The organism is Pseudoalteromonas sp. S327 (genome assembly GCF_005886415.1).
Classification (GTDB): domain Bacteria; phylum Pseudomonadota; class Gammaproteobacteria; order Enterobacterales; family Alteromonadaceae; genus Pseudoalteromonas; species Pseudoalteromonas atlantica.
In genome coordinates this window covers 1-57671 of sequence record NZ_PNDP01000013.1, presented here as the reverse complement: position 1 = coordinate 57671, position 57671 = coordinate 1, and the positions used below count along the sequence as shown (strand labels likewise).

The window sequence follows — 57671 nt, the reverse complement described above, 5'->3', positions numbered from 1 at the left end:
TTAATACGCTCAAATGGCAGCATAAAATGCTCGGTGTCATAGGCTTTAACAAGAAGATCAGACTCTTTTTTAAATTTACTTAGCTGTGCTTTGAGGCGAAATTCATCAGGGTATTGATAATGTATTTCACTGCAACGATACTGTTTGGCTATGCGCGTGAGTAAAACAGGCAAGGTTTTGTCTTGGTGGGTATCATCAAGGGTGAGGTGCAGTGTGCTGTAATCCGCGCTTTGTAAAGCTGTAGCAAAACGCTCCATCGCATAAAAAAAAGCACATAACTTTTGCACGTGGTGCTTAACGTAATTGGTTTCTTGTTTTAACTCGGCAATTAAATAAAGCGTATCAGGCTCTTTTTCTTTAAACCACGAATGCGAAGCATTGAGTTGATCACCTAAAATTAGGCGCAACACTTTATAATGAGCCATAAACCACCTAAATTTAGTTGTACGTAAAAAGCGACAACGTGGATCTAGGTAGTTTGCTCATACGTGCATAAAAGCTGAGGCTTGTGTTACTTAAAGCTTACTTGTGCGAAGTTGAGTGATTTTTTGCTCAAGCGAAATAACATTTGTTTTGTTAAACAAAGTTGTATTAGCAAAACTTTCAAAATAACGAAGCGCTTTTTGCCAAGCAAATTGTGTTTGTGCGGTGAATAAACGCCCTAAGTGCTCGTTTAAGGTATCGTAAAAGGCATCGCATAGTAGCGATATTTCTTTTGGCGTAACGCCCATCTTTTTTAAGTATTGCAAGTGAAAGGTTAAAAATGGGGCAACAGAAGATGGGTTATCTAAATGCCTAACTATACGTTCTAAAACACAATATAAAATATAACTTTTTTCGTTAAAATAAGCGGCACTTGGGTACTGCATTGTTATATTTGACTCTTCAAGCTTTGCATGAAAGCGCGCGGTAAACGCATGAAAGTTTGGCTTAACTATATGCAAACTTTTAATTAACTGTGGCTGATAAGTATTCATTAGCAATCTCATTAAATTTTGTAATTTTTATTTTTATCCACATCGGTGAGCTTTTAGTATAGTGCGTTGCTCAAATATCGCACGTAATCTAAACGTAAAAAGCACAAAATTGTATCAGTTTTATGAATTTTAGATATTTTATTTATGAATATACGGCTTTTTACGTACATATTAGTGACGTTACGATTACCATTTTAACGTCTGCATAATCATAGTACATACTGATGAAGCTTAAAATGGGGGTTCACTGATTTTATCAAACTTATTAGTTATTATGGTTGCTAATTACCCCGTATATCCTTATAATAGCCGCCATTGTTTAGCGGTTGATTAACCACTAACAGCGATATTGAATTTTAGGTTTAATATCTATTGGCGCGGGATGGAGCAGCCTGGTAGCTCGTCGGGCTCATAACCCGAAGGTCGTCGGTTCAAATCCGGCTCCCGCAACCAATTTTTATAGTAGGTATATCCTTACTAATTCTATATCGCGCATTCTAAGTAATGCGCGTTTTGCGTTTAAGCTAATGTAGTTTAATTTGGTCAGTGTAATGACCCGCAGCCAAGCTTGGCCTGAGGCCACACAGTTTTATGCTTTATTGGTGTGACGCCCCGCTTGGTTCGGGGCGTTGTTGTATCTGCACCATTGATTTATGGCTTTGTCATTAAATCAAAACTTAAACTCAGTATTTTAGGGCTATAAGCCCTTTTTTTGTTTGTATGGAGGATTTTCGTGACAAAACTTGAGCAAGATTTATTAACCATGCTTACGCCTGCAGTAGAAATGTTAGGCTTTGAATTACATGGTCTTGAGTTTGTACAAGCAGGCCGCCATTCTACCTTAAGGGTTTATATTGACCATGAGGATGGAATATCTGTTGATAATTGTGCGGATGCGAGTCGCCAAATTAGTGCGATTTTAGACGTCGAAGACCCAATTACAAACGAATATGATTTGGAAGTATCGTCTCCTGGTGTTGATCGTCCATTATTCAAACAAGATCACTACGAGAAGGCGCAAGGAGAGGAAGTACGCGTGCGTACTAAGCTTCCACAAGACGGTCGCCGTAATTTTAAAGGCGACTTAGTAGCAGTTAGCAGTGATATGATCACACTTAAAAGCGATGGCGAAGAGCACTTAATCATGCTTAGCAATATCGAACGTGCGAACATCATCGCAAAGTTTTAATTCGAGTGCGAAGGAATAGGGCAAGCGAGGCATTACCCATGGCAAAAGAGATATTATTGGTTGCTGAAGCCGTTTCCAATGAGAAAGCGGTTCCAAAAGAAAAGATTTTTGAAGCGTTAGAGTTCGCTCTAGCAACAGCGACAAAGAAAAAACACGATGGCGAAATTGAAGTACGTGTATCAATCGACCGTAAAACCGGTGATTACGACACGTTCCGTCGTTGGCAGATTGCAGAAGTTCAAGAAGATGGTTCTTTAGAAAACCCTTACAGCGAAATCACATTAGAAGCAGCTCAAGTTGAAGAACCTGACTTGCAACTGGGTGATTATGTTGAAGAACAGATTGAATCTATCAAATTCGACCGCATAACTACACAAATGGCAAAGCAAGTTATCGTACAAAAAGTACGTGAAGCTGAGCGCGCTTTAGTTGTAGAAGCTTATAAAGATCAAGAAGGCGAGCTAGTAACAGGTGTCGTTAAAAAAGCAACACGTGATGCAATCGTACTTGATTTAGGTAACAACGCAGAAGCGGTTATTTACCGTGACGATATGCTGCCACGTGAAAACTTCCGTCCAGGAGATCGTATCCGTGGTCTTCTTTACGAAGTTAAACCTGAAGCACGCGGCGCACAGTTATTTGTAACGCGTTCAAAACCAGAAATGCTGATGGAATTATTCCGCATTGAGGTGCCAGAGATTGGCGAAGAAATGATTGAGCTTCGTGCTGCAGCACGCGATCCGGGTTCACGCGCTAAAATCGCCGTTAAATCTAACGACAAGCGTATTGACCCAGTAGGTGCGTGTGTTGGTATGCGTGGTGCACGTGTTCAAGCTGTATCATCAGAACTTGGTGGCGAGCGTGTTGATATCGTACTTTACGATGACAACCCAGCGCAGTTTGTTATTAACGCAATGGCACCGGCTGAAGTAGCTTCAATCGTAATGGATGAAGACACTCATTCAATGGATATCGCTGTAGAAGCTGATAACCTAGCACAAGCAATTGGTCGCAATGGTCAAAATGTTCGTTTAGCAAGCCAATTAACTGGCTGGGAACTAAACGTAATGACTGTTGAAGACATGCGCGCTAAAAACGAAGCAGAGTCAGATAAGTTAATTAACTTATTTACTGAAAACTTAGATATTGATGATGAATTTGCATCATTACTTATCAACGAAGGTTTCTCAACACTTGAAGAAGTAGCGTATGTGCCAGCTTCTGAGTTTTTAGAAATCGACGGCCTAGATGAAGAAACGGTTGATTTACTGCGCTCACGTGCAAAAGATGCATTAACCACTAAAGCGCTTAAAACGGAAGAAAGCTTAGAAGGTGTAGAGCCTGCTGAAGACTTACTTGCGCTTGAAGGCTTAGAGCGTCATCTAGCATTTGTTATGGCAAGCAAGGGTGTAATTACACTTGAAGACTTAGCTGAGCAAGGTATTGATGAATTGGTAGATATTACAGAGCTAACACCTGAAAAAGCAGGTGAGCTAATTATGGCTGCACGTAATATTTGTTGGTTCGCAGACGAGTAATTTATTAACGGAGGTATTACACACTATGGCAGAAGTAAATGTTGAAAAACTAGCCGGCGATATAGGTACAACTGTTGATAAATTGCTTCAGCAATTTTCACAAGCGGGTATCACTAAAAAAGCAGGTGATAATGTAACTGAAGCTGAAAAAGCACAGTTACTTGATCACTTAAGCAAATCGCACGGTGGTACTGGTTCAGATGGCCCAGCACGTATGACTTTACAACGTAAGAGCAAAAGCACGTTAAGTGTAACGGGCTCTACGGGTAAGGCAAAGGCTGTTCAAGTTGAAGTTCGCAAAACACGTACTTACGTGAAAAAGAGCGCAATGGAGCAAGAGCAAGAACAGCAACGTCTAGCCGCTGAAGAAAAAGCGCGTATCGAAGAGCAGCAAAAAGCTGCACAAGAAGCCGCTGAATTAAAAGCGAAACAAGAGGCAGAACGTAAAGCAAAAGAAGACGCTGATCGTAAAGCCAAAGAAGAAGCTAAACGCAAAGCAGATGCAGAGCGTAAAGCTAAACAACAGCAGATGACCCCAGAGCAAAGTGCTAAGTCTGAGAAAGATCGCATCGAAGCTGAGCGTCTGCAGAAAGAAGCAGAAGAGGCCGCATTGAAGAAAGCTGAAGAAGAAGCGAAACGTCAAGCAGAAGAGGCAAGAAAGCTAGCTGAAGAAAATGAAGCTCGCTGGAAAAAAGAAGAAGAAGAACGTAAGAAACGCGAAGAAACCGCGGATCACCATCTTACGACTTCTACTTATGCACGTGAGGCAGAAGATGTTGCCGATGCACGTGATGAGCAAGGTTCACGCCGCGCGAAGAAAAAGAAAAAAGCCCCAGCAAAAGATAAATTTGCAGGCGCTAAAGGCCGTAAAGGCAAGCTAAAAGCACCTACATCATTGCAACATGGTTTCCAAAAACCTACTGCCGATGTTAAAAATGAAGTGCGTATTAGCGAAACAATTACAGTAGCTGAGCTTGCATCGCGCATGGCTGTTAAAGGCGCTGAAGTTGTTAAAACAATGATGAAAATGGGTGACATGGTTACCATTAACCAAGTGATTGACCAAGAAACAGCACAACTTGTTGCTGAAGAAATGGGTCACAAAGTTATCATCGTTAAAGAAAACGAATTAGAGCAAACAGTACTAAATGACCGTCATGAAGATGGTAAGTCTGAGCCGCGTGCGCCAGTAGTAACTGTAATGGGTCACGTTGACCATGGTAAAACATCAACGCTTGATTACATTCGTTCAGCTAAAGTTGCATCAGGCGAAGCCGGTGGTATTACACAGCACATTGGTGCATACCACGTTGAAACTAACGGCAACATGATCACTTTCTTAGATACACCAGGTCACGCCGCGTTTACATCAATGCGTGCACGTGGTGCTAAAGCGACAGATATCGTAATCTTAGTGGTTGCAGCAGACGATGGTGTAATGCCACAAACTAAAGAAGCGGTACAGCATGCTCGCGCAGCTGGCGTTCCTTTAATCATTGCTGTAAACAAAATGGACAAAGAAGGCGCAGATCCAGATCGCGTTAAAAACGAGCTAGCTCAGTTAGACGTTATCCCTGAAGATTGGGGCGGCGATACGCAGTACGTTCATATCTCAGCTAAAACAGGCTTAGGTATTGATGACTTACTTGAAGCTGTTCTTATGCAATCTGAGCTTTTAGAGCTTCGTGCTCCATCAGAAGGCATGGCAGCAGGTGTTGTAATTGAATCTCGTCTTGATAAAGGACGTGGTCCGGTTGCTTCTATCTTAGTTCAATCAGGTACCCTTAACCAAGGTGATATCGTACTGTGTGGTCTTGAATACGGCCGTGTTCGTGCAATGAAAGACGAAAACGGTAAAGACATTAAATCAGCAGGTCCTTCTATTCCAGTTGAAATTTTAGGTCTCTCTGGTATTCCGGCTGCAGGTGATGAAGCGACTGTTGTTAAAGATGAGCGTAAAGCGCGTGAAGTTGCTTTATACCGTCAAGGTAAATTCCGCGACGTTAAATTGGCTCGTCAGCAAAAAGCGAAGCTTGAAAACATGTTTACTAACATGGCTGAAGGCGATGTATCAGAAGTTAACGTGGTACTTAAAGCAGACGTTCAAGGTTCAATCGAAGCAATTTCAGACTCACTAACTAAGCTTTCTACTGATGAAGTAAAAGTGAAGATTGTTGGTTCTGGCGTAGGTGGTATCACCGAAACTGATGCAACACTTGCTGCTGCATCTAACGCAATCGTAGTTGGCTTCAACGTTCGTGCCGATGCATCTGCACGTAAAGTGATTGATACTGAAAACTTAGACCTTCGCTACTACAGCGTAATCTATGCGCTAATCGAAGAAGTTAAGCAAGCCATGTCTGGTATGCTTGCTCCTGAGTTTAAGCAAGAGATTATTGGTCTTGCTGAAGTACGTGACGTGTTTAAGTCTCCAAAAATTGGCGCAATTGCTGGTTGTATGGTTACTGAAGGTACTATTAAACGCAGCGCACCAATTCGTGTACTACGTGATAACGTGGTTATTTACGAAGGTGAGCTTGAGTCACTACGTCGCTTTAAAGATGACGTTCAAGATGTTCGTAACGGCATGGAATGTGGTATCGGCGTTAAGAACTACAACGATGTTCGCGTTGGTGACCAAATCGAAGTATTCGAAACAGTTGAAGTACAACGTACACTTTAATTGCTCGTAAACTAAGATTGTAAATGGGGGCTTTGCCCCCATTTCTGTATCCATTATTTAATTAACTTATTATTTTAATTCAGTAAGTTATGATTTTAGGAAAACAATCATGAGAGAATTTTCTCGCACTGATCGTGTTGCTCAGCAAATTCAAAAAGAAATTGCTGTAATTTTACAACGCGAAATTAAAGATCCGCGCTTAGGCATGGTGACAGTGTCTGCGGTAGAAGTATCGCGCGATTTATCTTACGCAAAAGTTTTTATTACGGTGTTTAATACCGAAGATGAAAACAAAGCAAAAGAAAGCGCAAAAATACTTAACGAAGCAACGGGCTATATCCGCTCGTTATTGGGTAAGCGTATTCGTGCTCGTATAATGCCTGAGCTTAAATTTGTAGTAGATAACTCACTAATGGAAGGGATGCGTATCTCTAACTTAGTGGACTCTGTTATTCGCGAAGATAACGCTAAACATGTTGATGATGAAACTGATAGCGAAGAAGGCACTAAAGACTAATGGCAAGACGCAGTAAAGGCCGTCCGATTGATGGTATTTTGTTGTTAAACAAACCTCAAGGCATTTCATCGAACAAAGCCCTACAGCAAGCTAAAGGTATTTATTTTGCCCAAAAAGCTGGCCATACCGGTGCGCTAGACCCACTGGCCACTGGCATGCTGCCTATTTGCTTTGGTGAAGCGACCAAGTTTACCCAATTTTTGCTCGATACAGATAAAACTTATGTGGTAAGAGCAAAGTTAGGTGAGCGCACAACTACCTCTGATTCAGATGGCGAAGTGGTTGAAACCCGTGACGTAAACGTTACCACTGAACAGTTAGCTGCAGAAATTGAAAAGTTTTTAGGCGAGTCAGATCAGTATCCATCAATGTACTCAGCGCTTAAATATGAAGGTAAGCCTTTATATAAATACGCGCGTGAAGGCATTGAAGTACCGCGTAAATGCCGAAAAATAAACGTGTTTAGCTTAACGCTTGATGAGTTTGATGAAGCAAATAACGAAGTACAAATGACCGCCCATGTATCTAAAGGGACGTACATTCGTACCATTGTTGATGATTTAGGCGAAAACCTAGGCTGTGGCGCACATGTTATTATGCTGCATCGCTCAGCGGTTGGCCATTACCCTAAAGATAAAATGGTATCGCTTGAGCACCTTGAAACCTTATTAGCCAAGGCCAAAGAAGAAGAGGTGGCCCCTTCTACATACCTTGATGAATTACTATTGCCAATGGATAGTGCATTGGTTGATTTACCCGTTGTAGAAATTAGCAAAGAGCAGGGCGTTTCGTTTAGCCATGGACAAGCAGTCGTACTAGGCACTGATTTACCCGAAGGGGCAATTAAAGTTCTGGCTGATGGTGTGTTTATTGGCACCGGTGAGCGCAACCCTGACGGGCATTTAAAATCAAAGCGTGGCTTGTCTAATCAGCAACCCGAGTAAACTTTAACTTGTAGTTATTCTCATAGTTGGTAGAATACGCCCGCTTAATCGTTTTGGCTGAATTAGTGATCGGCTAAAGCACCTATTAAATTTAACTTTTGGAGTTATTATGTCACTAAGCAATCAAGAAAAAATCGATATCATTGCTAAATTTGCACGTGCTGAAGGCGACACTGGTTCACCTGAAGTACAAGTAGCTTTACTTACTTTTGATATCAACAAGCTTCAAGGTCACTTTGCTGACCACAAGCATGACTTCCACTCACGTCGTGGTCTGCTTCGTAAAGTAAGTACTCGCCGTAAATTGCTTGATTACCTTAAAGGTAAAGATATCTCGCGTTATACTGCGTTAATCCAAGAGCTTGGCCTACGTCGCTAAGAACTTGATTACGAGAAAAGGAGCTTTATAGCTCCTTTTTTTGTGCCTAAATTTAACGCTTCACACTCCATCGTTAACTTAATCTCCCTGCAATATAAATAACACCAACCTTGTGCTAGCACTTAACAATTAAGGGTAGGCAACGCTTGCAATAACTGCGTTAAAATTATCTTTAAGAACAATTTAATAGCGAATTATTCACCTAGTTATCTAAAGGTTTTTCATAGCTAAAAATTAAACGCTTAATTAAACGCTTTGCGATAAAACAATTAAAAAATAATGTGGCAAAAGCGATTACGTTTTATCTTTGGGTAGGCTCGCAATTTTACGTCGCTTTGGTATATACTATGCGCGTAGATAAATAGGTTATCTGCAGTCATTAAAAATTTTGCCAATTGTAGTACTTAATTGATTTCCAACTGAATACAATTATGTACTGTAATTGGCCCTTTTAATGACACTTATTAATGAAATATAAAAACATTTAAGGAATATTTTAAGTGCAAGCAATTATTAAAGAATTTCAACTAGGTCAACACACAGTCACCCTAGAAACAGGTGCAATCGCACGTCAAGCAGACGGCGCAGTATTAGCAAGCATCGGCGACACGTCAGTATTAGTTACTGTAGTTGGTAAGCGTGAAGCTCAACCTGGTCAAGACTTTTTCCCACTAACAGTTAACTACCAAGAGCGTATGTACGCTGCGGGTCGTATCCCGGGTGGTTTCTTAAAGCGTGAAGGTCGTCCTAACGATGGCGAAACACTTATTGCACGTCTTATTGACCGTCCAATTCGTCCACTTTTCCCAAATGGTTTCGTAAACGAAGTACAAGTTATTGCAACCGTTGTATCTGTAAACCCTGAAATCCAACCAGATATGGTTGCGATGATTGGTACATCAGCAGCACTTGCTATCTCTGGTATCCCATTTAGCGGCCCAATTGGTGCGTCACGCGTTGGTTACATCAACGGTGAGTACGTACTTAACCCAACACTAAAAGAGCTTGAAGAAAGCCAACTTGATTTAGTAGTTGCAGGTACTGATAACGCAGTACTAATGGTTGAATCAGAAGCTGACGTACTAGCTGAAGACGTAATGCTAGGCGCGGTTGTATACGGCCATGAGCAATCTCAAGCTATTATCAACGCAATCAACGAATTTAAAGCAGAAGCGGGCAAGCCTACATGGGATTGGTCTGCACCTGAGAAAAACGTATCGCTTGAAGAAAAAGTAGCTGAACTTGCAGCTGATAAAGTAGGTGAAGCTTACCGTATTACCGATAAAGTAGCGCGTAAAGAAGCATTAACTGCAGCAAAAGACGCTGTAATTGAAGCGCTTACAAGCGAGCTTGCTGAAGATGAAACACTTGATAAGCAAGAAGTAGGTAAAGTATTTGGTTCTTTAGAGAAGAAAATTGTACGTGGCCGCATCACTGCTGGTGAAAAACGTATCGATGGTCGCGAACCAGACATGATCCGTGCATTAGACGTAATGACAGGCGTATTACCACGTACTCACGGCTCTGCAATCTTTACTCGTGGTGAAACTCAAGCATTAGTTACAGCTACACTTGGTACAGAACGTGATTCTCAGTTAATCGATGATTTAACGGGTACTCACAAAAACCACTTTATGCTTAACTACAACTTCCCTCCATTCTGTGTAGGTGAAACTGGTTTTGTAGGTTCTCCTAAGCGTCGTGAAATTGGTCACGGTAACCTAGCTAAGCGTGGTATTTCTGCTGTAATGCCTACACTTACTGAGTTCCCTTACTCAATTCGTGTTGTATCTGAAATCACTGAATCTAACGGTTCGTCTTCAATGGCATCTGTTTGTGGTACGTCACTAGCTCTTATGAACGCGGGTGTACCAATTAAAGCGTCTGTTGCGGGTATCGCGATGGGTCTTGTGAAAGAAGATGAGAAGTTTGTTGTTCTTTCAGATATCTTAGGTGATGAAGATCACTTAGGTGACATGGACTTTAAAGTAGCAGGTACTACTAACGGTATCACTGCACTACAAATGGATATCAAGATTGAAGGTATCACACAAGAAATCATGCAAATTGCGCTTAAACAAGCAAAAGCTGCACGTTTACACATTTTAGGTGTGATGGATGAAGCGATTTCTGCTCCTTCTGAAGAATTATCAATGTTTGCTCCTCGCATCTACACTATGCAAATTCCTGCTAAGAAGATTGCTGAAGTAATTGGTAAAGGTGGCGCTACAATCCGTCAACTTACTGAAGAGACAGGCACAACAATTGAAATTGAAGACGACGGTACAATTAAGATTGCTGCAACAGACGGTGAAAGCGCGCAAAACGCAATTACACGTATTGAGCAATTAACAGCAGAACTAGAAGTAGGTACTATCTACACTGGTAAAGTTGTACGTATTGTTGACTTTGGTGCGTTTGTAAACATTCTTCCTGGTAAAGATGGCCTAGTGCATATTTCTCAAATCAGCACAGAGCGTGTTAACAACGTAACTGACCACTTAAGTGAAGGTCAAGAAGTTAAAGTTAAAGTACTAGAAGTAGACCGCCAAGGCCGTGTACGTCTAAGCATTAAAGAAGCAATGGAATCAGCAGCACCTGCAGCTGATGAGTCAAAAGACGCATAATTGCTAAACTTTAACCCGTTAATATACGCGGGATAATAAAAAAGGGGCTGTTTAGCCCCTTTTTTTATGCTTTAATGAAACCTTATTAGACAAGGTCTGTCTTATTTTTATTGCGATATATCTTGGTATTAAGGATTTTAATGATACTCAAACATTTAGCTTTGGCATCTTTTGCTATTTTGTCTTTAAGCGCTTGCCAAACCACGACTGAATCAAAACCTACGCCGATTGTTAATGTGCCTTTTACTGCACCCCTTGCATCTGACTTTAGAAGTGAAATTGCGATTGCACGTTACTCTGAGCTATTAAATCGAGCCGATTTAAGTACCGAGCAACAAGCTAAGCTTTATTATGACCGTGGGGTATTATTTGATAGCTTAGGAATGACCACGTTATCGCGCATTGATTTTAACCGCGCTATAAAACTAAAGCCTGATTTAGCTGAGGTGTATAACTTTTTAGGTATTCAGCACACTTTAATGCAGCAATACGAAAAAGCGTATGAGTTTTTTGACTCAGCCCTTGAGCTTAATGAAGAGCATGAATACGCTTATTTAAACCGTGGCATTGCACTGTATTATGGTGAAAGAGCAAACCTAGCGCAAAGTGACTTTGATGAGTTTTTAGCGCGTTCACCCAACGATCCTTACCGTGTGTTATGGCTTTACCTTGCACAATCACAAGAGGATAAACAACAAGCATTAGCGGCTCTTAAAACAAATGCTGCAGCCCTTGATGAATCGCAATGGGCTTATCAGTTAATTTCGCTTTATACCGGCGATATGAGTGAGCATACGTTTTTATCGGGTATTAGCGAGGGCGTTAAGTCAGAGCAAGAATACGCACAGCGCTTGTGCGAGGCGTACTTTTATTTAGCCAAAATGCATCAAGCAGCCGGTGAGCAGTTTTTAGCTGCTGATTACTTTAGGTTGGCATTATCCACTAATGTGCATGAGTTTATTGAATACAAATATGCACGTTTAGAGCTTGAGCTTATGGCTGGTGCAGACGCTAGTTAAATACCTGTGTTATCTAATTGGTTTGCTATTTAGCCTGCTTATTGCAGGCTCTTGCAACCAGTTAAGCAGCATTAGCTTTTGGCATGTACTTCACGCTCAGGCTAATCCGCTGCAAAGTTATTGGCAATTTCCCCGTTACTTTTCAAATAATATTGCACATCTTCCCGAGCTGACCTTAGGCTTTTTAGCGCGTAAAAATATCCCATCAGCTCAGTACAATTATTCTTTAAAGCTGATTAATGCAAGCAAAAACGAGCAAGCAAAGTTATTTTGGCTACAAAGTATAGAGCATGTTGGGCACAACAAGCGCCAACAACTCGCGCAAGCTCTTTTAAAGCAAGGTCGCTGGAATGACCTTCAACTATTGTTAACCCAAAACTTACTGCCTAAAGGCGCGGCATTTAACCATTTAGCGCTGCACAAAGGGAGTGACTATGAGCAAGTTTCGCATTCCTTTTTACATCAACTTGGTTTTGCAGCGTTAAATACACGCCCGCCGATTAACAATAGCTGTAGTTACAATGTGCTGCTATTGGGTGTAAATAGAGAAGCCTTGTTTAAGTTATCAAGTTTTGCCGCGCAGTATAATAAAAAACCTGAGCCGCAAAGCGGGGCGTATTGCTTAAGTAAACCGGTTTACGCTGGGGGCGCAATTGACTGCGCTACCACCTCGGACATGGCTAATTGCTTATGGCAAAACGCGCACTTAAAAGCGCAGTCTACTAACAGCTATGACTACACTGTAATTATGGGTACGAGCGGCAGCGCCAATGTAACAGGTAAAAAAATGCAGCTAAGTACCCAAGCAAACTATAATGTATTTTTGCATGAGCTAATGCACTTTAGTGGTTTTGAAGATGAATATACGCTGCCTATTTCTAAACAGCGCTGGTTGTGTAAACGCCAAGGATACGTAGCCCCAAATTTATATATTTCGCAAGGTGAGGCTGCGCCAAATGGATGGCACAAAAGCTTAAGTTGCCAGCAAGGCGGCGTGGCATATAAGCCAACTAAGCAATGGTCAATTATGCAGTATCAACAACTAGGTTTATCAAAGCGGTACAGGGCTTTGTGGGTTGATCAAATCAATGCTGCTAAAACCGCTCAGCTTGATTAAATTTAAATCGATTAGGCTTGCTATCTATAGACAAAATGGCCGTTTATAAGTATAACTGTACGTATTAATGTCGTTTAAAAACAGACAGTAAAAGCATCTTTTCGTGATGTATAAAACGTAAGGATAAACTTATGATTATAAAAGGCCCTACATTATGACTTTGCTCTGGATACCTTTGTTATCCTTAATTGGCAGTGTTATTTCTTCATGCACCGGCAAACTATCCCGTACGCAAGCTGCAGCTGTCACTGTACTTGCCCCTTTAGCAGCATTAGGTATTACGCTATACCACACCCCCGCTATTTTAGCAGGTGAAACGATTCGTTATGCTGTAACGTGGATCCCCGCTGTTGGACTGGACTTATCATTTCGTCTTGATGGCTTGAGCTTACTGTTTATGTTTATGATTTTAGGCATAGGCATACTGGTAATTACCTACGCACGTTATTATCTGAGTAAAAACGACTCCTTAGCTAAGCTGTATAGTTACTTATTGCTGTTTATGACCGCAATGCTGGGCATTGTTATGTCTAACAATGTTATTCAGCTTTGGCTGTTTTGGGAACTGACCAGCATTAGCTCGTTTTTATTAATTAGCTATTGGTGGCATAAAACAGAAGCACGAAAGGGCGCTCGCATGGCGCTAGCTGTTACCGGTGCTGGTGGCTTAGCATTGCTGGCAGGTTTAATGTTAGTGGCCGATATAGTTGGCAGTTACGACCTAGATGTAATTTTAGCTAGCAAGGCAATTGTTCAATCACATGATTTATACGAAACAGCACTGGTATTAGTTTTGCTAGGTGCATTTACTAAATCGGCACAGTTTCCATTTCATTTTTGGCTACCTCACGCTATGGCAGCCCCAACCCCTGTTAGCGCGTATTTACACTCTGCGACTATGGTAAAAGCAGGTATATTTTTATTAGCGCGTTTTCACCCAGTACTTTCAGGTACAGATACTTGGTTTTTACTGGTTGGTTTAACCGGTTTAACAACGCTTTTATTTGGCGCTTATATCGCCTTATTTAAACACGATTTAAAGGGCCTGTTAGCGTACTCAACCATTAGCCATTTAGGGTTAATTACCCTGTTATTGGGCCTAGATACTGAGCTCTCTACTGTGGCGGCAATATTCCATATTATTAATCATGCCACGTTTAAAGCCTCGCTATTTATGGCAGCAGGTATAATTGACCATGAAACCGGCACTCGTGATATGCGTAAGCTTAATGGTATGTGGCGGTATTTACCGTATACGGCCACACTTGCCATGGTTGCGGCTGCTTCAATGGCGGGTGTGCCATTGCTTAACGGCTTTTTATCTAAAGAAATGTTTTTTGCCGAAACCTTACATCAGCAAGTGCTTGGCTCTATGTCGTGGTTAATCCCGGTGTTAGCCACTATTGCAGGGGCGTTATCGGTGGCTTATTCGTCGCGTTTTATTCACGATGTATTTTTTAATGGCGAACCAATTGATTTACCACGCCAGCCGCATGAGGCTCCGCGTTACATGCGACTCCCTATTGAAGTATTGGTTGTGCTGTGTGTGCTGGTTGGTTTGTTCCCGCATTTTTCAGTCGATGGCATTTTATCTGCTGCGTCTTTGGCTGTACTTGGTCAAAAGGTACCAGAGTACGAACTGGCTATATGGCATGGTTTTAACTTACCGCTATTAATGAGCGCCATGGCGGTAGTGGGTGGTTTGTTTATTTATATAAATCGTAAATACCTATTTCAATTTCAAGCATCATTACCGCCACTTAATGCTAAAAAAACCTTTGAGCTAATTGTGCTTAAAGTTATTAATTGGTGCCAAAGCAGGGTAAACACTATCGAAAACGGCTCATTACAACGCTACATTTTTGTAATGCTGGCGGTGGTATTGTTATGTGCCGGTTGGCCATTATTTGAAATGCAACAATTAGCGGGCAGTATGCCGCGTATTCCGGTTGATGTGCATAACGCAATAGGTGCAGGCCTACTGATTATAGGTGCTTTTGCTACCGTTATTTGGCATCGCTCACGCGTAGTTGCGTTACTAATGATTTCTATTGTAGGACTCATGGTGTCGGTGGCGTTTACGCGTTTTTCTGCGCCCGACTTAGCGCTTACGCAATTAACGGTAGAAGTAGCAACCGTTATTTTATTAATGTTGGCGTTGTTTTTCTTACCACAACATACGCCTAAAGAGTCTAGCTCGTTACGAGTACTCAGAGATTTAGGGATAGCCTCAACATTAGGTGTTGTGGTGGCAAGTATATGTTATGCATTACTTACGCGCCCACTCGAATCGATATCAGATTTTTTCATAGCCAATGCCAAAACAGGAGGTGGCGGTACCAATGTAGTAAACGTTATTTTGGTTGATTTTAGGGGCTTTGACACCCTAGGCGAAATAACCGTATTGGGTATTGCAGCGTTGGGTATATTTAAAGTGCTTTCTCGTATTCCATTGTTCATGCCAGCAAGTGATGGTGAAGGGCGCCCATGGGCACGCGAGCGACACCCTATACTACTTGCCAGTATTTCGCATAGCTTATTACCGCTTGCATTATTAGTATCGGCTTATATTTTCTTACGTGGTCATAACTTACCTGGCGGCGGCTTTATTGCAGGGTTAGTAACATCAATTGCCTTTATATTGCAGTATATGGCTCATGGCTCAGCTTGGATAAGCGAGCGCTTTGCAGTCAACTACCGTAAAATTATTGCATCAGGTATCGGTATTGCCTTGTTTACTGGAGTCGGTAGCTGGTTCTTTGAACGGCCGTTTTTAACTACGTGGTTTGATTATTTCGATATCCCATTTATTGGCAAAACAGAACTTGCAAGCGCAATTGTGTTTGATTTAGGCGTTTATTTAACAGTGGTTGGAGCCACGTTAATGATATTAGCAAGCCTTGGCAACATGACAGCAGATACCCAGAAAAAAGAGGTAAATATTTAATGGAGCTATTGTACGCATCTTGCGTTGGTGTATTAGTTAGTTGTGGTGTGTTTTTACTGCTAAGAGCCCGTACGTTTCCGGTAGTGCTTGGCCTTACTATGATTTCCTATGCCGTTAACTTATTTTTGTTTTCTGCGGGTCGCTTAACCATAAATAAAGCGGTTGTGCTTGGTACAGGGGCTGAATATGCCGACCCTTTACCTCAAGCACTAGTGCTTACTGCAATAGTGATAGGATTTGCAATGACTGCGTTTGTGGTTATTTTGGCTATACGTGGTAGAGCCGATTTAGGGAGCGATCATGTTGATGGGCAAATCATCAAAAGCGCAGCCGATAGCAAGGAGCAAAAATGATTCAACATTTAACCTCTTTGCCTATTTTATTACCTATGTTGGCAGCGGTAATATTGCTTTTGCCACCCTGTGGTAAAAGTTTACGTATTCGCCGTATTGCCTCATCAATTATGGCGGTGATCACATTTGTTGTTAGTGCATTGCTGTTAATCCATATATGTAACAGTGGTATCAATGTATACGTTATTGGTAATTGGTCTGCTCCTTTTGGCATAGTGCTTGTTGCCGATATGCTTTCTACTTTATTGGTTGCACTTACATCCTTTTTAGGAATGGGAGTCATTTTATATGGCTGTGCCGGCGATGATGCAAAAGGAAACTTTTTTCATCCATTAGTTCATTTTTTAATATTAGGTGTTAATGGGGCATTTTTAACGGGTGACTTATTTAATGTATTTGTATTTTTTGAGGTGTTGTTGATTGCCTCATACTCACTACTTATGCATGCCGGAGATAAACAAAATACCCGTGCAGCGCTCCAATACGTCATATTAAATTTGGTTGGCTCGAGCGTATTTTTAATTGGTTTAGGTATTTTATACGGTGTACTGGGTACATTAAACATCGCTGATATGACGCAAAAAGTAGCCCTGTTAACGGGCGATGATGTCTATTTGGCAAAGGCCGGCGGCTTACTGCTGTTAGTTGTATTTGCTTTAAAAGCCGCATTGCTCCCTTTGCACTTGTGGCTACCTAATACTTATGCCAGTGCAAAGCCTGTGGTTGCCGCTTTATTTGCTATTATGACCAAGGTGGGTGTATACGCCATGCTGCGCGTTTATACCGTTATTTTTGGTGAGCAAGCCGGTGAGCTTGAACATATGGCGCAATCATGGTTATGGGGCTTAGCCATTGCTACTATAGTGGTTGGTGCAATTGGCGTAATGGCTGCGCAAGATTTACGTAAGTTAACGGCAAATTTAGTTGTTGTATCAGTGGGCACGTTAGTCGCTCTAATTGCACTGCAAAACGTCACTGCAACAGCTGCACTGCTTTATTATTTAGTACACTCCACATTAGTCAGCGCTGCACTATTTTTATTAGCTGATTTAATTGCCACACAAAGGGGCAAAGTAGGGGATAGACTGGTTGCCGGACGAGCCGTAAACCAACCTTACTTATTAGGAGCATGCTTTGTAATTGCTGCATTAACCGTAGTAGGTATGCCGCCGCTATCGGGGTTTGTTGGAAAAGTTTGGATCCTCAAAACAACCTTAAATAGCGAGCAAGCCTTACTATTTTGGCCTGTCTATTTAATTGCTAGTTTTGTTTTATTAGTTGCACTTTCTCGTGCTGGTACAAGTATGTTTTGGGAAAGAAAAGGCAATAAAACAGAAAGCGCCGAGGGCGAAAATGCTCACCCATTACAGGTGATGATAATTGTAGGGTTACTTGCATGCTCACCTTTGTTAGTTGTTTTTGGCGGACCAATAAGTGAATACATGGTTAGTGCTGCTACGCAATTGCATGATATAAGTGGTGGCATTAATGCAGTTATGAAGGGAGGTGAGTAATGAGGTTACAAGCCCGTTATCGTTGGTTGCCAACGCCGTTTCGTAGTTTGTTTTTATTTTTAATTTGGTTGTTGCTTAATAATAGTGTATCCGCAGGGCATATAGTATTAGCTACTTTTTTTGCGATATTTATACCGCTATTAAGTGTTTCATTACGTGATCCGCAACCCTTAATACTAAAACCAGGTTTGGCGCTAAAACAATTACTCATTGTACTTTACGATATAGTGGTTGCTAATTTACAGGTAGCCTTATTAATCGTTGGCCCAGCTAAAAAGTTACGCCCTGCTTTTGTTAAAGTGCCTATAGATTTAATACACGATATGCCCATTACAATTCTTGCCAGTTGTGTATCTCTTACACCTGGTACAGTAAGTGCTGAGGTATATCCTATTCCTGAGTCACTAGACGAAGGCGAAAAGCCTAAACAGCGCTATTTACTTATACATGTGCTTGATTTAAAAGATGAAGAGGCACTTATTAAACAAATTAAACAGCGCTACGAAGCTCCCCTAAAGGAGATATTTCAATGTTAGATACTGTCTTACTTATTGTATTTGCCATGATTGGTTTATCGTTACTGTTAAACCTATGGCGATTAATTATTGGCCCCTCAGTGCCTGATAGAGTTTTAGCCCTAGATACTATGTACATTAATGTTATCGCGTTAATTATTTTATACAGTATTAGTATGGGCACTGGTTTGTACTTTGAAGCCGCGTTATTAATCGCGATGCTTGGCTTTATAAGTACTGTTGCAGTGTGTAAGTATTTACTACGCGGCGATTTAATTGAATAGGATATTATAATGATAAGCGAGTGGGTTGTATCAATATTACTACTTTTTGGTGGGCTATTTATTTTAATAGGGTCGCTGGGCTTAATTAAATTACCTGATTTTTACATGCGCTTACACGGCCCTACTAAAGCAACAACACTGGGTATGGCCAGCATATTAATTGCTGCAATGGTGTTTTTTGCAACGTCGGTGCACACCATAAGCGTAAAAGAGATTTTAATTACCGTGTTTTTATTAATTACTGCCCCTATTAGTGGGTATATGTTAATAAAATCAGCGATTCATCATAAGCTTAAAGCAAAAGAAGGCACAAAAGGGCTCGATAACGTAGAAGACGATTAGCCCCTGTGCACTGATAAAAAGGCCAAATAAACATGTTTTATTTGGCCTTTTTAGTGTGGGTTTACACATTTACAAACTATTTTATACCCGTTCGCATAATTAAGTGATTTATTCTGAAGCTAGTAAAACGTGTTGATAATTTAGTAAAAAAATTAGCTATTTAGTTGTTCTGAATGAGCATTTTTTAACGTAAGTAGCGACCCGTTTAGCCCCGCAAAATGAGTAAGTATTATTGCGGATTGGTATTAATCATGTGAGTATGGTCTTACTTTTTATATTTAAGGATATGACAATGGCTAAGGCACTATTACTTTCGTTACTTATATTTTCTGGCAGCGTATTGGCTGACGAGGCAACTAAGCAGCAAAAAATAGATGAGCTGATAAACGTGATGAACATGGATGCTATGGTTGACTCTATGTACGGGCAAGTTGAAGGCATGATGAAAAACATGTCTGCACAAATGGGTGTTAAGCCCTCTGAGCAAGCTATTTTTGATAAATACTACGCAGATATGACCAACGTACTTAAAACCGAAATGAGCTGGAAAAAAATGCAGCCGATGATGGTTAACGTTTACGACAAACATTTTAACGAGCAAGAAATTGCCGACATGTTGGCGTTTTATAAAACTGAAACAGGGCAAAAAATTCTCCAAAAAATGCCCGTAGTAATGCAAGAGTCTATGCAAATGTCGCAAAGCTTAGTGCAAGATGCAATGCCAAAAATTCAGCAAATAGCCGGTGAACTAAGTGAAGAGCTAAAAGCCTCTCGCCAACAAGAAAATTAATCTCTCTGCCTCTTTTTAAGCGCGCTCATTAGCGCGCTTTTATTTTATCAGCTCCAGTAAATTTAAATTATGCTTTAATGCTCCCCTCTATTGACCTGTGTGTCACACATAGGTTTACAATTGAGCTCTAAAATCTAAGGGGGCTAAATTATGTATGTTAAGCAATTAGCGAAGTTAATGGGTGTAACGCCTGATACAGTTCGTCATTACACACGAATAGGCCTTTTATCGCCCATACGTAGCCAAAGTAATGGTTATCAACAATATACAAAAGCAGACCGCCAACGTTTACAGTTTATTATAAGCGCCCGAAAGCTCGGGTTTTCCCTAAAAGATATACAGCATATCATTGGCGAGTCAGAACAAGGACATTGCCCATGCCCACTTACACGGCAAATTATTGCAAAACGTTTAGAAGAAACCGAAGCCTTGTTTCAAGAAACCCTTAAATTACGAGTGCGTATGCAAGCGGCGTTAAAACAGTGGGAAACATCGGCAGACGGCGCTGTTGCAAGTGATGTGTGTAGCTTAATAGAGACGTTTGTTGACCCACTTGTTGAGCCAAATAAAAGCGGAGATGTGCAATGAGTAGCAGTAAAACAACAGAGCAAAACTTTATTATTGAAGGTGCTAATTGTGGCAGTTGTGTAGCCAAAATAGAAAAAGCCCTCAATAGTGTGCAAGGCGCAAACAATGTCGAAATGAACTTTGCAGATCGCACCGTACGAGTAGAGGGTAGCGCGCAGCAAAGCACATTAATTAGCGCCGTTGAAAATATAGGTTACGGCGCAAAACCTATGGATAACACATCAGAGCAAGATGCGCTTGATGAAAAAGCCAAGTCAGACGAGGCACATTACAAAAAGCTAATGCGCAACATGATGCTGGCTTTAGGTGTGGGCGTACCGCTTATGATTTATGGGCTAATTTTTGATATGAGCGTGACAACCACTAACCAGCGAATTGCATGGGGTGTGGTCGGTATTATCACGTTTGTCGTTATGGCTGTAGCAGGTAAGCAATTTTATAAAGGCGCATGGCAGTCATTTAAAAACCATAGTGCTAACATGGATACGCTTATTGCTTTGGGAACGGGCACTGCGTGGTTATATTCAATGTTTGTTGTACTTGCGCCTAGCTTACTACCTGAGGTTGCAAGGCACGTTTATTTTGAAGCTTCTTCAATGATAATTGGGTTAATTAGTTTGGGCTTAGCTTTTGAAGTGAAAGCGCGTGGGCGTACTTCGCAGGCTATTAAGCGTTTAATTGGCTTACAAGCAAAAACAGCCCGTGTAATACGCGATGGCGCAGAGCAAGATATAGACATTAGTGATGTGCAAAAGGGCGATCATGTAAGGGTACGCCCAGGCGAAAAAATCCCGGTAGATGGTGATGTGCTCGAAGGTAGCAGCAGATTAGATGAATCTATGCTCACGGGTGAGCCTATGCCAGTGAGTAAACAAGCTGGCGATAAAGTGGTTGCTGGCAGCATTAATAAAAGTGGTACATTATTATTTGAAGCCACACATATAGGCCAAGAAACAACCCTTGCCAATATTATTAATATGGTAAAACGCGCACAAAACTCTAAGCCTTCAATAGGGCGATTAGCCGATGTTATATCGGGCATTTTTGTGCCCACAGTAATGATAATTGCGATACTAGCAGCCCTTGCATGGTTGAATTTTGGCCCAGCCCCTTCAGTTGCTTATGCAGTGGTAGCGTTAACCACAGTGCTGATTATTGCATGCCCGTGTGCGCTTGGTTTAGCAACGCCTATGTCGGTAATGGTGGGAATAGGTAAAGCAGCCGAGTTTGGCATATTAATTCGCAATGGCGAGTCACTGCAAACTACCTCTAAAATTACTACCATGATTTTAGATAAAACCGGCACTATCACCCAAGGTGCACCTCAGGTAACAGATGTTGTAACGTTTAATAACGCAGATGAAAATAACGTAATGCAATTAGTTTCAAGCCTCGAGAGTAGCTCTGAGCACCCACTTGCGGAGGCGATTACACAGTACGCTAAAAAACAAAACGTAACCTTGAGTAAAGTTACCGACTTTGATGCGATTACCGGTAAAGGTGTAAGTGGAACGGTGAATGGGCAAACACTGTTATTTGGCAATAAAGCGCTTATGGATAAATACGAGATTGCAGTTGATGACGCCACAGAGCAAGCACACACCTTTGCAAATGATGCAAAAACCCCGATGTACTTTGCCTGTAATAATCAACTAATGGCCTTAATTGCGGTAGCGGACCCGCTAAAAGAAGACTCAGTACAGGCAATCAAGCGCCTGCAAAATGAAGGTATTCATCTAGTAATGCTCACTGGCGATAATAAAGCGACCGCACACGCTGTGGCTAAAAAAGTCGGTATTGATGATTTTATCGCAGAAGTGTTGCCAGAGGATAAAGTAAACGAAGTCACTAAACGTCAGCAGCAAGGCGAGATTGTAGGCATGACGGGTGATGGGATCAATGATGCCCCCGCGCTTGCTAAAGCAGATGTCGGTTTTGCAATTGGCACAGGTACAGATGTAGCCATAGAAAGCGCCGATATTACCTTAATGCGTGGCTCACTGCATGGCCTTGCCGATGCTATTGCCATTAGCAGCGCAACAATTAAAAACATTAAACAAAACTTGTTTGGTGCCTTTATTTATAACGTTGCGGGCATTCCTATTGCAGCCGGTGTGTTGTATCCGTTTATTGGTGTACTACTAAACCCAGTAGTGGCGGGCGCAGCTATGGCGCTTTCATCACTGACAGTAGTCACCAATGCTAATCGCTTACGTTTTTATAAACCCAATAAGCGCTAAGGAGTCGATAATGTTAATGATAAATTTACTTGGTGCAGTATTAATAGTGGCCATTATTTATTGGTTTTGGCTTTATAAGCCAAAGCAAATACATAGTAATGATAATACGCAAACCATAGTGGTAGATAACGGCGTTTATCAACCAAGTCATATAAAGGTGGCGGCCAACAAAAAAGTAACACTTACATTTGATAGAAAAGACAGTGCACCGTGCGCCGAAACGTTAGTGTTCCCGCAGCTTGATGTAAGTGAAAGCCTTGCAATGGGAGATAATAAAATCACTTTGCCTGCACTTAAAGCAGGTGAGTACGACTTTCATTGCCAAATGAAAATGTATAAAGGTAAGTTAATCGCTGAGTAACCAGTAAGTTGATGAAGTAACATTAATACGGCCTAACTTTATGTTGAGCTAAACAACGGGTTATGTCGTATTAGTGTTAATTAAGCACACTAGATTATTTAATGAATAACTTAAACCCTAAAAAATTACTAAACAGTAAGTGGACTGCCACTCCAGCTATCAACAAAGAAAAACACTTTATCATTGTTGAAGTAAAATACGATGAAGAGGGTAATGTAATTGAATGCATTACCGAGTCGGTATATTCTAAAAATCAGTACTCAATACGCTGGCGAGATTTAAAAGACACACAAAAATGGCGTCAAGGCTGGAAGTAGTTAAATTGTTTTTATACTTTAAAAACGCCAATTTGTTATGCCCAACTAAATGCAATGCGCTCCCTTTTTAACCCCTGCCTTTTACTAAATTCGCCATTTGGCAACAAATGCCTGTTTTTTACAGGCTTGCCATGCTTTTAAAAAATAAACGCTAAAAATTTTATAAATATCAATATATTTCAATTGGTTATGTTTTAGGTTTTATGGCGTTTAATTGTTTTAATTAAGCTGTTCAGCTTTAGTTTATTCTTAAACTTCCCCAGATTATGTTTTTAGTTAGCTTTTAGCTCATGTGTGGCTTTTTTATAAATCATAAGCTGTTGATTTTAATGGTTTATTTTAATTGGCTCATCTAGCTGTTGCTAAAAAGCAACAAAAACACCTCTTGTAACTTAACCTTTTCATATACTAAAAATGTAACTTATTGTTTATTAAGTAAAAATAAAACATGGCACTGAAGTTGTAATAGTTAAGCTGTATTAAGCAAAACGTGGGTAACGCCAATTGGCTACTCCCCTAACCCTATGAAGGATTTCATTATGAAAAAGGCACAATCAACATTGGTATTAATGGCTTTAGCCTCTTCATCAGCGGCTTTTGCAGTAACAGATTTTGACACACTCGATAAAGATGGCAGTGGCACATTAAGCCCGTTAGAAGCATCTGCTGATGCTGAATTAATGAGTCAGTTTACAAAACTTGATACTGACAAAAACAACGAGCTATCTAAGAGTGAGTTCGACAAAGCATAAGTGAGTGCTTTGAGTAGTTAACGCCCAGTGGCACGTTAATTCTGAGTTGCCAAAGACAACCTAAGTAGGCAAGGGAGCTTACCATAAAGAATAACAAGGACAGTGTAATACACAGGGCATTTTATTATAAACGCATAGCGAAGGAATCGTTATGTAAAAGCGATACCCAACTTTGCTTGCAATAGCGCTGGTATTTTCTGGCACATTTGCAAAGTTTGATACCAACACAAACGGTAAACTTTTTAAAGCAGAGGTTTTACGAGCGTAGACGATTAATGCGCTGTGGTGTAAGCATAATTCTGAGTTGCCAAAGACAACCTAAATAGGCAAGGGAGCCTATTAAAAAGAATAACAAGGAAGTGAATTGTAACCACCTCAGTGCAAATTTATACAGGTAATGCATATTATTGAAGGATTACATTATGACTAAGCTGAAAACAACACTTGTACTTATCACCTTGGTGTCATCATCGGTGGTATTGGCAAATACAGAGTTTAAAACACCTATGCAAGGCGAAGGTGGTTTAACAAACCAAAGTGATCAATCAGCAGAACAAATAGTGCAGCAATTAAATATGCAAAGCCGAAATGGCCTAACCGAAAACGATTTTTTTGAATACAAATAACCGATTCTCCCTTTATGGATCTCAGAAAAGGATTTCTTCCCCTTTGCCAGGCACTTAGCCTAAGGAAATGATTATGAAAAAATTTATCGCACTTCTAGCCCTTGCCTCTTCATCAGCGGCGTTTGCCGCGGTCGACTTCAACAGTTTTGATGCCAATGGTGATGGCGTAATTAGCAAAACAGAAGCACAAGCCAACGCACAGTTAGCACGGTTGTTTGATAAGCTCGATACAGATAAAAATGGTGAGCTTTCGCAGCAAGAGTTTTCTAAAGTACAATAATTTTATGGCGTAGTTTTACACGCTTAAAATTTATCAGGTCATACTCACAAAGCAGTTAAGTAACATTTACTTAGCTGCTTTTTTTGTGTATGGCGCAAGCATAACGGCTTTTTCACCAAAGAGGTGCAAATGAGCGCAAGTTAAAACCTTAACCTTATGAATAAAAACACTTTTTATACTTGGTTTTAAACTTGCTTAGTTAACGCTATAGCAACTGAGTGAGTACACAATTATGGCGCGAATGAGTTATATAAGTAGTGTTGAGCGCTACCATGAGTATGAGCAAGTAATACACAGCTTACTTGACTCTATTTTAATGAGTATTGAAGATGGGCTTAACAAAAATCGAGATACGCGTTTTTTAGTAAAGCAATATCCCTTTTTAGAGCTGCAATACTGTTTAAACGAATCTGGGCTTCAGCAAGGCAATAATGTTTGCTTTAAGCGTGCCTATAAAAAATTAGCCGAGCAAGGTAATCAGCAAGATTTAAGTGAGCGCCCTTACTTTTTACAATCTAAACAAACCGATTCGGTGTGCTTTACCGATCCGTATATTTCTATCGCAACTAATCATTTATGTATTTCGGCTATTAAAGAGCTAAAAAAGCCAATTAACCAGCAGCATTATTTAGTGTTAGACGTATGCTTAACCCAGTTAATTGAGTTTGTAATGGGAGACAGCGCGCGAGCCGGTATTTCGCCTTATTTTAAAGCGGGTTATGGGGTGATTGTGGCGTGTTTATTTACTTTGGTACTCTTTTTACTGAGCATAGTATTTAACGATATATATGCATTATTAACCCACTTTGACTCAGCGTCTGATCCCCTCGAGCCCTTTAGCATTATTATATATATTACTTTAGCGTTGGCCGTGTTTGATTTAGGAAAGACCATTCTCGAAGAAGAGATTTTAATGCATAAGGATATATTTAGGCACTCTTCTACACGGCGTACAATTACCCGGTTTATATCTACCGTGCTAATTGCAATATCTATTGAGGCGCTATTAACCATGTTTAAGGCAGCGTTGGGGCAGGCTGAATACTTATTACCGGCCATTGCGATGATGCTTGCGGTGGTAGGGCTTTTAATAGCCTTGGCTATTTATGTGTATTTAGGGGCCAAAGCCGAAACCTTACTAATGCGGGCGCGCTCAAAATTAAAATCCTCCAAGTAGGAGGATTTTAATGCGATTGGTATGATTATTATTTAGCTTTAAACTTTACCTGCTAATGCGGCTTATCTTGCTCGCGCTTTGCTTTAAAGTCTGAGTCACTCGTCCATGTAGGCCAATCGCCATTGTTAGCAAGCTTTGTGGCTATATCAACAATAAGCTCTATGTCTTGCTTTACGCCACCTAATGACCACTGCGGCGAGTAATCGTCGGCTTCTTTATGGTATTTATGCGCAATGTAATCAGGGTCGGTATCGCCAAGGCTCATAAATAATAAACTCGGCACACCTTGCTTAGCTAAAGAAAAATGATCTGACCTAAAAAACAAACCGTTTTGCGGGCGAGGGTCCATTTTAACAACGCGACCTTGCGCTTTTGCCGCGTTTGCTAGGTAGTTTTCTAGGGTGGATAAATCTTTACCGTATTGCAAAATGTAATCGGTGCCATCTAGCACGTTCATTCCGTCAATATTTAATAGCCCGACCATTTGTTTAGTGGGCACAACGCCACCGGTTGCAAACTCTTGCGAACCAATGAGGCCAGTTTCTTCTGCGGTAAAATTAGCAAATAAAATAGAGCGTTTAAACGGTGTTTGCTGGTGGATTTGATTCATAATGCGGGCAATTTCAAGTGTGGCCGCTGTGCCAGAGGCATTATCCACTGCGCCGTTATAAATTTTAGGGCCGCTGTCGGTTTGCTTGGTACCAAAATGATCCCAATGAGCACCTATTACCACGTACTCATTAGGGGCGTCGCTTCCTGTAATTTGCGCAACTACGTTATGTGATTTGGCATGCGATACTTCGTTTTTAAATGAAAGGTTGGCTGTTAAATTAAGCGCTGTGGCTTTAAAGTCATCACTTAAAGCCTTTTGTTTTAAATTTTGGTAGTTAAGCTGTGCGGCATTAAAAATTTGCTCAGTAGTATTAAGTGTTAGCCAGCCCATAACTGGGAGCTTAGAAGCGTTTAGGTTATTGTCCATCAGGGTGTATTTAGTTCCTGTGTTTGAGCTTTCAACCACGCCCCAAGGGTAAGCCGCAGGGGCAGTTTCGTGCACAATAAATACCGCTTTGGCACCTTGGCGTGCGGCTTCTTCGTATTTGTAAGTCCAGCGGCCGTAGTAGGTCATAGCATTACCTGTAAATAACGCATCGTTTTGTGTAGCAAAGCCTGGGTCGTTTACCAATACAATAACGGTTTTACCTTCAACATTAATGTTTTCGTAATCGTTCCAGTTGTATTCGGGGGCATTAATACCGTAACCCACAAATACAATGTCAGAGTTTCGTACATCTATTACTGGCTGTAATTGCTCTGTACGGGCGGTAAAATCCTTACCTGCTTTAAACTTTAAGTCGCCCACCTGCAATTGCATATTTTGATTGGCCGTGACCATTGCCATTTTTACCGGCTGTAAAAACTTGCCATTATACGCCCCAGTTAAACCCATAGCTTCGTATTGCTCGCTCAAGTAACCCACGGTTTTTACTTCACCATGAGTAAGTGGGCCGCGCCCTTGAAAGTCATCAGAGGCTAGCGTTTTTATATGCTGTTTAACGTTATTTAGGCTTACGCCGGGCGTATTTTCTAAAGAAGAATGCTCGCTTGCAGGTTCAGAGCAACCAAAGAGAGCGACTAGCAGGCTTAGGCTAGCGCTTTTAAAAAGAGTAGAGGCCATAGTTTTCTGAATAGTTTTAAAAATTGGCTTTTAATATAAAGGAAGCACTGATGTGAGTCGAATATTTATCATCTTGCCAGTTCTATTTTTCAAAAATTGAAAATTGCCGGTGTAGGGTGTATAAATAATCGACAACAATAAATGGAGCACACACAATGAGCCAATCTAAAAAAAGCGGATACCTGTTTATAGGCAGCGGCGTAGCATTTTTTGCAGCAGCTTTGCTCGCACAGCAAGCGATGTTTTTTGCTTTAGCTGCATCTTTTGTAGTGTTAGGTACAATTAGTATAAAAAAAGCGGCTTAATAGCCGCTTATTTAATTAACACCTTGTAATAAATACCTTTAAAACACCTACCAAATTAGTTTTTCCACCATTTATGGGTTATTGCAGCGTCGGTAGGGGTAAATATTTGTCCAAACTCGGGTGTACTCAATGTTACGTTATTTATGTTGCTTGCAGCCGTTACTCGTTCAAATGGGTCAACCCAAGCATGAAACGCCAAGTCAAACGTACCGTTATGAATAGGCACTAAAGTTTTACCTTGTAAATCAATATGAGCTTGAACCGATTGCTCTGGTGTCATGTGAATATCGGCCCAATCTTTGTCGTAGGCGCCTGTCTCAATTAGGGTTAAATCAAAAGGACCGTACTTGTTACCAATTTCTTTAAAGCCTGCGAAATAACCCGAATCACCACTAAAATAAACACTTTGCTGGGAGGTTTTAATAACCCACGAACCCCAAAGTGTGTTGTTTGCATCACTTAATCCACGGCCCGAAAAATGCTGGGTAGGAGTAAAGGCAACTAATGCATGTTCGGTTTGTAACTCCTGCCACCAGTTAAATGTGCTAATTTTGTTTTCATTCACTCCCCACTTAACTAAATCGGTATCTACACCAAGTGGCACATAAAACTGCTTAGTTTTTGCAGACAGCTTTTTAATAGCTGATTTATCAAGGTGATCGTAATGGTTGTGCGAAATAAGCACCTTATCGATTGGTGGCAGTTCGCTAATACTAATAGGTAATTTAGAAAAGCGCTTTGGCCCTACAAAAGAAAAAGGAGATGCGCGCTCACTAAATACCGGATCGAGTAACCAGTATTCGCCATGCACTTTTAAAAGCACGCTAGAGTGGCCAAGTTTAATGACATGCACAGTATTATTTGCAAGGGAGTTAAGCATTTTTGCTGTAACACTTTTAATTGCAATGGGCTTTTTAGGTGTAATGTTGGTACGCTTTTCTGTTATGTAACGCCCTAAAATTCCGAGTGTTTTCTTAAAGCTATTCGGCTCAACCTGTTGATGGTTATGAAATCTACCATTTTCGTAGTTATCTACATTAGGTGCTTCATTAACACCTTGCGCAACTATCTGTTTATTCACGCTACAACCTCCAAAAACAATGATGGCGATGATCACAACTACCCATTTTATAAATGTCATCGTTAAACCCTAAAGTAAACTGATGAGTGTAGTTTTTCATTGTTTTGATGAAAAGTAAACTATACAGTGCATTTTTTTATTGTTTAGTTAAAATGTAGCTATTAATAATTGCAGAACCCATTATGAAATTATCAGAAAAAAAACGCATAAATATTCTTCAAGCAGCAGAGCATCTGTTTTTTGAAAAAGGTGTAGAGCACACTAGTATGGATCAAGTTGCTGCAAAAGCGGAGGCTTCTAAGCGAACTGTTTATAATCACTTTGCGACAAAAGAAGAGTTATTTCAGGCTATTTTAACGACTATGCTGGCTAAAATTAATCATGGTGATGTTATTTACTTTAATAAAAATCAACCAATTGATTTGCAGCTTACTGCTATTGCCGAGCAAGAAGTGGCTATGCTTACATCGCCTGATTTTTTACGTTTAGCTAAAATTGCCTTTATGCAAATGCTACAAGAGCCGCAGCTAGCAAAGTCTTTAAGTAATAATACTATGGGGTGTATGACTTATTTAGAAGATTTTTTAGAGCAAGCTAGAACAGCAGGTGTTTTAAAAGGTGATGAGCTAAATATAGCTGCTAAACAGTTTGTGTATCAATTAAAATCGTTTGTGTTTTATCCGCTACTTTATGGGTTTGAAACAATAACAGAGCAGCAAAATAATAAAGTAATTGAACAAACAGTCAGCTTATTTCTGGCTAAATATAAAGCATAAACTTAAAACGTAAAAAACCAGCAAATAGCTGGTTTTAATAATATAGCAAGTAACTAATTACTCATCTGCGTATTTTACGCGAATTTTGCTTTTATCAACGCTTAATTGATTAAGTGCTTTAATAGCGCTTCTACTTTCTATGTCGTTTGGCATTTCTACAAAGGCAAAACCTTTTGATAAACCAGTATCTTTATCAAGCACTAAGTTACAGGTAGTTACTTTACCGTGTGCTGCAAACAACGTGCGAAGGTCTTGCTCTGTGGTAGCGCGAGACAAATTACGAACTAATAATTTCATATATAACCTAAATAAGGGGTTCGCTGAGGATTATCTCAAGTAACTTGGTTTTAACCTAATTTTATTTTTACCCTTTTATTTAAAGTTGTTTTTCGCAAATAGCTCAGCTAACAATTATAAAGCCATACTGGTAATAAAGATCTAGTTATTAAAACAAATAATTGGTAAGTTATATTTCACTTTATTTACTTACCATTAACCTGGGCTGGTTGTTTATGTCAAAGTTTGGCTTGCGTGTTTTAACTATTTCTTCTGTTTGTTCTTTGGGTATTTTAGCTGTAGGGTGCGGCAGCTCAGGGTCAAAAAGTGAGCCTGTAAATGCATCGGTTGTAGCGCAAAACGCCGCAGTAATTAGCGGTCAAACAGCTGTAAGTATTGAAAATACCCGCGATATAGCAATTACAGGTGAACTATCTATAACGGATGCACAAGCCAATGAGGCAGTATTTAAAACGCAAAGCAATAACACCACAACTTATGGTTCATTTAGCTTAACTGAGGATGGTAATTGGTCATATACACTTAATGGCGAGCATGCCACTGTGAGTGCATTAAACGAGGGCGAAACCTTACTTGATGAAATAACCGTCACATCGGCAGATGGCACCGAAGCGACAGTGTCTATAAGCATTATAGGCACTGCAGGCCGTGATGATTTTATAGTAACGCAAGAAACAACCCTCAATGCCGATGGCGAAAACACAGGGCTAAGTGCTTATACATTAATAGAAAATGCGTTTAGTGAAGGTGCAATTGAATCGCCTGATATGTATAGCGGGAATCATCAAGATGTTGTGCATATTATTGAAGATACTGACTCAACTGTAGGTAATCACTTTGTGTTTTTAGCACATCGTGATGAAGACCAAGATAAAGATAAGGGCGCAACCGACCGCCAGCGCAACGAAATAAAAGCCTTTGATAAATCGCCCGCCGCAACACTTGCCTTTAAAGACGAAACCGTACAATACAGTTGGAAGTTTAAAGTCTCTAGCGAGCTTGAGCTGAGTAGTAAATTCAGTCACTTTTTCCAAATAAAAGCCCGTAACGATAGCAACGACAATACCAATGGCAACGACGACCAACCTATTATTACGCTCTCTGGTGCACAAAAAAACAGTACAGGTAATCAGCTGCAAGTACGTTATAGCGCAGGCTTTGATAAAAACGGTAACAGCACAGGGCTTGATAAAAACCTTATCGAAACCGACTGGTCACTCATTACTGATGAATGGATTGCGGTATTTGTACAAGCCACTTTTAGTGAAGCGGGGCAATTTGAAATGACCCTAACCCGCTTAAGTGACAACGAGGTGCTATTTAGCATTAGCGAGCAAAACATAGATATGTGGCGTGGCTTTAGCGATGATGACTTTGCCCGTCCTAAATGGGGTATCTATCGTTCAATAGTCGAAACCGATAGCCTTCGCGCTGAAGAAGAGCAGGTACGGTTTGCTGATTTTGTGATTAAAAAAGGCGTTTTAGCGCAGTAAATATTTGCCTAGTTTTTTATCGTGGCTACTTACACGTTGTTGAATAATAGCCACTATGTGACGGCGTATCCACTGCAAACCGGCATCGTTGTCTTGGCGCTTATGCCAAATAACAGAGACAGGCGTTGGTGGCGTATCAATAGGGCTTTTTAAAACCACGAGCTTATTGGTAAATATTTCCTGCTCAAGCGCTATTGAGGGAATGACACAAATAAGATCGGTATTTTTAAGAATATTAGGTACATTTGCCGCGTTATTTACCGTCATCGCTACTCGGCGTTTTAACCCTAATACTCTTAGTGCTTGATCAGATGGCCCTAAAATATCGCCCGTAATTGATACTAATAAATGATCTGTATTAGCAAAGTCAGTAATACTTAAAGGGGCATTAGCAAGCGGGTGGTCAGGGCGCATAAGTACAACATATTTAGGCTTTAATAAGTGCTCGGCTCTAATAACGTTTTCAGACAGGGTGTAGCGATTAATTGCCAGTTCGGCTTCGGCGTCTTTAAGTACATTGGCAGCCTCTACCGCCCGATTAGGGATTGCATGGATATTAATGCCTGGGGCCTGCTGCTCAATAATTTTACGAAGAGGCCCCCATATCATTTCTACAAATATATCAGCGGCAGAAATACGAAAAGTGCGCTGCGCTGTCGCTGGGTTAAATTCACTTTGGTTTATAGCATGCTCTAATGATCCAAGTGGCCCCTGTATTTGCCCCCATAAATTGTTAGCAAATGCAGTAGGTTGAATATTTCGGCCATCTTTTATAAATAACTCTTCTCCCCACGCTGCGCGCATACGTGCAAGCGCGTTAGATACCGCAGGTTGTGTCAGCGATAATTGCTCTGCTGCACGAGTGATACTGCCTTCAGTCATGATGGCATCAAAAATCATTAGTAAATTAAGCTCTTGAGGACGCATATAGCACCGTTATAAATTTTAAATGTAAGATTATTTTACATCATTTTTAGTGATGTGTTTTATACAATAATATAATTATTTTTATGCTTTTACCGCGTTCATAATATAAGCAGATTTTAACACAACTCGTACAGCAAGAGAGTTAACCATGTCAGCTATATATAAATTTACATACACGTTTATTATTGCGCTATTAGCGATAATACTGGGTGCATGCAGCGATAAGCCAAGTTCTATTCAAACTAATGATGATTCTACGCAAGGGGTGGCCGTAGAAGTGGCCGAAGTAATAAGTCAGCGAATAACCGAGTGGGACAGCTTTACAGGCCGGCTAGAGTCGCCGCAAATAGTGTCTTTGCGTCCTCGCGTATCTGGTTATATTGAAGCGGCAGTATTTGAAGAGGGTGAGCTGGTAAATAAAGGCGACACCTTATTTTTAATTGATAGCCGCGAATTTAATGCACAAGTAAACCGCCTAACAGCGCAACTTGATGAAGCAAAAAGCCGCTTAAAACTAGCAAAGCAAGATTTTAATCGAGCTAAAGAGCTATTTAAAAGTAAATCAATATCTAAAGAGTTATTAGAGACCCGAGGCGCAGAGGTTGACCAAGCAAATGCCTACGTAGCACAAAGTAATGCATCCCTTGAGCTTGCACAGCTAAACAAAACCTTTACACGCGTAGAAGCGCCTATTTCTGGGCGAGTGTCTCGTGCGTTAATTACCGAGGGCAACTATGTCAGTGCAGGGCAAACTGTAATGACCTCTATTGTCTCTACAGAGCAGGTTTATGCCTATTTTGATATTGATGAAGCAACATGGCTTAACTATCAACAAGCGCACCTTGATAACAATCAACCTACCGCGTTACCTGTGGCGATGCGTTTAGCGAATGAGCAAGATTACCAACACTGGGGCAAGCTTGATTTTGTTGATAACCAAGTAAATACCCAAACCGGTACATTACGCGTGCGGGCTGTATTTAATAATCAAGACGGCGCGCTTTTACCTGGGTTATTCGCCCATTTAAAATTAGCCGGGGGCAATACTGAGCAAGGTATTTTAATTGCTGAGAAAGCCATTGGTACTGATTTAAATAATAAATACGTTTTAACGGTTGATGAGCAAAATAAAGTGCAATACCGCGCCATTACTTTAGGCGACAAAGTGGGTGAGCTACGAGTTATTAAACAAGGTTTAAAAAGCGGCGAACGCATAGTAGTTAATGGCTTGCAGCGCGTGCGCTCTGGCGTACTCATTAAGCCAGAATTAATTAATATGGCAAAGCAAAGTACTTTAAACGAGTTACAAGCATGGCAGCAAAAGGTTGATAATCAAAACCGCTTAGCCAATGCCGAGCCAACACTTGAAATAGGCATGTAATAATGAATTTTTCTCAGTTTTTTATTCATCGACCTATTTTTGCAGCGGTTTTATCTATTCTTATTTTTATAGGGGGTGCCATAGCCATATGGCAATTACCTATTACAGAATACCCAGATGTAGTACCCCCAACAGTTGTTGTTACAGCTAACTACCCAGGTGCCAATCCTAAGGTAATAGCCGAAACCGTGGCCACAGTGCTTGAACAAGAGATAAACGGCGTAGAAAACATGCTGTACCAGTCATCGCTTGCAAACTCTGCCGGCACCATGACATTAACAGTCACCTTTGCGATAGGGAGCGATCCTGACGAAGCAACTACTTTGGTACAAAATAGGGTAAATAGAGCAATACCTCGCCTACCAGAGGAAGTACAAAGGCTAGGTGTGGTCACCGAAAAGTCATCACCTAACCTTACCCTCACGGTACATATAACTTCGCCTTCAGGGCGATACGACAGTTTGTACCTGTCTAATTATAGCGATCAATTTATAAAAGATGAGCTAAAGCGCATTAATGGCGTGGGCCAAGTACGTGTATTTGGCGCAGGCGATTACAGTATGCGTGTGTGGCTAGAGCCTAACAAATTAGCGGCGCTCAATTTAAATCCAAGTGATGTAGTCAATGCTATTCGCTCGCAAAATCAGCAAGCTGCGGCAGGAAGCCTAGGCGCACAACCCATAGGCACCAGTGAGTTTCAATGGCTTATCAATGTAGAAGGGCGCTTAATAGAGCAAAATGAATTTGAAGAAATAATCGTAAAAACGGGCGATAACGGCGAAATTACACTGCTAAAAGATGTTGCTAGAGTAGAGCTAGGTGCAGATAGTTATACCCTTAGGCCACTTCTTAATAATGAATCCATTGCCGCTGTGCCTGTTTTTCAAGCGCCAGGCTCTAATGCATTACAAATTTCTGACGATGTGCGCGCTAAAATGGCTGAACTATCGGCGCTATTTCCAGAGGGTATGAGCTATGAAATAGTATATGACCCTACCGTATTTGTAAGGGGCTCTATTGAAGCTGTAGTCGATACATTATTTGAAGCGGTTTTATTAGTTGTGTTGGTAATTGTGCTGTTTTTACAAACATGGCGAGCATCTATTATTCCGCTGGTGGCAGTGCCAATTTCATTAGTGGGCACCTTTGCTTTTATGCATTTAATGGGATTTTCACTTAATGCGTTGTCATTATTTGGCTTGGTGTTAGCAATCGGTATTGTTGTTGATGATGCCATTGTTGTGGTCGAAAACGTTGAAAGAAACATCAGTGAGGGATTAAGTCCCATTGATGCAACCACTCAAGCAATGAAAGAAGTAACAGGGCCTATTATTGCCACTACTTTAGTGCTTGCTGCGGTGTTTATTCCTACTGCGTTTATGAGCGGTTTAACAGGGCAATTTTATCGTCAATTTGCTCTTACAATTACTATTTCAACAGTGCTTTCTGCCATTAACTCGCTTACGCTAAGCCCCGCGCTGGCTGCGTTATTACTCAAACCTCATGGGCAAGACAACGATTGGTTAAGCCGTGCCATTAATAAATTATTTGGCCGTTGGTTATTTGCGCCTTTTAACAAAATGTTCGATAAAGCCTCGGGTCAATACACAGGAGCCGTTGGCCGAATAGTGCATAAGGGCGGCATAATTGGTGTGCTATACGTTGGTTTACTGGCCTTAACGTGGCAGCAGTTTGAAAATACGCCAACAGGGTATGTTCCGCCGCAGGATAAAATGTATCTCGTCGCTTTTGCGCAATTACCTAATGCAGCATCGCTAGATCGCTCTGAAGCGGTGGTTCGCCAAATGTCAGAGATAATCAGGGCGCACCCAGGCGTTAGTGACGCCGTCGCCTTTGCAGGTTTAAGCATTAATGGTTTATCTATAAACCCAAGTTCGGGGATGATGTTTACACCGTTAGAGCCGTTTTCAAAGCGGCAGGGCCCGCGCATGTCGGCAGCTGAAATAGCGGAAGATTTAAATAAACAACTTAGTCAAATAAAAGGCGCTAATGTTGCTATATTTCCGCCTCCTCCAGTAAGGGGAATGGGCACCATTGGTGGCTTTAGGCTGCAGCTTGAAGATAGAGGCTCATTAGGGTTTGACACCTTGCAGCAAGTAACAAATGAAGTAATTGCTAAGGCTAAAGCCGACCCCGCCCTTGCTAATGCGTTTACCAGTTTTACAACCGACGTACCACAGCTAGATGTAAAGGTAGACCGTAAAAAGGCACTAAGCTTAGGGCTTGAAATAAACACCTTATTTGAAGCGATGCAAGGCTATTTGGGCACAGTTTATGTGAACGACTTTAATTTATTTGGTCGCACGTATCAGGTAAATGTGCAGGCAGATGCACCCTACAGAGAAGATGTAGAGCAAATTAAGCAATTAAAAGTGCGCAATAAAAATGGTGATATGATCCCCCTTGGCGCAGTGCTTAGTATTGAGCATAGTTTAGGGCCAGATAGAGTAATGCATTATAACGGCTATGTTACGGCAGAGGTTAACGGCGTACCCGCACCAGGGTATAGCTCTGACCAAGCTAAAGCCGCAATAGAAAAAATACTCGATGAAACACTGCCAATGGGTATTGCGTATGAGTGGACTGACATAACCTATCAGCAAATTTTAGCGGGCGATACTTCAATGTATGTATTTCCACTTATTGTATTGCTTGTATTTTTGGTTTTAGCAGCGCAGTACGAAAGCTTACGTTTGCCTGTCGCTATTATTTTAATTGTGCCTATGACATTGCTAAGTGCGCTGATTGGTGTGGCTATTTATGGTGGTGATAATAATATTTTCACCCAAATTGGCCTAATCGTGTTGTTTGGACTTGCCACTAAAAACGCTATTTTAATTGTTGAGTTTGCAAAAGAGCTGCAAGATACCGGTATGGATGCATTTAATGCCATTAAAGAGGCGAGCCGGTTGCGATTACGCCCAATATTAATGACCTCAATAGCATTTATTATGGGGGTTGTACCTATGGTGTTTTCATCGGGAGCAGGCTCTGAAATGCGCCAAGCTATGGGCGTTGCGGTATTTTCTGGCATGATAGGCGTAACGGTATTTGGCTTAATACTTACACCTGTGTTTTATTATGTACTTAAACGCAGTGGTAAAAATTAAAGCGACAAAAAAGCCCTTAGCAACTTAATTGCTAAGGGCTTTTTTAATGCGTTTTAAAAAGTAATTATTTTACTTCTTTACCTGCAGCTTGTTGGTCAGCGTGATAGCTTGAACGAACAAATGGGCCAGAGGCAGCATGCGTAAAGCCAATTTCATCAGCGTATTCTTTCAGTGCGTCAAATTCCGCTGGTGGCACGTAACGTTTAACTGGCAAGTGATGCTTAGAAGGCTGTAAGTATTGGCCAACGGTAAGCATGTCAACGTTATGCGCACGTAGGTCACGTAATACTTCTTCTATTTCACTAATTTCTTCACCTAGGCCAACCATTAAGCCAGACTTAGTTTTTACCTCTGGGTGCGCTTCTTTAAAGCGACGAAGTAATTCTAACGACCATTTATAATCGGCACCCGGGCGCGCAAGCTTGTACAAACGCGGGGCAGTTTCTAGATTGTGATTAAACACATCAGGTGGCGTTTCAATTAAAATTTCCAGTGCGCGGTCCATACGACCACGAAAATCTGGCACTAAAATCTCAATAGTAATGGTTGGGTTGTGTTTACGGATTTCGCGAATACAATCGGCAAAATGCTGTGCGCCGCCATCACGTAAATCATCACGGTCAACCGAGGTAATAACCACGTAGCTAAGCTTCATGTCTTTAATTGTCAGTGCAAGCTTTTCAGGCTCTGCTGCATCAGGTTTTAGTGGGCGACCATGGGCAACATCACAAAATGGGCAACGACGAGTACAAATAGCACCTAAAATCATAAAGGTAGCTGTACCGTGGTTAAAACACTCAGAAAGGTTAGGGCACGAGGCCTCTTCACATACTGAGTGTAAGCCGTGCTTGCGCATAGCTTGTTTTATACCGTCGATACGCTCGGTAGATTTTGGTAAGCGAATTTTAAGCCACTCTGGCTTGCGCAACATTTCAGTTTTTTCTGTAGGTAAAACTTTAACGGGGATCAACGCCATTTTTTCTGCGTCGCGTAGTTTTACACCTGGTTCCATTTTGACTGGTTTATTCATTCGTTTTCAAACCCTTCAGTATGCTTAACCTGTGTTGCATTAAGCTTCTTTATCATGTGTTTTACCAGCCCTTCACCTGCTTGTGCTAAGTTTTGAGGGCCGTTTAATTCTTTCGTTTGCACCATGTTCATGCCGGCATAACCACACGGGTTGATGCGTAAAAACGGGCTTAAGTCCATGTTAACATTTAATGCTAATCCATGAAACGAGCAACCACGACGAACACGTAATCCTAATGATGCAATTTTACTGTCGTTTACGTACACACCGGGTGCATCGGCCTTTGCGTAGGCTTTAATATCATACTCATTAAGGGTATCAATAATGCACTCTTCAAGCCATGTAACAAGCTCGCGCACACCAATTTTTAAGCGGCGCAAGTTAAATAATACATACATCATTTGTTGGCCGGGGCCATGGTAAGTAACTTGCCCGCCACGGTCTACCTTTATGACTTCTATGTCACCAGGGGCGAGTAAATGCTCATCTTTACCAGCTTGGCCTTGTGTAAATACACTCTCGTGCTCTACAAGCCAAATTTCATCTGGCGAGCTGTCGTCACGGGTGTCGGTATAGGCTTGCATTTTTTGCCAAATTGGCATGTAACGCTGACGGCCTAGTTGGCGTACGATTAAAGTGTTTTCGTTCACAACAAGTCTCAACTATGGCTTAAAGCATATGGCGTACGTCATCAATGTTGCTGATCACGTTGTAAATTTCTTCTATGTGTTTACCGCTTGTCACTGTGGCAACAAACGTTACCGACTCATAATTGCCTTTACTGCTTGGCTTCACTTTTGGTGCGTAGTCACCAGGTGCAATAGGTTGTAATTTAGCTAAAATTTGTTCCGTAAGGTTAACGTTTGCTAAACCCATAACTTTAAATGTGAACGGACATGGGTACTCAAGGTACTCATCAAATTTAGTATTTTTAACAGGTTGAACCACGACGGTGACTCCTCAAACAAAAAATGTTGGCTACGTGAGATAATATCAATCCGCAATAAGACTTAATCATTTTGCGGGGCTAAACATGTTGCTACCTGCGTTAAAAAATGCTCATTTAGAACAACTAAATAGCGATTTATTAGCCAAGTTATCAACACGTTTTTCCAGCCTCAAAATAGATTACTGAATTAACCGAATTGGTATAACGCTAAGCGTGACTGGCAGGTTTAGGGTGATCCTGCTTATATGGGGCGCATTCTAGCATTTTTCAAGCAAAAAAAAACGCCTCATAACAGAGGCGCTTCGTTTAACAACCCAACGACTGTCGGGTTATTTTTACGTTTACATAATTTGTAAACGTAAGTAGTCGTAAATTTTGCTAAAGAAGCTGCCTTCTTCCACTTCTTCAAGTGTAACTAGTGGGTATTGTGCAATGTCTTCGCCCTCTAGTTGTAAGAATAACGTACCTACTTTAGTGCCTTTCGCTAATGGTGCTTCAAGCGTGTTGTCTAGCTCAAAGTTAGCTTTAAGGTTTTTATGTTGACCACGTGGAATGGTAATTGGGGTATCTTCTAAAATGCCTAACGATACATTTTCTTTATTACCCATCCAAATACGTTGCTCTGCAAAGCTGTCGCCTGCTTTGTAAGGTGTAATTGTTTCAAAAAAGCGAAATCCGTAGTTAAGTAGTTTTTTGCTTTCTACTTTACGTGCGCGCTCGCTTGATGTGCCCATAACAACCGCAATTAAACGCATGTCGTTTTTAGTTGCAGACGTTACTAAGCTATAACCTGCCTCTGATGTGTGACCCGTTTTAATGCCATCAACATCTAGGCTTTCATCCCATAACAAAGAGTTACGGTTATATTGTTTAATGCCGTTGTAAGTAAACGATTTTTGCTTATAAAGTGCGTACTCATCAGGTACATCACGAATAAGTGCAGCACCTAGCGTCGCCATATCACGTGGGGTAGTGTAATGCTCGTCTGTATCTAAACCGTGGCTATTAATAAAGTGGCTGTTGCTCATGCCTAATTTTGCGGCATGGGCATTCATTAAATCAGCAAATGCGCTTTCGCTACCTGCAATGTGCTCAGCCATGGCTACACAGGCATCATTACCAGATTGAATAATAATACCGTGGTTAAGCTCATCAACACTTATTTGCTTGCCTACTTCAATAAACATTTTTGACGATTCAGGGAAGTTTTTAGCCCAGGCTTTTTCGCTCACTGTAACCATATCGGTTGGTGCAATGTTCCCGGCGTTAATTTCTGTACCAATTACATAACTGGTCATCATTTTAGTTAAGCTTGCAGGGGCTAGCTTTGTATCAGCTTCACCTTCAGCAATAACTTTACCTGTTGTAAAGTCTACTAAAAAATAACCTTTTGCATTAATTTGAGGTGGAGCCGGAATAATTTGGGCGCTGGCTGAAAATACGGCGGCTGTGCAAACTAAGCCGCATACACCTTTGAGGATTTTATGTTTAATTGATTTCATCATACTCATTAATGGTTAAAGTTAAAAATTCGCGTTAGTCCATCTTATACCCAAACTACCCCGAGATGCGAGCGTCGTTGGAATTAAAAACAGCTTAGACAAGGTATTGATTGTCAATAATAGTCACTCTATTGTTCAAATCAATAACGCAGTATAAATCGTTTTTAAACCACGCTTCAGGGCGTTTCACTAAGGCTGATTTTCTGTGTTGTTATTTTTTATAGGGATTGCCATTTAAAAAATAACACCTAGATTTTAAGCCCCAATACAACGCTGAATCCTACATTTTGGCGTGGTTTAGGTATTTGTCTTACTGAGTGTAAAGCAAGAACGCGTTTTGAAATTGGTTTTGTTTTAATTTTTTTAATACGTCTTGTGCATGCTGGGCATCTTTAATCGGGCCCAAATGCAAACGATATATGTTGTCTGCTTTTACTATATTAGTAGGTACTTGATACTGCAGGCGTAATGTAGAAGCTAATGCTTCAATATTGCTAAGCGTACTACCCGCAGCTACCTGTATATATGTTTTACGTGCAGGAATGCTGTCGAGCGTAATCGCCTCTAGCTTAACCTTGGCTGTACCGTGAGTGTAATAGCCTAATTTATAAGCAGCAGCATACGAAAGATCTATTATTCTGTCATCATGAAACGGCCCACGGTCGTTTACACGTACAATCACCGATTTATTGTTGGCAGTATTAGTAACGCGTACAAAGCTTGGCAGGGGTAAGGTTTTATGGGCCGCGCTCATGGCAAACATATCGTAAATTTCACCGTTTGAGGTATGGTAGCCATGAAACTTACGGCCGTACCACGAAGCGATCCCTTCCTCTGTATACCCTTTTTCATCAAGCATTGGTGTATAACGTTTGCCTAATACCTCGTAGGGGCGACTTGCACTGGCACTTTTTTTAACATCCACCACAACGGCATCTTGCATTTCAAGTGCGGTTGGCGCGCGTAAAGGTGCGGCGTCGTGCTCCATATGATAACGACTATTAGAGCCGCTACTACATGCGCTTAACATAAATATTAAGGCTGAAATAAATAACAGCTGGGTAGGCTTATTCATTATTTTAAAAGCATCCTTTTATCTGTCGCAATTGACATAATAATGCCAAATCCGGCCATTAACGTCACCATAGAGGTGCCGCCATAACTAATAAGGGGTAAAGGTACACCTACAACAGGCAACAAGCCCGATACCATACCTATATTTACAAAAATATAAACAAAAAAGGTGAGGGTAAGGGCGCCGGCCAATAATTTACCAAACGCATCTTGCGCGTTTACCGCAATGTATAAACCACGGCCGATAATAAATAAGTACAGGCTTAATAAAACACACACACCAAATAAGCCAAACTCCTCACTTAATACAGAAAATATAAAGTCGGTATGGCGCTCTGGTAAAAATTCGAGTTGTGATTGCGTGCCTTGCAACCAGCCTTTACCTTCTATACCACCTGAGCCGATGGCTATTTTGGATTGAATAATATGATACCCCGAGCCAAGCGGATCGCTCTCTGGGTCTAAAAACGTTAATACGCGCTGCTTTTGGTAGTCGTGCATACCGTAGTGCCAAAATGGCCATGCTGCCAGTGCGACAATCGAGCTTAAAAAGCCAATTAAACGCCAGCTTAAACCGGATAAAAACAACACAAATATTCCTGAGCTGGCAATCAAAATTGAGGTGCCTAAGTCGGGCTGTTCTTTAATTAATAAGGTAGGCAGCATCACGATGACAAAGCCAATAATTAGGTGTAATGGGCGTGGCGGAAGTTGGTTTCGGCCAATATACCAAGCCACCATCATAGGGACCGCCAGCTTCATCAGTTCTGAGGGCTGAAAGCGAGTAATGCCTAAATTTAACCAGCGCTGAGCGCCTTTTGAGCTCACGCCAAAGAGCAATACGCCCACCAACATGAGTAACCCAACACAGTAAAGGGGGATCACTAAGCGTTTAAGTGTCGCGGGGGAGAACTGTGCAAGCACTATCATGCCTATAATAGCGCCGCCCATACGGGTGATATGGCGGATCATCATGGCCGAGTCTTGGCCGCTTGCGCTATATACTATGGTGATACTGCCTGCCATCATAAGTAATAAGGCAATTAGTAACGGTAAGTCTAAATGCATGCGCATCCATATCGAGCGCTGGGTGTTTAATACGGTCATTGCGCTGTATTCCTAGCAACTTCTATTGGGTTTGCTGCAAAATAGTAATCCATTAGCTCACGTGCAATAGGGGCACCCACAGAGCTGCCGCCACCGGTGTTTTCTACCACAATTGAAACCACAATTTTAGGGTCGTCATACGGAGCAAAACCAATATAAATCGCGTTATCGCGTTGGCGCTCCTTTAGTGATTTTGCATCGTAACGCTCACCTTGGGCAATACTCACTACTTGCGCTGTGCCTGTTTTACCCGCAGGATCATAATTAGCGCCTTTAAAAGCACGGTGGGCCGTTCCTGTTACTTTTTTTACGGTATTGTGCATGGCATCGAGCGCGATACGCCAGTTATCAGGGTTATTAAGTACCACTGGCGGTTTTTCTTCGTTATTAATTTGCGTCACTTGGTCTTCTTTTTTAGCCACTTGTGTTAAATGCGGCGGGTGGTTTATGCCTTTATTAACCAATATGTTAGTCGCGTTAGCAATTTGAATAGGGGTGGCAGTCCAATACCCTTGGCCAATCCCCACTGAAATAGTATCGCCACGCCACCACGACTCTTTAAAGCGGCCTTCTTTCCACTCTTTTGAGGGCAATATGGCTGTGGTTTCTTCGTGTATGTCTATTCCCGATAAGTCACCAAAGCCAAAGCGGGCCATAAAATTACTAATTTTTGTTATGCCTAAGCGGTATGCCGCATCGTAAAAGTAAGTATCACACGACTCTTCAATCGCTTTGTAAACATCTACGTGGCCGTGGCCCCAACGTTTCCAATCGCGCCATTTATGTTCAACATTCGGTATTTGAAAAAAACCAGGATCCCACACAGAGGTGCTTTCACTGACAATGTTTTCTTCAAGTGCCAGTATAGCCATATGCGGTTTTACTGTGGAAGCTGGCGCATAGCGCCCTTGAGTGGCACGGTTAATTAGAGGGCGGTCGGGGTTTAGCAGTGCTTTATAATCTTTGCTGCTAATACCATGGACAAATAAATTAGGGTCGTAACTTGGGTTTGAATAAAGTGCTAATACGCCGCCATCTTTGGCATCCATTACTACAACCGCGCCGCGCATATCTTTAAGCGCATGTTGGGCTATTTGTTGTAAACCTATATCTAAGGTAAGTACTAAATCACTGCCTGGCTGTGGGGGGGTCATACTTAATGTGCGAATAACACGGCCGCGGTTATTTACTTCAACGCGTTGAGAGCCGACTTGGCCATGCAAAAGCTGCTCGTAATATTTTTCTATGCCAAGCTTACCAATATCGTGCGTAGCGCGGTAATTTGTGGCTTGGTCTTCTTGTTCTAATTTATTAAGTTCTTTGCGGTTTAGTTTTGCAACGTAGCCTAATGCATGGGTTAGCGTATCGCCATATGGGTAAAAGCGTGCAAGGCGCGCTTCAATGCTAAAGCCCGGAAATTTATGCTGATTAACCGCAAATTGGGCCACTTCGGTTTCATCTAAGCGGGCTTTTAGTACTTGCGACTTAAAACGACGCGTATGCTTTATGTCATCAATAAAGTCTTTTTTTTGCTGCTCGGTAATCGTAATTATTTTGCTAACTTGCTCAAGCGATTTAGCTAAATCGTCGACCTCTTCAGGAATAACCTCGAGGTTATAAACGGGTTTGTTTTCAGCAAGCAGTACACCGTTGCGGTCGTAAATTAGGCCACGGTTTGGCGCAATAGGAATTACTTTAATACGGTTATCGTTAGAGCGGGTTTGATAGTCGGTGTGTTCTTCTACCTGAATGGTATAAAGATTAGAAAGCAAAATTGCCACTAAGCCTAAAACAAAAATAAAACCCACAAATGCGCGCCGTGCAAATAAGTTTGCCTCAGCGGAATGGTCGCGTATTGTGGGTCTTTGCTTAATCATAACAAGGCGTTACTCGCGATGATAAGGGTGGTTGTTATTTAAGCTCCAGCCTCGGTATAGGCTTTCGGCAACAATAATACGCACTAAAGGGTGCGGTAACGTTAAGTTAGATAACGACCATTTTTGCTCAGAGGCGGCAATGCACTCAGGGGCTAACCCTTCAGGGCCGCCAATAAGCAAACTAACGTCGCGGCCATCGAGCTGCCACTTTTCCATATTTTTAGCAAGCTGGTGAGTATCAAGTGGTTTACCTGTTACCTCTAGGGTAACAATGCGATTGCCTTTTGGAATAGCGGCTAAGGTTTTTTCACCTTCGGTGTGCAAAATGCGTTTAATATCGGCATTTTTACCGCGTTTACCGGCCGGAATTTCTATTAACTCAAGCGCCATATCTTTAGGGAAACGGCGTTGGTACTCTGCAAATCCGGTTTCTACCCATGCTGGCATTTTTGTGCCAACGGCAATCATTTGTATTTTCACGTAATACTTCCAAGCTCAATTAAAAAATAGTGGCGCTTAGCCCCACAGTTTTTCTAGATCGTAATAGCTACGTGCGTGATCTTGCATCACGTGTACAACTACATCACCTAAATCTACCAGTACCCATTCGCCTTCGTCTTGACCTTCGTAACCTAAAGGTTCTTCGCCAGCGTGGCGAGCTTCTTTTGCTACGTTATCAGCAATTGATTGCACATGACGCTTAGAAGTACCCGAACACACAACCATGTAATCGGTAATGTCTGAGCTGTCACGTACGTCTAGTTGTACCACGTCGCGTGCTTTCATATCGTCAATTTTGTCTAGTGCAAAGGCAAGTAGTTGTTTCGAATCCAAGGTATTGTCTCAATTTTAAATTTAATAGCGTGCATTTTAACATGCTAGGGGGTTTTAATCATCACTTTGATAAAGCTGGTGTTGCTTAATGTAGTGACTGACAGGTTCGGGTAATAGTTCATTATTTTTATTGGTTTTTTTTAATTGCTCTCGAATAGTGCTTGAGGCAGCATCAAGGGTTTCACCAGGTAAAAAATAAAGCTTACCAAAGTTGTGTGTGGCAAGTTGCTGTGGCGCTTCAGTGTGGGCATTACTGATATAGCTTTTAAGCGCCTTATTTGGGTTACATGTTTGCCCCGGGCGATGATAAACCACTATATGGCATAGCTGTGTAATTGCTTGCCATTCATACCATTTGTCGAGGTTATTAAACGAGTCCATGCCCATTAAAAAAAGAATTGGCGTATCTGGGTGCTCAGCTCTTAGCTCTTGTAAACTTAACAATGAGTACGAGGGCCCAGTGCGATTAAGCTCTCTTAAATCAAGTGCAAAATGAGGGTAAGGAGCTATAGCGGCATTGAGCATATTAATACGGTGCGCTGTACTTATACCCGGCGCAGCTTTGTGCGCGGGCAGGGCACAGGGCATAAAGTACAACGTGGATAAGTTAAATGTACTTATACACTGTGAGGCCATATTTAGGTGGCCTAAATGCACGGGGTCGAAGGTGCCGCCAAAAATTGCAATCATGTTAAAAATCTTTAGTTAAGTGCGTGGCAAGGCATTGGAATATCAAGCGGCTGGCAAAACTTAATACAAATATGCGCAAGCGCTTGGTAAGGCGCAATTAAGTTACCTTGTTTGTAGCTTGAATCAAACAGTGCAAGCTCACTGCTTATTTGCTCAAGGGTATTAATATTTAAGCGGTTAATTGCATTTTGCACTGGGCCTTGCTGGTTTTTCCAAATACCATTTTTTTTAAATAACTGTGCGATAGGCTCGCCATTTAAAAGCCCTTGCTGAATAGTGAGCAAACTGGTGAGCTCTTTATTTATAGCCCATAAAATACTCACCACTTCGGTGTTATCGCTGGCCAGTTTATTAAGTACTTTAATTGCTTGCTTGGCGTGGCCATTTAATAGGGCATCACTTAAGTCAAAAATATCAAACTTGGCTTGATTTAATAGCCCTTGCATCACAAGTTGCTGGGTTATTAAGGCATTACCATGCAGTAGCGAGAGCTTTTCGAGCTCCTGGAAACACGCTAACAAATTGCCTTCGGTAGCGTTAATTAAGCTCAATTTTGCTTCGTTTTGCATATTTAGAGAAAGGCGCGCTACTTGTTCATCTAACCAGCGTTTTAAATGATTCCCTGCAAGCGGGTAGCACGGTACAAATACACCGTGTTTATCGAGTGCTTTAAACCAGGCGCCACGTTGTACGTCTTGGCTGGCTTTAGCCCCTTTTACAATTAAAATGGTATCGGGGTTAATTAACTCGACTATTTTTTTAAAGGTATTACTACCTGGGGTGCCAGGTTTTTGTTGGTTTAAATCAAGCTCAATTATAGTGCGCGCACTAAACAAAGACATGCTTTGATATTGAGCTATAATTTCTTGCCAATCAAACCCTTGCATTAGGGTAAATTTAATTACCTCATCAAAGCCTTGGGCTTTTGCTGTGTCGCGTATTTGCTGCACACATTGCGCTTCTTGAAACGGTTCTTCACCAAACACTAAATAAAAGGGTTTTAAACCTTTATTTAATTCACTCGGTAACTGATTAGCATAACAGCGCATTATAGTTGCGACAGCTCTCTAACAATACGACCACTGGCTTGCTTACGAATTTCGCTAATAAGCAGCTCAAGCTCTTTTGCTTTTGCAAGTGCGTGATCGGGGTCGTCTTGGTAGTTACGATAAAGCTCAAAGCGTTTTTCTATGGCTTTTTCGCCTGGACGTTTAACAACATAGCTTACCCCGTAGGCAAGCTCGTATTCAGCCACCTGACCATTTTGAAACAACGACAAGGTTTGGCGCTCAATACTTTCTTTGCGTAAGTAAAGCTGGGCAACATTTTTAGCCGAAGGCGTCAGTTCTACGTTACTGGCTTTAAGCTCTTTTTTAAGGTTTAAAAATAACGATGATTTTTCATCATCACCTTTAAGTGTAAGCGTTTTAAGGTTATCAGGCAGGCTAGAGGCTTTCTTTAAATGAAAGCCACAGCTAGATAACACAAAACACATTAGCACTAAGGCTAATGTGTTTTTAAGGGTGTTAAAGCTAACCATTTAGTTAGCTACCACGTTAAGTAGTTTACCCGGTACGTAAATAATTTTACGAATGGTTGCGCCATCAGTAAATTTAGTTACGTTAGACTCAGCAAACGCAAGTGCTTCTACCTGCTCTTGTGTTGCATCGGCGGCTACAGTTAGCTTAGCGCGTAGTTTGCCGTTTACTTGTACGATGATTAATTTTTCATCTTCAACAAGGGCAGACTCGTCAACTTTAGGCCATGCTGCATCTAAAATGTCACCCTCTTTACCAAGCTCTTGCCATAACTGGTGCGATAAATGCGGCGTAATTGGCGCAAGCATAATAAGCAGGGCTTCTAATGCTTCGTTAGCAATAGCAACATCTTGCGTATCGTTTAACGGCGCTTTTAATAACTTATTAGAGAGCTCCATAATGGCAGCAATTGCAGTGTTAAACGTTTGACGACGTTCAATATCATCGCTCACTTTTGCAATGGCTTTGTGTAGCTCACGACGCAGTACTTTTTGTGGATTACTAAGCGCTGATTTATCAAGTGCTTGGTAGCCAACTGTTTTCACATCTACTGCGTATTTCCAAATACGTTTTAAGAAGCGGTGCGCGCCTTCTACGCCTGAGTCTGACCATTCAAGCGTTTGCTCTGGTGGTGCGGTAAACATCATAAATAAACGCACAGTATCTGCACCGTATTGGGCAATTACTTCTTGTGGGTCTATACCGTTGTTTTTAGACTTAGACATTTTGCTCATGCCCGATGAGAACACAGGTTCACCATCTTCTTTGTGCCATGCTTTAGTTACGCGGCCTTTTTCGTCAGTTTCGGTATTTACATCGCTTGGCGAAATCCATACGTCACCGCCTTTTTCATCTTTACGGTAGAACGTTTCGGCAAGTACCATGCCCTGACAAAGTAAGCGATCGAATGGCTCGTCTGAATTTACTAAACCAAAATCACGTAATAACTTATGGAAAAAACGCGAATACAATAAGTGTAAAATAGCGTGCTCAATACCACCTATGTATTGGTTTACTGGTAACCAATAGTTAGCTGCTGCTGGGTCTAGCATGCCTTCGTCGTGACGCGGGCTACAGTAACGTGCGTAGTACCAAGACGACTCCATAAAGGTGTCAAAGGTATCTGTTTCATGTGTTGCTGGTACGCCGTTTACCGTTGCTTTTGCCCATTCTGGGTCTGCTTTGATTGGCGAAGTAACGCCATTCATAACTACATCTTCTGGTAAACGTACTGGCAGCATTTCTTCGGTGGCGGCTAATTCGTTACCGTTTTCGTCGCTCAGCATTGGGATTGGTGAACCCCAGTAACGCTGGCGGCTAACACCCCAATCACGTAAGCGGAAGTTAACTTTACGCTCACCCACACCCAGTGCTTCTAGTTTGTCGGCAATAGCGTTAAATGCGCCTTCAAAATCAAGGCCATCAAATTCGCCAGAATTAACTAACACGCCTTTTTCAGTGAATGCTTCTTCTTTTAAATTTACTTCAAGCTCTGAGCCTTCAACTGGTGCAATTACTTGTTTTATGTCTAGGCCGTATGCTGTGGCAAATTCATAGTCGCGTTGGTCGTGAGCAGGTACTGCCATAACCGCGCCTGAGCCGTAATGCATTAATACAAAGTTAGCAACCCAAATTGGAACTTGCTCGCCCGTTAATGGGTGAGTCGCGTAAAAGCCTGTTGCAATGCCTTTTTTCTCCATAGTGGCCATGTCTGCTTCGGCAACTTTGGTGTTTTTGCATTCTTCAACAAACATTGCAATTGCATCGCTGTTTTTAGCGGCTTCTTGCGCAATAGGGTGGCCACCGGCAACGGCTAGGTAAGTTACACCCATAAATGTATCTGGGCGTGTAGTGTATACGCTAAACTTTTCGTTGTTGTCGGTACGCGTAAACTCAATGTCTAACCCTTCAGAGCGACCAATCCAGTTGCGCTGCATGGTTTTAACTTGCTCAGGCCAGTCTTCTAACTTGTCTAAGTCATCTAAAAGCTCTTGTGCGTAGTCAGTAATTTTAATAAACCACTGTGGAATTTCTTTTTGCTCAACCACTGCACCAGAGCGCCATCCGCGGCCATCTATAACTTGCTCGTTAGCAAGTACAGTTTGATCAACTGGATCCCAGTTAACCGTTGACATTTTTTTGTACACTAAGCCTTTTTCGTACAGCTTAGTGAAAAACCATTGTTCCCACTTGTAGTATTCTGGGTGACACGTGGCTATTTCGCGATCCCAGTCGTAACCAAAGCCTAATTGCTTAAGTTGGTTACGCATGTAATCAATGTTTTCGTATGTCCACTTAGCTGGCGCTGTTTTGTTTTTGATAGCGGCGTTTTCTGCAGGTAAACCAAACGCATCCCAACCCATTGGTTGCATAACGTTTTTGCCTTGCAGGCGCTGGAAACGAGAAACAACATCACCAATGGTGTAATTACGCACATGACCCATATGCAGTCGGCCACTTGGATATGGGAACATAGAAAGGCAGTAATACTTTTCTTTGCTCTCATCTTCGGTGACTTTAAATACCTGGTTTTCTTCCCAGTAACTTTGGACTTTTGACTCTATGTCTTGCGGGTTATATTGCTCTTGCATCTATGATTCCAGACTTCTTGCAAACTAATAAAAAATTGCCGATAGGATACCCCAAATAAAAGCCTAATCACAGCGTATAAGCACGGTTTTGTTAAAATCTCACTTTCAGTGCAGGTTAACCTATACTTATCTATGTTAAAGGCCAACACGCCCTTGATTTTGATGGAGTATAAAATGGCAGATTATAAAACATGGCTTAACGATTTAACTAATTGGCTAAAAGATGTAAAAGATCACGAAGTAAAAGATGCAATGACCCGATTTGTTGAATCTGAGCAAGCACTTAAAGACCTAGGCAAAGAAAAATACGGACTCTATAAAAGTTATTTGCAGCGCGACATAGAACACGTTCAAGAAAACGAATCGCACTATAATTCGCTTGCATGGCAAGAGCTTAAAGAGTCGTTATGGTATGAGCTTTCACACATAGAAGACAAAACCCAGCTTGAATGGCAGTCCCTTAGCCAAGATTTTAAGCACAATGGGATGTATCACGCAGGCGAATGGATAGCCATGGGCACATTAGTATGTAAGAATTGCACCCATAGTTTTGATATTTATCACGCTACACAAATTACACCGTGCATTGAATGTGATGGTATTTATTTTAGCCGTAAGGCATTACAACCCTAAATATATGTATTAAGTGGCTTGTAGGCCACTTAATACGCCCAAAGCCAGCGAGTATGTTGGTACAAAAAGAAGTTAGAATGACGAAAAAACTGCTGCCATTATCTGTTTCAAAGCTCGCACCGAGCATTTCTACTAATCACGTTAGCACGTGTATGAGCAATCCATACCCAGAGCAACTTACCTTTATAGGCCAACAACGTGCCCAAAGTGCGCTCGACTTTTCACTTGGGATGGAGCTGCCAGGCTACAATGTTTATGTAATGGGTGAGGCCGCGCATGGCCGATTTACACTTGTAAAAGACAAACTTAAACAACACGCAAAAGATCGCCCCACACCTAACGAGTGGTTGTATGTTAATAATTACGACGACCACCGCGAGCCAATTGCGCTATTTATGCAAGCAGGGCAAAGCAAGCAATTAAGTGACGACATAGACTCATTTTTAGATGAAGTACTCGACACCTTTCCGGCAGCTTTTGATAACCCAGCTTATCAACGCAAAAAAAAGTCAATCGAGAGCGAATTTAACGACGCTTACGACAGCGCTATTACCGCAGTAGAAGAAATGGCGCTTGAGCAAAGCGTAGCGCTAATAGAAGAGAAAAACGCTGTAGGTTTTGCGCCTTTAGTTGAAGGCAGGCAGTTAAGCGATAACGAATTTGCCGCCCTAGATGAAGAGCTTCGTGATGAGTTTTTTGAAAAAATAGAAAAACTAGAAGATGCCTTAATTGAAGCGCTGATTGAGCTGCCACGCTGGAAACGCGAATCAAAAGAAAAACAGCGTAATCTAAAAAAGGCCACAGCCGAGCAAGCTACAAAGCCATTATTAAAAGACTTAGAGCATAAATACGCTGCCCATATTGGTGTGCTGCGCTACTTAAAAGATATTCGCGTAGAAATAATTGACGCAGTACTTGAATGGCTAGACGATGAAGATGAAAGCGAAGAAAGCAAAGAAGACTTTGACCGTAAGGGCATGCTTACCGACTTTTTTGCGCCTAATATTTTAGTTGAATTTAAAGAAGACGATGCCGCACCTGTAGTGTATGAGCCAAACCCAACATTTGGCAATATATTTGGCAAAATTGAGTATTCAACATCGCAAGGCTCGCTTATAACCAGTTATCGCTCTATACAGCCTGGTGCATTGCACCGTGCAAATGGCGGTTACTTAATTATGGATGCCGAAAAAGTGATGGCCAACCCGCAAGTGTGGGATGGTTTAAAGCTTTCGCTTAAAACGCACCAAATTAAAAACGACCTACCGTATCAAGACAGCTCAGTAGGCAGCAGCTTTACACTGCGCCCGCAATTAATTCCTCTTGATGTAAAAATTATTTTATTAGGCTCGCGCGATTTGTATTACACCATAGGTGAGTACGATGAAGAATTTGCAGAGCTGTTTAGAGTACTTGCCGACTTTGATTACTATTTACCAAGTAGCGATAAGCTTCAGTACCAATTTATTACTAAAGTGAGTGAGTACTGCCAGCAAACGTTAAAGTGCACAACCACAGAGGCCGCCATGGTGCGGTTACTTAAATTTAGCTACCGCCAAGCAGAGCACCATAATAAATTATCGGCGCGCTTTGCCGATGTGCTTGAGCTGGTGGCTGAGGCCAGCTTTTACGCCAAGCAAGATAAGCAAACACTGATTGATGCGCATCATATTGATGAAGCCATTGAAGGTAAGCAGTACCGCACCGGCCAAATAAGCGAAAATATGCTAAGCGATATAAAAGAAGGACACACGCTTATTGCCACACAAGGTCAAGCCATTGGTAAAGTAAACGGCTTAACAGTGTTGCACATTGGCGATACGTCGTTTGGTACACCCGCGCGTATTACCGCCACCGTATACGCCGGCGCCGATGGTGTAATAGATGTTGAGCGTGAAGCCGAGCTAGGTAAAGCAATTCACTCAAAAGGTGTAATGCTACTTACCGGTTATTTAGGCAACAAATACGCCCAGCACTTTAGCTTAACGCTAAGTGCTAACATAGCTATAGAGCAAAGCTACGGGTATATAGATGGCGATAGCGCCTCACTTGCTGAGTTATGTGCGCTTATATCGGCCATTACTAGTTTGCCTATTAGCCAGTCTATTGCCCTTACTGGCTCTATTAACCAACACGGTGATGTGCAAGCCATTGGCGGTGTAAACGAAAAAATAGAAGGCTTTTTTAAGCTGTGTAAAATGCGCGGCTTAACAGGCGAGCAGGGCGTTATTATTCCTAAATCTAACCAAGTTAACTTAGTACTTGATGATGAAATACTTGAAGCGGTTGAGCGCGGTAAATTTAATATTTACGCAGTAGAAACTGTAGACCAAGCACTTAACTTATTAATGGATATTGATGCCGGCGATATTATTGACGGCGAATACCCAGAGGATTCTGTTAACGGTATTGCTTTAGCACGCTTAAAAGACATAGCCGACATAGTTAATGGCGATAGCGAAGAAGATAAAGAAGCCGAAGAAGATGAGGAAAAACACTAAATGATCAATATAATTTTAGCGGTGATCATCGCTATATTTTGTTTTTTAATTTTTCAAAATAGTAAAAAAGCAAAGCAACAAGCTGGCATTAACGCGCAAATTGAAGCCGACTACCTTGTCGCTAACGCAAAAGTAGAGGGCGTAATAGAAACCGCCTCAGGCTTACAGTACAAAGTGCTGCACAAAGGCGAAAGCGAAAATACACCTAACCCTACTAGTAAAGTAAACGTGCATTACCACGGCACGTTAATAGATGGCACCGTATTTGACAGCTCAGTAGAGCGTAAAACGCCAATAAGCTTTGGTTTAAATCAGGTTATTAAAGGCTGGACCGAAGGCTTACAACTTATGAGCCCAGGCGATAAGTACATATTTTATGTACCGCACCAATTAGCCTACGGCGAAAAGCGAGCGGGCAGTATTCCACCTGCATCACTGCTTATTTTTGAAGTAGAGCTTTTGGCTATTGAGTCTTAATACACGCGTAAAAAAGTGTTATTAACTTTATAAAAAACCCGTTAGCTAACGGGTTTTTTATTGCGTGTTTTTTTAAGTTATTTAAGTTATTTAATATTAAAACCAATTCGCTTAATTAAGTATTACTGCGGTTTGGTATAACTTTAATTATTTGGCCACCGCTGCCATAGAAAGCTTATTAAGCACCACAGCTATTTTATTAAGTACTTCTTCGCAGCCTTTTATATTGTGGCGTTCTTGTAAATAAGTGGGGCTGTTATAGGTAAGCCAAACTTGGCCATTGTTGTCTTGAGATATATGTACTTTTTGCGGTAAATCTATTGCCACACTTTGCTGGCACTGCATTAACGGTGTGCCTACCTTTGGGTTACCAAAAATAATCACTTCACTAGGGGCCAATTCCATATCAACATTTTGAGCGTTTTTTTGATGATCTACCCGTGCAAAAATGGTTATCCCTTTGTTACTGGCTATTTTTTCAAAACGGTTAGCCGTTTCTTGAACAGAATAATTACTTTGAAAACGTACTAAGCTGTCATTCGCACTCGCCACGGCCGTGGCCGAGAGTAAAATAACCCCTAAAAATAGTCGGTTTAACATGGTTTGCTCCTCATAAAAAAGCTGATACCAATTCGCTTAATTAAGTGGTTTATTTTGAGGCTGGAAAAACGTGTTTATAGCTAGGCAAAAAATTCGCTATTTAGTCGTTCTCGGCAATTGCCCTAACTTCTGCATCCATGCAGTCGTAAATGAGCATTTTTTAACGCAAGTAGCGACACGTTTAGCCCCACAAAATGATTAAGTATTAATGCGAATTGCTATTATAAAGCGTATGAAAAATACACACTATCTGAGTTCCTTATTTGGTTCAACACTGCGCAAAGGGAATATGTATAAAACGTGAGCATAAAAGCCTTTAAGTACCTATTTTAGTTGCGATTAATTCGAAAAATAAGGATGAATATGAAATTATTTGCATTGCATATAGTAATGATAGTCGTTATCATTCGCGGCGTTTTATACACCTCTTTTCAGGATCAACATGTTTAACCAAAAATACTTGGCGCTTAGTATTGCTGCGTCTTTTTCTGCTTTTTCTAATGTGGCACTTGCCGAGCAAAATAACGAAATCGAAACAATAGAAGTAACAGGCCGCGCTCAGCAGTTTTACCTAGAAACCGAAAGTAAAATTGGGACTAAAACGGATTTAGATCTTATTAAATTACCGCAATCTGCGCAGGTATTAACCGAGCAGCTTATTATTGACCAAGCCGCGCGCGATATTACCGATTTATACCGCTCAATAGCCGGAGTAAGTGAGTACAGTTATTCAGGCGTTACTTTTCGCGGATTTAGAGACGATGCCAATGTATTTTATGATGGCGTACGTGGCGATCCGTACTCGGGCTTTGGTGTACCCCAATTATTTAATGTAGCGCGTGTAGAAGTATTAAAAGGCCCAGCCTCTGCGTTATATGGTGGTGGTGAGCCAGGCGGTATGATCAACTACGTGACTAAAAAGCCTTCGTACATGCAAAGCAAAGAGCTAAAGCTAACGCTTGGCAATTACAACACACATGGCGCCTCACTTGATATGACCGGCGGTTTAACCGACACCATGGCGTATCGTGTAGGTGGTTATTACGAGGAGCAAGACAGCTTTCGTAATAATGCAGATTCAAAAAACAGTGAGTTTACCGCTGGTTTATTATTTGATTTAACCGATTCAACCACACTAACCACCACTGTTGATTACATTAAGCAAGACTTAGGCGGTAACCGTTTACGTGGTGTACCGGTAGACGACAATGGCAACTTTTTAGTTGACCCTAGTTACAACGCAAATGAAGCATTTGACTACCAAGACATGGAAGCGTTAGTGCTGCAAGCCGAGCTAAAGCATTACTTTAATGATGATTTTTCTGTAAGTAGCACACTGCGTTACATGGATAACGAACGCGACCAAGCCTACCATGAGTCGCAAAGCTGGGTAGATGTAAACGGCGATGGTGAAGCAAACATTGATGACGAAACCATTAAACGCGAATACCGAAAGCAATACCGCGCCAACGAAGAAACAAGCTTAACCACCGACTTTGTTTATAGCTTTGAGCAGGGCCAATTAGCACACCAAGTATTATTTGGTGGCGACTACCACATAGTCGATACCGAGTACGATTACTTACGCGCCCGTTATGAAGCGGACGGCGTGGCTAACTTAAACATATTTGACTTAAATTACGGCGAAACCGACCCAAGTACTTATAACCTTACCGACATGAACCGCGATGGTGTTGAAACCGACCGTTTTGGACTATACGTACAAGATGTTGTAAGCATTAACGAGCAATGGACCGTGATTGCCGGCCTGCGTTACGATTATTTTAAAGAGCTAAATAAAGAAACCGGTTACAGTTATTCAGATAACGATGTAACACCGCGCGTGGCCGTTACATACCAACCTGTTGAAAATACCTCGTTATACATAAACTACTCAGAAAGCTTTAACCCAGCATCGTCGGGTGACCAAGAAGATGTAGAAGGCGAGGGCAACTTAACGCCAGAAACCGGTAAACAAACCGAAATTGGTATGAAAAACCAATGGCTAGATGGCAAAATTATGAGCACCTTTGCTATTTACCAAATTAATAAAGAAAACGTAGTAATGAGTAACCCAGACGACACGGGCGCGGGTGACGGCATTGCAGCACTTTTAAATATTGGTGAGGTAGAAAGCCGCGGATTTGAAACAACGCTGGTGGGCGATTTAACCGAGCACTGGACGCTAACAGCTAACTACGCCTACAACGATACACTAGTTGTTGAAGGTGTAACCGGCGATACTATTTCAAGCACCTACGGTGATGGCTCTCGCTTTGCTAATGCGCCGCGCCACCAAGCTGGTTTATGGTCGCGTTTTGCGCTTGATAGCATCGACTCGTCTATAGCATTTGGCGCAAATTACGTAAGCGAGCAAATAAGCCAAGATGGCCAAAAAGTTAAACCCTTTACTGTATTTGATATGAGCTGGACTACGCGCTTTGACGATGTGTTATTAAGCGTAAATATTAATAATATATTTGATAAAGAATACGCAGTAAGTGGCTTTAGTGAGCGTAACGGTCATTTCCCGGGCAGCCCACGAGAAATAGTAGGCCAAGTAACCTATAAATTTTAAAGCAATTTAAGCGCGAGCTTATCTCGCGCTTATTTTTTATCGCTATTCAAATTAGCGGCTTCTTGCGCTGTGTTAATAGCTGTAATAGGGAAGGGGATCACAATTCCTTCTTGGTTATAGCGTTTATGTAGCGCTTTAATAAAAGCAGATTTAACCCAAAACCGATTAAAGTACTCTTTTGCGCGCAGCATTACGGTAAAATTAATGCTTGAGTTATCAAAGGTGTGATACACCACAAAGGTATTGTAATCATCAACCCCCCATTCATGGTCAATCAGTACTTGGCGCGCAACTTCTAGCGTTACTTGCTCTACAAATTCTAGGTCTGAGCTGTAGTGAACGCTTACATCAACAGGTACGCTCAGTTCTTTTTCGGGGTGAAAGTAATTAGGGCGTGTTGAACTTTGCGGATTGAAATTTGTTCAATCTAGGGGCGATTAAATCGCGGCGCGAGGTTTGTAACCTAGTGGGCTAAGTAAAAACCGAGCAACAAAGAGTTTATCGCCCCTAGGCAGAACCCAAAGGGCAGCGCATGTTTGGCAGTTATG

General features: G+C 41.5%; 53 protein-coding genes, 1 tRNA gene and 1 pseudogene (1 of these 55 running past the window's edge). 34 read left to right on the top strand and 21 right to left on the bottom strand.

The features are described from left to right. A protein-coding gene (locus tag CWB60_RS05200) for a cryptochrome/photolyase family protein (protein WP_138577438.1) crosses the window boundary here: on the bottom strand, nt 1-425 show its start. It extends 1132 nt beyond the left edge of the window; only the first 425 of its 1557 coding nucleotides appear in the window; the start codon lies at nt 423-425; the stop codon falls past the left edge of the window. A 90-nt stretch (nt 426-515) separates the two neighbouring features. Next, entirely contained in the window at nt 516-977 is a 462-nt protein-coding gene (locus CWB60_RS05195; protein WP_004585882.1) for a globin, read from the bottom strand. 376 nt (nt 978-1353) lie between these two features. Here CWB60_RS05195 and CWB60_RS05190 point away from each other — a divergent pair. The 25 genes from CWB60_RS05190 to CWB60_RS05070 all read left to right on the top strand — a co-directional run bounded on the left by CWB60_RS05190 (nt 1354) and on the right by CWB60_RS05070 (nt 26076). Further along, nucleotides 1354-1430: transfer RNA gene (locus CWB60_RS05190), tRNA-Met, on the top strand. A gap of 280 nt (nt 1431-1710) precedes the next feature. Continuing rightward, nucleotides 1711-2166 (top strand): ribosome maturation factor RimP, encoded by a 456-nt coding sequence (gene rimP / locus CWB60_RS05185; RefSeq protein ID WP_004585883.1) that lies wholly within the window; start codon nt 1711-1713, stop codon nt 2164-2166. A 38-nt stretch (nt 2167-2204) separates the two neighbouring features. Beyond that, nucleotides 2205-3704, top strand: a complete 1500-nt coding sequence (nusA, locus tag CWB60_RS05180; RefSeq protein ID WP_004585884.1) for a transcription termination factor NusA — start codon at nt 2205-2207, stop codon at nt 3702-3704. A gap of 25 nt (nt 3705-3729) precedes the next feature. Next, nucleotides 3730-6387, top strand: a complete 2658-nt coding sequence (infB, locus tag CWB60_RS05175) for a translation initiation factor IF-2 (protein ID WP_004585885.1) — start codon at nt 3730-3732, stop codon at nt 6385-6387. Between the two features lie 109 nt (nt 6388-6496). Next, a complete protein-coding gene (rbfA, locus tag CWB60_RS05170) occupies nt 6497-6904 on the top strand; it encodes a 30S ribosome-binding factor RbfA (protein ID WP_004585886.1) in 408 nt (135 codons plus the stop codon). Next, nucleotides 6904-7848: a tRNA pseudouridine(55) synthase TruB gene (gene truB, locus CWB60_RS05165; protein ID WP_054982205.1), complete on the top strand. Its 945-nt coding sequence runs from the start codon at nt 6904-6906 to the stop codon at nt 7846-7848. The genes rbfA and truB overlap by 1 nt, the downstream gene beginning before the upstream one ends. Nucleotides 7849-7957: 109 nt before the next feature. After that, nucleotides 7958-8227, top strand: coding sequence for a 30S ribosomal protein S15 (rpsO, locus tag CWB60_RS05160; protein WP_004585888.1), 270 nt, complete (start codon nt 7958-7960; stop codon nt 8225-8227). A 500-nt stretch (nt 8228-8727) separates the two neighbouring features. Further along, nucleotides 8728-10854, top strand: a complete 2127-nt coding sequence (gene pnp, locus CWB60_RS05155; protein WP_004585889.1) for a polyribonucleotide nucleotidyltransferase — start codon at nt 8728-8730, stop codon at nt 10852-10854. A 140-nt stretch (nt 10855-10994) separates the two neighbouring features. Beyond that, the gene (gene nlpI / locus CWB60_RS05150) at nt 10995-11873 is read left to right on the top strand and encodes a lipoprotein NlpI (protein WP_029773956.1); all 879 of its coding nucleotides are present in this window, start codon (nt 10995-10997) and stop codon (nt 11871-11873) included. Then, nucleotides 11857-12990: a hypothetical protein gene (locus CWB60_RS05145; protein WP_138577436.1), complete on the top strand. Its 1134-nt coding sequence runs from the start codon at nt 11857-11859 to the stop codon at nt 12988-12990. The genes nlpI and CWB60_RS05145 overlap by 17 nt, the downstream gene beginning before the upstream one ends. A 154-nt stretch (nt 12991-13144) precedes the next feature. Continuing rightward, a complete protein-coding gene (locus tag CWB60_RS05140; protein WP_024033786.1) occupies nt 13145-15937 on the top strand; it encodes a monovalent cation/H+ antiporter subunit A in 2793 nt (930 codons plus the stop codon). Next, nucleotides 15937-16290, top strand: a complete 354-nt coding sequence (locus tag CWB60_RS05135) for a Na+/H+ antiporter subunit C (RefSeq protein ID WP_004585893.1) — start codon at nt 15937-15939, stop codon at nt 16288-16290. The genes CWB60_RS05140 and CWB60_RS05135 overlap by 1 nt, the downstream gene beginning before the upstream one ends. Then, nucleotides 16287-17804 carry a monovalent cation/H+ antiporter subunit D gene (locus CWB60_RS05130; RefSeq protein WP_138577434.1) on the top strand — a complete coding sequence of 506 codons (1518 nt, stop codon included), beginning with the start codon at nt 16287-16289 and terminating at the stop codon, nt 17802-17804. Before CWB60_RS05135 ends, CWB60_RS05130 begins: the two co-directional genes overlap by 4 nt. Then, nucleotides 17804-18340, top strand: coding sequence for a Na+/H+ antiporter subunit E (locus CWB60_RS05125; RefSeq protein ID WP_055253050.1), 537 nt, complete (start codon nt 17804-17806; stop codon nt 18338-18340). Before CWB60_RS05130 ends, CWB60_RS05125 begins: the two co-directional genes overlap by 1 nt. Beyond that, the gene (locus CWB60_RS05120) at nt 18334-18603 is read left to right on the top strand and encodes a K+/H+ antiporter subunit F (protein ID WP_004585896.1); all 270 of its coding nucleotides are present in this window, start codon (nt 18334-18336) and stop codon (nt 18601-18603) included. Before CWB60_RS05125 ends, CWB60_RS05120 begins: the two co-directional genes overlap by 7 nt. A gap of 9 nt (nt 18604-18612) precedes the next feature. Then, complete coding sequence (locus CWB60_RS05115; protein WP_004585897.1) at nt 18613-18945, top strand: Na+/H+ antiporter subunit G; 333 nt, start codon at nt 18613-18615, stop codon at nt 18943-18945. A gap of 292 nt (nt 18946-19237) precedes the next feature. After that, nucleotides 19238-19735 carry a DUF2059 domain-containing protein gene (locus CWB60_RS05110; RefSeq protein ID WP_054982209.1) on the top strand — a complete coding sequence of 166 codons (498 nt, stop codon included), beginning with the start codon at nt 19238-19240 and terminating at the stop codon, nt 19733-19735. Nucleotides 19736-19885: 150 nt separating this feature from the next. After that, nucleotides 19886-20323 (top strand): MerR family transcriptional regulator, encoded by a 438-nt coding sequence (locus tag CWB60_RS05105; protein ID WP_055253052.1) that lies wholly within the window; start codon nt 19886-19888, stop codon nt 20321-20323. Next, the gene (locus tag CWB60_RS05100) at nt 20320-22563 is read left to right on the top strand and encodes a heavy metal translocating P-type ATPase (protein WP_138577432.1); all 2244 of its coding nucleotides are present in this window, start codon (nt 20320-20322) and stop codon (nt 22561-22563) included. The genes CWB60_RS05105 and CWB60_RS05100 overlap by 4 nt, the downstream gene beginning before the upstream one ends. A 10-nt stretch (nt 22564-22573) precedes the next feature. After that, nucleotides 22574-22924, top strand: a complete 351-nt coding sequence (locus tag CWB60_RS05095) for a cupredoxin domain-containing protein (protein WP_138577430.1) — start codon at nt 22574-22576, stop codon at nt 22922-22924. Between the two features lie 101 nt (nt 22925-23025). After that, nucleotides 23026-23241 carry a TIGR02450 family Trp-rich protein gene (locus CWB60_RS05090; RefSeq protein WP_138577428.1) on the top strand — a complete coding sequence of 72 codons (216 nt, stop codon included), beginning with the start codon at nt 23026-23028 and terminating at the stop codon, nt 23239-23241. A gap of 539 nt (nt 23242-23780) precedes the next feature. Beyond that, nucleotides 23781-23993 carry an EF-hand domain-containing protein gene (locus tag CWB60_RS05085; protein ID WP_004585903.1) on the top strand — a complete coding sequence of 71 codons (213 nt, stop codon included), beginning with the start codon at nt 23781-23783 and terminating at the stop codon, nt 23991-23993. Between the two features lie 422 nt (nt 23994-24415). Further along, the gene (locus CWB60_RS05080; protein WP_138579770.1) at nt 24416-24619 is read left to right on the top strand and encodes a calmodulin; all 204 of its coding nucleotides are present in this window, start codon (nt 24416-24418) and stop codon (nt 24617-24619) included. Between the two features lie 73 nt (nt 24620-24692). Next, the gene (locus CWB60_RS05075; protein WP_029772194.1) at nt 24693-24899 is read left to right on the top strand and encodes an EF-hand domain-containing protein; all 207 of its coding nucleotides are present in this window, start codon (nt 24693-24695) and stop codon (nt 24897-24899) included. A gap of 232 nt (nt 24900-25131) precedes the next feature. Further along, nucleotides 25132-26076 (top strand): EAL-associated domain-containing protein, encoded by a 945-nt coding sequence (locus tag CWB60_RS05070; protein WP_054982213.1) that lies wholly within the window; start codon nt 25132-25134, stop codon nt 26074-26076. Between the two features lie 52 nt (nt 26077-26128). On the opposite strand, the gene CWB60_RS05065 is transcribed toward CWB60_RS05070, so the two are convergent. Further along, a complete protein-coding gene (locus CWB60_RS05065) occupies nt 26129-27751 on the bottom strand; it encodes a M28 family metallopeptidase (RefSeq protein ID WP_138579771.1) in 1623 nt (540 codons plus the stop codon). Between the two features lie 155 nt (nt 27752-27906). Here CWB60_RS05065 and CWB60_RS20725 point away from each other — a divergent pair, with 155 nt between their 5' ends. After that, nucleotides 27907-28056, top strand: a complete 150-nt coding sequence (locus CWB60_RS20725; RefSeq protein ID WP_024033773.1) for a hypothetical protein — start codon at nt 27907-27909, stop codon at nt 28054-28056. A 55-nt stretch (nt 28057-28111) separates the two neighbouring features. On the opposite strand, the gene CWB60_RS05060 is transcribed toward CWB60_RS20725, so the two are convergent. Then, entirely contained in the window at nt 28112-29137 is a 1026-nt protein-coding gene (locus tag CWB60_RS05060; protein ID WP_371370264.1) for an MBL fold metallo-hydrolase, read from the bottom strand. Between the two features lie 182 nt (nt 29138-29319). Here CWB60_RS05060 and CWB60_RS05055 point away from each other — a divergent pair, with 182 nt between their 5' ends. Then, on the top strand, nt 29320-29913 hold the full coding sequence (locus CWB60_RS05055; protein WP_024033771.1) for a TetR/AcrR family transcriptional regulator: 594 nt from the start codon (nt 29320-29322) through the stop codon (nt 29911-29913). 57 nt (nt 29914-29970) lie between these two features. Here CWB60_RS05055 and CWB60_RS05050 read toward each other — a convergent pair whose 3' ends face one another. Then, nucleotides 29971-30210: an RNA recognition motif domain-containing protein gene (locus tag CWB60_RS05050; RefSeq protein WP_024033770.1), complete on the bottom strand. Its 240-nt coding sequence runs from the start codon at nt 30208-30210 to the stop codon at nt 29971-29973. 215 nt (nt 30211-30425) lie between these two features. Here CWB60_RS05050 and CWB60_RS05045 point away from each other — a divergent pair, with 215 nt between their 5' ends. Continuing rightward, nucleotides 30426-31703, top strand: a complete 1278-nt coding sequence (locus tag CWB60_RS05045) for a VCBS domain-containing protein (RefSeq protein WP_138579772.1) — start codon at nt 30426-30428, stop codon at nt 31701-31703. On the opposite strand, the gene CWB60_RS05040 is transcribed toward CWB60_RS05045, so the two are convergent. Next, on the bottom strand, nt 31692-32630 hold the full coding sequence (locus CWB60_RS05040; RefSeq protein ID WP_024033768.1) for a LysR family transcriptional regulator: 939 nt from the start codon (nt 32628-32630) through the stop codon (nt 31692-31694). The genes CWB60_RS05045 and CWB60_RS05040 overlap by 12 nt on opposite strands. Nucleotides 32631-32778: 148 nt before the next feature. Between CWB60_RS05040 and CWB60_RS05035 the strand changes: the two genes are divergently transcribed. Both CWB60_RS05035 and CWB60_RS05030 read left to right on the top strand, forming a co-directional pair. Next, nucleotides 32779-34011 (top strand): efflux RND transporter periplasmic adaptor subunit, encoded by a 1233-nt coding sequence (locus tag CWB60_RS05035; RefSeq protein WP_138579773.1) that lies wholly within the window; start codon nt 32779-32781, stop codon nt 34009-34011. Nucleotides 34012-34013: 2 nt separating this feature from the next. After that, nucleotides 34014-37142, top strand: a complete 3129-nt coding sequence (locus tag CWB60_RS05030; protein WP_138579774.1) for an efflux RND transporter permease subunit — start codon at nt 34014-34016, stop codon at nt 37140-37142. 64 nt (nt 37143-37206) lie between these two features. On the opposite strand, the gene lipA is transcribed toward CWB60_RS05030, so the two are convergent. The 13 genes from lipA to leuS all read right to left on the bottom strand — a co-directional run bounded on the left by lipA (nt 37207) and on the right by leuS (nt 50334). Next, nucleotides 37207-38172, bottom strand: coding sequence for a lipoyl synthase (gene lipA, locus CWB60_RS05025; protein WP_004585911.1), 966 nt, complete (start codon nt 38170-38172; stop codon nt 37207-37209). Then, the gene (gene lipB, locus CWB60_RS05020; protein ID WP_004585912.1) at nt 38169-38822 is read right to left on the bottom strand and encodes a lipoyl(octanoyl) transferase LipB; all 654 of its coding nucleotides are present in this window, start codon (nt 38820-38822) and stop codon (nt 38169-38171) included. Before lipB ends, lipA begins: the two co-directional genes overlap by 4 nt. A 19-nt stretch (nt 38823-38841) precedes the next feature. Further along, entirely contained in the window at nt 38842-39120 is a 279-nt protein-coding gene (ybeD, locus tag CWB60_RS05015) for a DUF493 family protein YbeD (protein WP_024033764.1), read from the bottom strand. Nucleotides 39121-39462: 342 nt separating this feature from the next. Further along, entirely contained in the window at nt 39463-40623 is a 1161-nt protein-coding gene (locus CWB60_RS05010; protein WP_004585914.1) for a serine hydrolase, read from the bottom strand. A gap of 310 nt (nt 40624-40933) precedes the next feature. Continuing rightward, entirely contained in the window at nt 40934-41698 is a 765-nt protein-coding gene (locus CWB60_RS05005) for a septal ring lytic transglycosylase RlpA family protein (protein WP_054982217.1), read from the bottom strand. Further along, nucleotides 41698-42804: a rod shape-determining protein RodA gene (gene rodA, locus CWB60_RS05000; protein WP_054982218.1), complete on the bottom strand. Its 1107-nt coding sequence runs from the start codon at nt 42802-42804 to the stop codon at nt 41698-41700. Before rodA ends, CWB60_RS05005 begins: the two co-directional genes overlap by 1 nt. Then, on the bottom strand, nt 42801-44681 hold the full coding sequence (gene mrdA, locus CWB60_RS04995) for a penicillin-binding protein 2 (RefSeq protein ID WP_138579775.1): 1881 nt from the start codon (nt 44679-44681) through the stop codon (nt 42801-42803). Before mrdA ends, rodA begins: the two co-directional genes overlap by 4 nt. Before the next feature lie 9 nt (nt 44682-44690). Beyond that, nucleotides 44691-45161: a 23S rRNA (pseudouridine(1915)-N(3))-methyltransferase RlmH gene (rlmH, locus tag CWB60_RS04990; protein WP_004585918.1), complete on the bottom strand. Its 471-nt coding sequence runs from the start codon at nt 45159-45161 to the stop codon at nt 44691-44693. Between the two features lie 36 nt (nt 45162-45197). Further along, nucleotides 45198-45515: a ribosome silencing factor gene (rsfS, locus tag CWB60_RS04985; protein ID WP_024033760.1), complete on the bottom strand. Its 318-nt coding sequence runs from the start codon at nt 45513-45515 to the stop codon at nt 45198-45200. A gap of 54 nt (nt 45516-45569) precedes the next feature. After that, nucleotides 45570-46205 (bottom strand): nicotinate-nucleotide adenylyltransferase, encoded by a 636-nt coding sequence (gene nadD, locus CWB60_RS04980; protein ID WP_138579776.1) that lies wholly within the window; start codon nt 46203-46205, stop codon nt 45570-45572. Nucleotides 46206-46216: 11 nt separating this feature from the next. Beyond that, nucleotides 46217-47254, bottom strand: a complete 1038-nt coding sequence (gene holA / locus CWB60_RS04975; RefSeq protein WP_004585921.1) for a DNA polymerase III subunit delta — start codon at nt 47252-47254, stop codon at nt 46217-46219. Further along, a complete protein-coding gene (locus CWB60_RS04970; RefSeq protein WP_024033758.1) occupies nt 47254-47745 on the bottom strand; it encodes an LPS-assembly lipoprotein LptE in 492 nt (163 codons plus the stop codon). Before CWB60_RS04970 ends, holA begins: the two co-directional genes overlap by 1 nt. Then, a complete protein-coding gene (gene leuS, locus CWB60_RS04965; RefSeq protein WP_029772179.1) occupies nt 47746-50334 on the bottom strand; it encodes a leucine--tRNA ligase in 2589 nt (862 codons plus the stop codon). 174 nt (nt 50335-50508) lie between these two features. Between leuS and CWB60_RS04960 the strand changes: the two genes are divergently transcribed. From CWB60_RS04960 to bamJ, 3 genes are all read left to right on the top strand, one after another. Beyond that, nucleotides 50509-50967 (top strand): zinc ribbon-containing protein, encoded by a 459-nt coding sequence (locus CWB60_RS04960; RefSeq protein ID WP_121637210.1) that lies wholly within the window; start codon nt 50509-50511, stop codon nt 50965-50967. A gap of 77 nt (nt 50968-51044) precedes the next feature. Beyond that, a complete protein-coding gene (locus CWB60_RS04955; RefSeq protein WP_249318340.1) occupies nt 51045-53468 on the top strand; it encodes a Lon protease family protein in 2424 nt (807 codons plus the stop codon). Continuing rightward, nucleotides 53469-53945, top strand: coding sequence for a BamJ family beta-barrel-assembly machinery protein (gene bamJ / locus CWB60_RS04950; RefSeq protein WP_138579778.1), 477 nt, complete (start codon nt 53469-53471; stop codon nt 53943-53945). A 147-nt stretch (nt 53946-54092) separates the two neighbouring features. Here the strand turns inward: bamJ and CWB60_RS04945 are convergent, their stop codons facing one another. Continuing rightward, nucleotides 54093-54545, bottom strand: a complete 453-nt coding sequence (locus tag CWB60_RS04945) for a DUF302 domain-containing protein (RefSeq protein WP_029772176.1) — start codon at nt 54543-54545, stop codon at nt 54093-54095. Between the two features lie 442 nt (nt 54546-54987). Between CWB60_RS04945 and CWB60_RS04940 the strand changes: the two genes are divergently transcribed. Further along, the gene (locus CWB60_RS04940) at nt 54988-57123 is read left to right on the top strand and encodes a TonB-dependent siderophore receptor (protein ID WP_138579779.1); all 2136 of its coding nucleotides are present in this window, start codon (nt 54988-54990) and stop codon (nt 57121-57123) included. A 29-nt stretch (nt 57124-57152) separates the two neighbouring features. On the opposite strand, the pseudogene CWB60_RS04935 reads toward CWB60_RS04940, so the two are convergent. After that, nucleotides 57153-57512 (bottom strand): annotated as a pseudogene (locus tag CWB60_RS04935) (mechanosensitive ion channel family protein); the annotation flags it as partial. Between the last annotated feature and the right edge of the window lie 159 nt (nt 57513-57671).

Excerpts from the sequence above, each read along its gene's own strand:
- CWB60_RS04970 (WP_024033758.1), bottom strand. The coding sequence starts at position 47,745 with ATGGTTAGCTTTAACACCCTTAAAAACACATTAGCCTTAGTGCTAATG.
- lipA (WP_004585911.1), bottom strand. The coding sequence starts at position 38,172 with ATGAATAAACCAGTCAAAATGGAACCAGGTGTAAAACTACGCGACGCA.
- leuS (WP_029772179.1), bottom strand. The coding sequence starts at position 50,334 with ATGCAAGAGCAATATAACCCGCAAGACATAGAGTCAAAAGTCCAAAGT.
- CWB60_RS05055 (WP_024033771.1), top strand. The coding sequence starts at position 29,320 with ATGAAATTATCAGAAAAAAAACGCATAAATATTCTTCAAGCAGCAGAG.
- CWB60_RS05110 (WP_054982209.1), top strand. The coding sequence starts at position 19,238 with ATGGCTAAGGCACTATTACTTTCGTTACTTATATTTTCTGGCAGCGTA.
- infB (WP_004585885.1), top strand. The coding sequence starts at position 3,730 with ATGGCAGAAGTAAATGTTGAAAAACTAGCCGGCGATATAGGTACAACT.
- CWB60_RS05140 (WP_024033786.1), top strand. The coding sequence starts at position 13,145 with ATGACTTTGCTCTGGATACCTTTGTTATCCTTAATTGGCAGTGTTATT.
- CWB60_RS05070 (WP_054982213.1), top strand. The coding sequence starts at position 25,132 with ATGGCGCGAATGAGTTATATAAGTAGTGTTGAGCGCTACCATGAGTAT.
- truB (WP_054982205.1), top strand. The coding sequence starts at position 6,904 with ATGGCAAGACGCAGTAAAGGCCGTCCGATTGATGGTATTTTGTTGTTA.
- CWB60_RS05105 (WP_055253052.1), top strand. The coding sequence starts at position 19,886 with ATGTATGTTAAGCAATTAGCGAAGTTAATGGGTGTAACGCCTGATACA.
- CWB60_RS04940 (WP_138579779.1), top strand. The coding sequence starts at position 54,988 with ATGTTTAACCAAAAATACTTGGCGCTTAGTATTGCTGCGTCTTTTTCT.
- holA (WP_004585921.1), bottom strand. The coding sequence starts at position 47,254 with ATGCGCTGTTATGCTAATCAGTTACCGAGTGAATTAAATAAAGGTTTA.
- CWB60_RS05010 (WP_004585914.1), bottom strand. The coding sequence starts at position 40,623 with ATGAAATCAATTAAACATAAAATCCTCAAAGGTGTATGCGGCTTAGTT.
- CWB60_RS05115 (WP_004585897.1), top strand. The coding sequence starts at position 18,613 with ATGATAAGCGAGTGGGTTGTATCAATATTACTACTTTTTGGTGGGCTA.
- CWB60_RS04945 (WP_029772176.1), bottom strand. The coding sequence starts at position 54,545 with ATGTTAAACCGACTATTTTTAGGGGTTATTTTACTCTCGGCCACGGCC.
- CWB60_RS05095 (WP_138577430.1), top strand. The coding sequence starts at position 22,574 with ATGTTAATGATAAATTTACTTGGTGCAGTATTAATAGTGGCCATTATT.
- nlpI (WP_029773956.1), top strand. The coding sequence starts at position 10,995 with ATGATACTCAAACATTTAGCTTTGGCATCTTTTGCTATTTTGTCTTTA.
- CWB60_RS04960 (WP_121637210.1), top strand. The coding sequence starts at position 50,509 with ATGGCAGATTATAAAACATGGCTTAACGATTTAACTAATTGGCTAAAA.
- CWB60_RS05040 (WP_024033768.1), bottom strand. The coding sequence starts at position 32,630 with ATGCGTCCTCAAGAGCTTAATTTACTAATGATTTTTGATGCCATCATG.
- CWB60_RS05050 (WP_024033770.1), bottom strand. The coding sequence starts at position 30,210 with ATGAAATTATTAGTTCGTAATTTGTCTCGCGCTACCACAGAGCAAGAC.
- CWB60_RS05075 (WP_029772194.1), top strand. The coding sequence starts at position 24,693 with ATGAAAAAATTTATCGCACTTCTAGCCCTTGCCTCTTCATCAGCGGCG.
- CWB60_RS05085 (WP_004585903.1), top strand. The coding sequence starts at position 23,781 with ATGAAAAAGGCACAATCAACATTGGTATTAATGGCTTTAGCCTCTTCA.
- CWB60_RS05080 (WP_138579770.1), top strand. The coding sequence starts at position 24,416 with ATGACTAAGCTGAAAACAACACTTGTACTTATCACCTTGGTGTCATCA.
- CWB60_RS05120 (WP_004585896.1), top strand. The coding sequence starts at position 18,334 with ATGTTAGATACTGTCTTACTTATTGTATTTGCCATGATTGGTTTATCG.
- CWB60_RS05090 (WP_138577428.1), top strand. The coding sequence starts at position 23,026 with ATGAATAACTTAAACCCTAAAAAATTACTAAACAGTAAGTGGACTGCC.
- CWB60_RS05045 (WP_138579772.1), top strand. The coding sequence starts at position 30,426 with ATGTCAAAGTTTGGCTTGCGTGTTTTAACTATTTCTTCTGTTTGTTCT.
- rodA (WP_054982218.1), bottom strand. The coding sequence starts at position 42,804 with ATGACCGTATTAAACACCCAGCGCTCGATATGGATGCGCATGCATTTA.
- CWB60_RS05135 (WP_004585893.1), top strand. The coding sequence starts at position 15,937 with ATGGAGCTATTGTACGCATCTTGCGTTGGTGTATTAGTTAGTTGTGGT.
- CWB60_RS04955 (WP_249318340.1), top strand. The coding sequence starts at position 51,045 with ATGACGAAAAAACTGCTGCCATTATCTGTTTCAAAGCTCGCACCGAGC.
- nadD (WP_138579776.1), bottom strand. The coding sequence starts at position 46,205 with ATGATTGCAATTTTTGGCGGCACCTTCGACCCCGTGCATTTAGGCCAC.
- CWB60_RS05125 (WP_055253050.1), top strand. The coding sequence starts at position 17,804 with ATGAGGTTACAAGCCCGTTATCGTTGGTTGCCAACGCCGTTTCGTAGT.
- CWB60_RS05035 (WP_138579773.1), top strand. The coding sequence starts at position 32,779 with ATGTCAGCTATATATAAATTTACATACACGTTTATTATTGCGCTATTA.
- mrdA (WP_138579775.1), bottom strand. The coding sequence starts at position 44,681 with ATGATTAAGCAAAGACCCACAATACGCGACCATTCCGCTGAGGCAAAC.
- CWB60_RS05065 (WP_138579771.1), bottom strand. The coding sequence starts at position 27,751 with ATGGCCTCTACTCTTTTTAAAAGCGCTAGCCTAAGCCTGCTAGTCGCT.
- CWB60_RS05130 (WP_138577434.1), top strand. The coding sequence starts at position 16,287 with ATGATTCAACATTTAACCTCTTTGCCTATTTTATTACCTATGTTGGCA.
- CWB60_RS20725 (WP_024033773.1), top strand. The coding sequence starts at position 27,907 with ATGAGCCAATCTAAAAAAAGCGGATACCTGTTTATAGGCAGCGGCGTA.
- CWB60_RS05030 (WP_138579774.1), top strand. The coding sequence starts at position 34,014 with ATGAATTTTTCTCAGTTTTTTATTCATCGACCTATTTTTGCAGCGGTT.
- bamJ (WP_138579778.1), top strand. The coding sequence starts at position 53,469 with ATGATCAATATAATTTTAGCGGTGATCATCGCTATATTTTGTTTTTTA.
- rbfA (WP_004585886.1), top strand. The coding sequence starts at position 6,497 with ATGAGAGAATTTTCTCGCACTGATCGTGTTGCTCAGCAAATTCAAAAA.
- rpsO (WP_004585888.1), top strand. The coding sequence starts at position 7,958 with ATGTCACTAAGCAATCAAGAAAAAATCGATATCATTGCTAAATTTGCA.
- CWB60_RS05195 (WP_004585882.1), bottom strand. The coding sequence starts at position 977 with ATGAATACTTATCAGCCACAGTTAATTAAAAGTTTGCATATAGTTAAG.
- CWB60_RS05100 (WP_138577432.1), top strand. The coding sequence starts at position 20,320 with ATGAGTAGCAGTAAAACAACAGAGCAAAACTTTATTATTGAAGGTGCT.
- CWB60_RS05005 (WP_054982217.1), bottom strand. The coding sequence starts at position 41,698 with ATGAATAAGCCTACCCAGCTGTTATTTATTTCAGCCTTAATATTTATG.
- nusA (WP_004585884.1), top strand. The coding sequence starts at position 2,205 with ATGGCAAAAGAGATATTATTGGTTGCTGAAGCCGTTTCCAATGAGAAA.